Source organism: Dictyoglomus turgidum DSM 6724 (genome assembly GCF_000021645.1).
In the GTDB taxonomy this organism is placed as follows: Bacteria; Dictyoglomota; Dictyoglomia; order Dictyoglomales; family Dictyoglomaceae; genus Dictyoglomus; species Dictyoglomus turgidum.
On record NC_011661.1, the window covers coordinates 1,612,468 to 1,669,785 of the forward strand.

General features: G+C 33.7%; 61 protein-coding genes and 2 tRNA genes (2 of these 63 cut by a window edge). 24 read left to right on the forward strand and 39 right to left on the reverse strand.

The features are described 5' to 3' along the window. Together DTUR_RS08240 and DTUR_RS08245 are read right to left on the reverse strand one after the other, a co-directional pair. Positions 1–618: the start of an ABC transporter substrate-binding protein gene (locus tag DTUR_RS08240; RefSeq protein WP_012583943.1), read on the reverse strand. The gene continues 705 nt to the left of window position 1, outside the view; 618 of the gene's 1,323 nt are visible here — the first part of the coding sequence; its start codon is at positions 616–618; its stop codon lies off the left edge, out of view. A gap of 126 nt (positions 619–744) precedes the next feature. Beyond that, on the reverse strand, positions 745–1,608 hold the full coding sequence (locus DTUR_RS08245) for a helix-turn-helix domain-containing protein (RefSeq protein WP_012583944.1): 864 nt from the start codon (positions 1,606–1,608) through the stop codon (positions 745–747). A 95-nt stretch (positions 1,609–1,703) separates the two neighbouring features. Between DTUR_RS08245 and DTUR_RS08250 the strand changes: the two genes are divergently transcribed. Continuing rightward, positions 1,704–2,324 carry a histidine phosphatase family protein gene (locus DTUR_RS08250; protein ID WP_012583945.1) on the forward strand — a complete coding sequence of 207 codons (621 nt, stop codon included), beginning with the start codon at positions 1,704–1,706 and terminating at the stop codon, positions 2,322–2,324. 3 nt (positions 2,325–2,327) lie between these two features. Here the strand turns inward: DTUR_RS08250 and DTUR_RS08255 are convergent. Continuing rightward, positions 2,328–2,422, reverse strand: a tRNA-Ser gene (locus DTUR_RS08255). Positions 2,423–2,464: 42 nt separating this feature from the next. Beyond that, on the reverse strand, positions 2,465–2,884 hold the full coding sequence (locus DTUR_RS08260; RefSeq protein WP_012583946.1) for a Clp protease N-terminal domain-containing protein: 420 nt from the start codon (positions 2,882–2,884) through the stop codon (positions 2,465–2,467). A 116-nt stretch (positions 2,885–3,000) separates the two neighbouring features. On the opposite strand from DTUR_RS08260, the gene DTUR_RS08265 reads away from it, so the two are divergent. The 3 genes from DTUR_RS08265 to DTUR_RS08275 are packed head-to-tail and all read left to right on the forward strand — an operon-like array spanning position 3,001 to position 6,350. Then, the gene (locus tag DTUR_RS08265; protein WP_012583947.1) at positions 3,001–3,732 is read left to right on the forward strand and encodes an MBL fold metallo-hydrolase; all 732 of its coding nucleotides are present in this window, start codon (positions 3,001–3,003) and stop codon (positions 3,730–3,732) included. 24 nt (positions 3,733–3,756) lie between these two features. Then, complete coding sequence (gene polX / locus DTUR_RS08270; RefSeq protein WP_012583948.1) at positions 3,757–5,499, forward strand: DNA polymerase/3'-5' exonuclease PolX; 1,743 nt, start codon at positions 3,757–3,759, stop codon at positions 5,497–5,499. Further along, complete coding sequence (locus DTUR_RS08275; RefSeq protein WP_012583949.1) at positions 5,496–6,350, forward strand: tRNA (adenine-N1)-methyltransferase; 855 nt, start codon at positions 5,496–5,498, stop codon at positions 6,348–6,350. Before polX ends, DTUR_RS08275 begins: the two co-directional genes overlap by 4 nt. Here the strand turns inward: DTUR_RS08275 and recJ are convergent. From recJ to DTUR_RS08345, 14 genes are read right to left on the reverse strand one after another with little or no spacing between them, the layout of a single operon-like run. Further along, complete coding sequence (recJ, locus tag DTUR_RS08280) at positions 6,277–8,748, reverse strand: single-stranded-DNA-specific exonuclease RecJ (protein WP_012583950.1); 2,472 nt, start codon at positions 8,746–8,748, stop codon at positions 6,277–6,279. The two genes, DTUR_RS08275 and recJ, sit on opposite strands and share 74 nt — an antisense overlap. 3 nt (positions 8,749–8,751) lie before the next feature. Beyond that, positions 8,752–9,624: a protein translocase subunit SecF gene (gene secF / locus DTUR_RS08285; protein ID WP_012583951.1), complete on the reverse strand. Its 873-nt coding sequence runs from the start codon at positions 9,622–9,624 to the stop codon at positions 8,752–8,754. Between the two features lie 17 nt (positions 9,625–9,641). Further along, positions 9,642–10,841, reverse strand: a complete 1,200-nt coding sequence (secD, locus tag DTUR_RS08290) for a protein translocase subunit SecD (RefSeq protein WP_012583952.1) — start codon at positions 10,839–10,841, stop codon at positions 9,642–9,644. A gap of 25 nt (positions 10,842–10,866) precedes the next feature. Then, complete coding sequence (gene yajC, locus DTUR_RS08295) at positions 10,867–11,145, reverse strand: preprotein translocase subunit YajC (RefSeq protein ID WP_012583953.1); 279 nt, start codon at positions 11,143–11,145, stop codon at positions 10,867–10,869. Next, positions 11,124–12,290: a tRNA guanosine(34) transglycosylase Tgt gene (gene tgt / locus DTUR_RS08300; RefSeq protein WP_012583954.1), complete on the reverse strand. Its 1,167-nt coding sequence runs from the start codon at positions 12,288–12,290 to the stop codon at positions 11,124–11,126. The genes yajC and tgt overlap by 22 nt, the downstream gene beginning before the upstream one ends. Positions 12,291–12,303: 13 nt before the next feature. Further along, entirely contained in the window at positions 12,304–13,323 is a 1,020-nt protein-coding gene (gene queA / locus DTUR_RS08305) for a tRNA preQ1(34) S-adenosylmethionine ribosyltransferase-isomerase QueA (RefSeq protein WP_012583955.1), read from the reverse strand. Beyond that, positions 13,314–14,405, reverse strand: a complete 1,092-nt coding sequence (locus DTUR_RS08310) for a SpoIID/LytB domain-containing protein (RefSeq protein ID WP_012583956.1) — start codon at positions 14,403–14,405, stop codon at positions 13,314–13,316. Before DTUR_RS08310 ends, queA begins: the two co-directional genes overlap by 10 nt. Before the next feature lies 1 nt (position 14,406). Then, positions 14,407–14,628 (reverse strand): DUF2905 domain-containing protein, encoded by a 222-nt coding sequence (locus DTUR_RS08315; protein WP_012583957.1) that lies wholly within the window; start codon positions 14,626–14,628, stop codon positions 14,407–14,409. A gap of 5 nt (positions 14,629–14,633) precedes the next feature. Then, complete coding sequence (locus tag DTUR_RS08320) at positions 14,634–15,497, reverse strand: diacylglycerol/lipid kinase family protein (RefSeq protein ID WP_012583958.1); 864 nt, start codon at positions 15,495–15,497, stop codon at positions 14,634–14,636. Then, on the reverse strand, positions 15,494–16,042 hold the full coding sequence (locus DTUR_RS08325) for an epoxyqueuosine reductase QueH (protein ID WP_012583959.1): 549 nt from the start codon (positions 16,040–16,042) through the stop codon (positions 15,494–15,496). Before DTUR_RS08325 ends, DTUR_RS08320 begins: the two co-directional genes overlap by 4 nt. Continuing rightward, positions 16,032–17,036: a Holliday junction branch migration DNA helicase RuvB gene (gene ruvB, locus DTUR_RS08330; protein WP_012583960.1), complete on the reverse strand. Its 1,005-nt coding sequence runs from the start codon at positions 17,034–17,036 to the stop codon at positions 16,032–16,034. The genes DTUR_RS08325 and ruvB overlap by 11 nt, the downstream gene beginning before the upstream one ends. Further along, positions 17,033–17,611, reverse strand: a complete 579-nt coding sequence (gene ruvA / locus DTUR_RS08335) for a Holliday junction branch migration protein RuvA (protein WP_012583961.1) — start codon at positions 17,609–17,611, stop codon at positions 17,033–17,035. The genes ruvB and ruvA overlap by 4 nt, the downstream gene beginning before the upstream one ends. A gap of 2 nt (positions 17,612–17,613) precedes the next feature. Next, the gene (ruvC, locus tag DTUR_RS08340) at positions 17,614–18,090 is read right to left on the reverse strand and encodes a crossover junction endodeoxyribonuclease RuvC (protein WP_012583962.1); all 477 of its coding nucleotides are present in this window, start codon (positions 18,088–18,090) and stop codon (positions 17,614–17,616) included. After that, entirely contained in the window at positions 18,091–18,840 is a 750-nt protein-coding gene (locus tag DTUR_RS08345; RefSeq protein ID WP_012583963.1) for a YebC/PmpR family DNA-binding transcriptional regulator, read from the reverse strand. Positions 18,841–18,944: 104 nt separating this feature from the next. Here DTUR_RS08345 and DTUR_RS08350 point away from each other — a divergent pair, with 104 nt between their 5' ends. Next, a complete protein-coding gene (locus DTUR_RS08350) occupies positions 18,945–19,658 on the forward strand; it encodes an HAD-IIB family hydrolase (protein WP_012583964.1) in 714 nt (237 codons plus the stop codon). Here the strand turns inward: DTUR_RS08350 and DTUR_RS08355 are convergent. Then, positions 19,639–21,183, reverse strand: a complete 1,545-nt coding sequence (locus tag DTUR_RS08355; protein WP_012583965.1) for an NAD(P)H-hydrate dehydratase — start codon at positions 21,181–21,183, stop codon at positions 19,639–19,641. The two genes, DTUR_RS08350 and DTUR_RS08355, sit on opposite strands and share 20 nt — an antisense overlap. Then, positions 21,180–21,527, reverse strand: a complete 348-nt coding sequence (locus DTUR_RS08360; protein WP_012583966.1) for a NusG domain II-containing protein — start codon at positions 21,525–21,527, stop codon at positions 21,180–21,182. The genes DTUR_RS08355 and DTUR_RS08360 overlap by 4 nt, the downstream gene beginning before the upstream one ends. A gap of 41 nt (positions 21,528–21,568) precedes the next feature. Between DTUR_RS08360 and DTUR_RS08365 the strand changes: the two genes are divergently transcribed. From DTUR_RS08365 to DTUR_RS08400, 8 genes are all read left to right on the forward strand, one after another. Beyond that, positions 21,569–22,234: a SagB/ThcOx family dehydrogenase gene (locus DTUR_RS08365; protein WP_012583967.1), complete on the forward strand. Its 666-nt coding sequence runs from the start codon at positions 21,569–21,571 to the stop codon at positions 22,232–22,234. A 72-nt stretch (positions 22,235–22,306) separates the two neighbouring features. Next, a complete protein-coding gene (locus DTUR_RS08370; protein ID WP_012583968.1) occupies positions 22,307–23,341 on the forward strand; it encodes an SIS domain-containing protein in 1,035 nt (344 codons plus the stop codon). Continuing rightward, a complete protein-coding gene (locus DTUR_RS08375) occupies positions 23,338–23,811 on the forward strand; it encodes a divergent PAP2 family protein (protein ID WP_012583969.1) in 474 nt (157 codons plus the stop codon). The genes DTUR_RS08370 and DTUR_RS08375 overlap by 4 nt, the downstream gene beginning before the upstream one ends. After that, the gene (locus tag DTUR_RS08380) at positions 23,808–25,016 is read left to right on the forward strand and encodes a glycosyltransferase family 4 protein (protein WP_012583970.1); all 1,209 of its coding nucleotides are present in this window, start codon (positions 23,808–23,810) and stop codon (positions 25,014–25,016) included. The genes DTUR_RS08375 and DTUR_RS08380 overlap by 4 nt, the downstream gene beginning before the upstream one ends. Further along, positions 25,009–26,118, forward strand: coding sequence for a DNA double-strand break repair nuclease NurA (locus DTUR_RS08385; protein ID WP_012583971.1), 1,110 nt, complete (start codon positions 25,009–25,011; stop codon positions 26,116–26,118). Before DTUR_RS08380 ends, DTUR_RS08385 begins: the two co-directional genes overlap by 8 nt. Before the next feature lie 3 nt (positions 26,119–26,121). Continuing rightward, positions 26,122–27,795 carry a helicase HerA domain-containing protein gene (locus DTUR_RS08390; protein WP_012583972.1) on the forward strand — a complete coding sequence of 558 codons (1,674 nt, stop codon included), beginning with the start codon at positions 26,122–26,124 and terminating at the stop codon, positions 27,793–27,795. 2 nt (positions 27,796–27,797) lie between these two features. Then, positions 27,798–28,976 carry a metallophosphoesterase family protein gene (locus DTUR_RS08395; protein WP_012583973.1) on the forward strand — a complete coding sequence of 393 codons (1,179 nt, stop codon included), beginning with the start codon at positions 27,798–27,800 and terminating at the stop codon, positions 28,974–28,976. Further along, entirely contained in the window at positions 28,973–31,909 is a 2,937-nt protein-coding gene (locus DTUR_RS08400) for an AAA family ATPase (protein ID WP_012583974.1), read from the forward strand. The genes DTUR_RS08395 and DTUR_RS08400 overlap by 4 nt, the downstream gene beginning before the upstream one ends. On the opposite strand, the gene galU is transcribed toward DTUR_RS08400, so the two are convergent. After that, positions 31,887–32,750, reverse strand: coding sequence for a UTP--glucose-1-phosphate uridylyltransferase GalU (gene galU, locus DTUR_RS08405; RefSeq protein WP_012583975.1), 864 nt, complete (start codon positions 32,748–32,750; stop codon positions 31,887–31,889). The two genes, DTUR_RS08400 and galU, sit on opposite strands and share 23 nt — an antisense overlap. 12 nt (positions 32,751–32,762) lie before the next feature. After that, positions 32,763–33,116: a cupin domain-containing protein gene (locus DTUR_RS08410; protein ID WP_012583976.1), complete on the reverse strand. Its 354-nt coding sequence runs from the start codon at positions 33,114–33,116 to the stop codon at positions 32,763–32,765. Positions 33,117–33,355: 239 nt separating this feature from the next. On the opposite strand from DTUR_RS08410, the gene nifV reads away from it, so the two are divergent. The 4 genes from nifV to DTUR_RS08430 are packed head-to-tail and all read left to right on the forward strand — an operon-like array spanning position 33,356 to position 37,434. Next, positions 33,356–34,504: a homocitrate synthase gene (gene nifV, locus DTUR_RS08415; RefSeq protein ID WP_012583977.1), complete on the forward strand. Its 1,149-nt coding sequence runs from the start codon at positions 33,356–33,358 to the stop codon at positions 34,502–34,504. A 7-nt stretch (positions 34,505–34,511) separates the two neighbouring features. Continuing rightward, entirely contained in the window at positions 34,512–35,768 is a 1,257-nt protein-coding gene (locus tag DTUR_RS08420) for a 3-isopropylmalate dehydratase large subunit (RefSeq protein ID WP_012583978.1), read from the forward strand. Positions 35,769–35,781: 13 nt separating this feature from the next. Continuing rightward, positions 35,782–36,282, forward strand: a complete 501-nt coding sequence (locus DTUR_RS08425) for a 3-isopropylmalate dehydratase small subunit (protein WP_012583979.1) — start codon at positions 35,782–35,784, stop codon at positions 36,280–36,282. Beyond that, positions 36,283–37,434, forward strand: a complete 1,152-nt coding sequence (locus DTUR_RS08430) for an iron-containing alcohol dehydrogenase family protein (RefSeq protein WP_012583980.1) — start codon at positions 36,283–36,285, stop codon at positions 37,432–37,434. A gap of 2 nt (positions 37,435–37,436) precedes the next feature. Here DTUR_RS08430 and DTUR_RS08435 read toward each other — a convergent pair whose 3' ends face one another. The 7 genes from DTUR_RS08435 to DTUR_RS08465 all read right to left on the reverse strand — a co-directional run bounded on the left by DTUR_RS08435 (position 37,437) and on the right by DTUR_RS08465 (position 42,716). Continuing rightward, positions 37,437–38,111, reverse strand: coding sequence for an acyltransferase (locus DTUR_RS08435; RefSeq protein WP_012583981.1), 675 nt, complete (start codon positions 38,109–38,111; stop codon positions 37,437–37,439). 16 nt (positions 38,112–38,127) lie between these two features. Continuing rightward, entirely contained in the window at positions 38,128–38,994 is an 867-nt protein-coding gene (locus DTUR_RS08440) for a methylenetetrahydrofolate reductase (protein WP_012583982.1), read from the reverse strand. Continuing rightward, positions 38,991–39,596 (reverse strand): methylenetetrahydrofolate reductase C-terminal domain-containing protein, encoded by a 606-nt coding sequence (locus DTUR_RS08445; RefSeq protein WP_012583983.1) that lies wholly within the window; start codon positions 39,594–39,596, stop codon positions 38,991–38,993. Before DTUR_RS08445 ends, DTUR_RS08440 begins: the two co-directional genes overlap by 4 nt. After that, a complete protein-coding gene (locus DTUR_RS08450; RefSeq protein WP_012583984.1) occupies positions 39,586–40,431 on the reverse strand; it encodes a bifunctional 5,10-methylenetetrahydrofolate dehydrogenase/5,10-methenyltetrahydrofolate cyclohydrolase in 846 nt (281 codons plus the stop codon). Before DTUR_RS08450 ends, DTUR_RS08445 begins: the two co-directional genes overlap by 11 nt. A 9-nt stretch (positions 40,432–40,440) precedes the next feature. Next, complete coding sequence (locus tag DTUR_RS08455) at positions 40,441–42,075, reverse strand: formate--tetrahydrofolate ligase (protein ID WP_012583985.1); 1,635 nt, start codon at positions 42,073–42,075, stop codon at positions 40,441–40,443. Between the two features lie 15 nt (positions 42,076–42,090). After that, positions 42,091–42,588, reverse strand: a complete 498-nt coding sequence (locus tag DTUR_RS08460; RefSeq protein ID WP_012583986.1) for a metallophosphoesterase family protein — start codon at positions 42,586–42,588, stop codon at positions 42,091–42,093. A gap of 38 nt (positions 42,589–42,626) precedes the next feature. Beyond that, positions 42,627–42,716, reverse strand: a tRNA-Ser gene (locus tag DTUR_RS08465). A 90-nt stretch (positions 42,717–42,806) separates the two neighbouring features. On the opposite strand from DTUR_RS08465, the gene DTUR_RS08470 reads away from it, so the two are divergent. Together DTUR_RS08470 and DTUR_RS08475 are read left to right on the forward strand one after the other, a co-directional pair. Then, positions 42,807–43,361: a nitroreductase family protein gene (locus DTUR_RS08470; RefSeq protein ID WP_012583987.1), complete on the forward strand. Its 555-nt coding sequence runs from the start codon at positions 42,807–42,809 to the stop codon at positions 43,359–43,361. Between the two features lie 3 nt (positions 43,362–43,364). After that, positions 43,365–44,177, forward strand: a complete 813-nt coding sequence (locus DTUR_RS08475; RefSeq protein ID WP_012583988.1) for a sugar phosphate isomerase/epimerase family protein — start codon at positions 43,365–43,367, stop codon at positions 44,175–44,177. Here the strand turns inward: DTUR_RS08475 and pheA are convergent. Beyond that, positions 44,153–45,223: a prephenate dehydratase gene (gene pheA / locus DTUR_RS08480; RefSeq protein WP_012583989.1), complete on the reverse strand. Its 1,071-nt coding sequence runs from the start codon at positions 45,221–45,223 to the stop codon at positions 44,153–44,155. The two genes, DTUR_RS08475 and pheA, sit on opposite strands and share 25 nt — an antisense overlap. 136 nt (positions 45,224–45,359) lie before the next feature. Here pheA and DTUR_RS08485 point away from each other — a divergent pair, with 136 nt between their 5' ends. From DTUR_RS08485 to DTUR_RS08500, 4 genes are all read left to right on the forward strand, one after another. Beyond that, positions 45,360–46,313 carry an ABC transporter permease gene (locus DTUR_RS08485; RefSeq protein ID WP_012583990.1) on the forward strand — a complete coding sequence of 318 codons (954 nt, stop codon included), beginning with the start codon at positions 45,360–45,362 and terminating at the stop codon, positions 46,311–46,313. A gap of 88 nt (positions 46,314–46,401) precedes the next feature. Then, a complete protein-coding gene (locus tag DTUR_RS08490) occupies positions 46,402–47,418 on the forward strand; it encodes a sugar-binding protein (protein WP_012583991.1) in 1,017 nt (338 codons plus the stop codon). Positions 47,419–47,475: 57 nt separating this feature from the next. Beyond that, on the forward strand, positions 47,476–48,963 hold the full coding sequence (locus DTUR_RS08495; RefSeq protein ID WP_012583992.1) for a sugar ABC transporter ATP-binding protein: 1,488 nt from the start codon (positions 47,476–47,478) through the stop codon (positions 48,961–48,963). Between the two features lie 50 nt (positions 48,964–49,013). Beyond that, a complete protein-coding gene (locus tag DTUR_RS08500) occupies positions 49,014–49,715 on the forward strand; it encodes an SDR family oxidoreductase (RefSeq protein WP_012583993.1) in 702 nt (233 codons plus the stop codon). 37 nt (positions 49,716–49,752) lie between these two features. Here DTUR_RS08500 and DTUR_RS08505 read toward each other — a convergent pair whose 3' ends face one another. From DTUR_RS08505 to DTUR_RS08525, 5 genes are all read right to left on the reverse strand, one after another. Then, positions 49,753–50,289 carry a PsbP-related protein gene (locus DTUR_RS08505; RefSeq protein WP_012583994.1) on the reverse strand — a complete coding sequence of 179 codons (537 nt, stop codon included), beginning with the start codon at positions 50,287–50,289 and terminating at the stop codon, positions 49,753–49,755. A 31-nt stretch (positions 50,290–50,320) separates the two neighbouring features. Beyond that, positions 50,321–51,292 carry an endo-1,4-beta-xylanase gene (locus DTUR_RS08510; protein ID WP_012583995.1) on the reverse strand — a complete coding sequence of 324 codons (972 nt, stop codon included), beginning with the start codon at positions 51,290–51,292 and terminating at the stop codon, positions 50,321–50,323. Between the two features lie 108 nt (positions 51,293–51,400). Further along, positions 51,401–52,288 carry a TraB/GumN family protein gene (locus tag DTUR_RS08515; RefSeq protein ID WP_012583996.1) on the reverse strand — a complete coding sequence of 296 codons (888 nt, stop codon included), beginning with the start codon at positions 52,286–52,288 and terminating at the stop codon, positions 51,401–51,403. A 23-nt stretch (positions 52,289–52,311) separates the two neighbouring features. Continuing rightward, positions 52,312–53,076: a mechanosensitive ion channel family protein gene (locus DTUR_RS08520; RefSeq protein ID WP_242603696.1), complete on the reverse strand. Its 765-nt coding sequence runs from the start codon at positions 53,074–53,076 to the stop codon at positions 52,312–52,314. Between the two features lie 606 nt (positions 53,077–53,682). Then, positions 53,683–54,195 (reverse strand): rubrerythrin family protein, encoded by a 513-nt coding sequence (locus tag DTUR_RS08525; protein ID WP_012583998.1) that lies wholly within the window; start codon positions 54,193–54,195, stop codon positions 53,683–53,685. Between the two features lie 153 nt (positions 54,196–54,348). Between DTUR_RS08525 and DTUR_RS08530 the strand changes: the two genes are divergently transcribed. Continuing rightward, positions 54,349–54,906, forward strand: coding sequence for a DOMON domain-containing protein (locus tag DTUR_RS08530; RefSeq protein WP_012583999.1), 558 nt, complete (start codon positions 54,349–54,351; stop codon positions 54,904–54,906). Positions 54,907–54,938: 32 nt separating this feature from the next. Here the strand turns inward: DTUR_RS08530 and DTUR_RS08535 are convergent, their stop codons facing one another. The 4 genes from DTUR_RS08535 to DTUR_RS08550 all read right to left on the reverse strand — a co-directional run. Further along, positions 54,939–55,706, reverse strand: coding sequence for an ABC transporter ATP-binding protein (locus DTUR_RS08535; protein ID WP_242603697.1), 768 nt, complete (start codon positions 55,704–55,706; stop codon positions 54,939–54,941). Between the two features lie 44 nt (positions 55,707–55,750). Then, the gene (locus tag DTUR_RS08540; RefSeq protein ID WP_164931030.1) at positions 55,751–56,221 is read right to left on the reverse strand and encodes an ABC transporter transmembrane domain-containing protein; all 471 of its coding nucleotides are present in this window, start codon (positions 56,219–56,221) and stop codon (positions 55,751–55,753) included. Between the two features lie 7 nt (positions 56,222–56,228). Continuing rightward, positions 56,229–56,468, reverse strand: a complete 240-nt coding sequence (locus tag DTUR_RS08545; protein WP_164931031.1) for a hypothetical protein — start codon at positions 56,466–56,468, stop codon at positions 56,229–56,231. 214 nt (positions 56,469–56,682) lie between these two features. Beyond that, on the reverse strand, positions 56,683–57,318 hold the 3' portion of the coding sequence (locus DTUR_RS08550) for a phosphotriesterase family protein (RefSeq protein WP_242603698.1). Its footprint extends 294 nt past the window's final position; only the last 636 of its 930 coding nucleotides appear in the window; its start codon lies off the right edge, out of view — the gene reads right to left on this strand; its stop codon occupies positions 56,683–56,685.

The following is a 57,318-nucleotide window of genomic DNA, read 5'->3' on the forward strand; positions in this document are numbered from 1 at the left end:
GAAAAAAGTTTCCCAGGTCCATTTGCCTTGTTTATAAAGCTCAAGAGGATCGGGTAGCCCTGCCATTTCAAATTTCTCTTTATTATAGTAAAGTATGTACGGGAATACATTATCGTTGTAGATATTAGTTACCGCATAAATCTGGCCTCTCCACTTAAAGAAATCTAATGTGCTTTGTCTAAAACCAACGGCCTCCCAAAGATTCTTATCTTTAAAATCAATATACCTATCAAGGGGAAGGAGCATTTTCTTCATCATCCAAGTGGGTTTTTCTCCTGCTCCTATATACACTACATCAGCTCCAGAGCCAGAAAGGATAGCAGCACTTAATTTTGGCCTATAATTCTCCCAAGTGGTATAAACTATCTTTACTTTTGCTCCTGTAATCTTCTCAAACTCTTCTCTTACCTGTTTAGGTGATCTTGTTCCAGGGAGAGCGGTATCATCTTCGGGCCAAAATTGCCATACATAAATAGTTTTCCCTCTATACTTTTGGGTATCAATATTAAAAGTATATTTCCCCACTTTGAAAGTGTATACCTTTTGAGCAAAAGATGGAATTACAGAAGTCAGAATAAAAAGCGAGATTAAAATTATGGATAACAAAATTTTTTTCATTTATTTGCCCCCTTTCTTTTTTATTTAAAAACACCTGAATTTTAGTTATATTGTAGCTTTAATAAAATTTTAAAATCTACTATTATTTTGATAAAAAATAAAAATATTTTGCTCATTTAGGGGCTTTTATAGATTTTGCTTTCTAAACTTCAAGGGGGTCGTATGCATATACTTCCTAAAAACTTTGATAAAATAACTTATATTATTGAAACCACACTCAAAGGCTATTTCAGAAATGCTCATATCAGTATTTATAAGAAGCTCCATAGCTTTATCAATTCTTACTTTGTTTATATATTCTACAGGGCTCATTTTCAAAGATTCTTTAAACAACCTACAAAGATAAAATTTACTCATATCAACTTGCTTGCTAAGCTCATCAAGAGACAAATTCTTATTGTAATTCTGATTTATGTAACTGAGCAAATCTTTGATCCTATCGATTTTATATCCGAGTCTACCATCTTGGTTTTGCTTTTTAGCATAATATTTAAATACTCTCCAGAATGTGTCAAATAAAAGGCTCTTTATATAGAGCTCATAGCCATAATCTTTCTCCCTAAAAGCTTCTATTATTTTTAAAATATTCTCTCTTATGTTTTCATCATTAATATTTGTAGGTATATAATATCTTTTATTTATAAGCGGTAAAAAATACTCGTGTTTACAATAATCAGGCTCCTCAGAATAGAGTAATCTTAAATCAAATACAATAGCATACCCTACACTCTTTCTTACCAGTTCCCTACCCGAATGTATAGAACCAGAATTTACAAAGAGATATTCCCCCTCTCCTAATTTATATTCATAACCATCAACATAAAACATACCTATGCCTCTCTCCATATATAAAATTTCAAATTCGTTATGCCAATGAGGATTCACGATTCCATTTCTATATACAAAAATATCCTCATGAACAAACAGAGGAAAATCTGGGGTTCCATGGGAAACATCCGATTCTATCAACTCTTTCTTCCTTATCCTCATAAAAACCTTCACCTAAAATAACAAAAATTTTAAGCACACCTCTTTAGATGATTATAACAAAAATTTAACATTATTTTGCTAAAATTAAATAGACTATGGGTGAAATATATCTAATAAGACATGGAGAAACAGACTGGAATAGAGAGGCAAAATTTCAGGGCAGGACTGATATCCCCCTAAACTCTAAAGGTAAATCTCAAGCAGAATTGTTATCCGATTATCTTGCCAAAGAGAAATTCGATTATATCTACTCAAGCCCCTTAAAGAGAGCTATCGAAACGGCAATTCCTCTTTCTAAGAAACTCAACAAAGAGATATTAATTAGAGAAAACTGGATAGAATTTGATTTTGGGGAATGGGAAGGATTAACAGTAAGAGAAGTACATGAAAAGTATCCTATAGAAAGAGAGTTGTGGCTTTACCACACTGAAAAAGGAAAAATTCCCAAAGGAGAAAGCTTTGAAGATGCCTACAAAAGACTATCTATTGAAAAAGAATATATTCTTGAGAATCATAAAAACCACAAAATAGTAATCTTTACCCATGGAGCAATAATAAGAGCAGCTCTCTATGTATTTTTAGATCTTTATCATATAGGTTTTGGGAAGATTACTATAAGTTCATGCTCTATAACTCACTTTAAAATAAAGGATGATAAGTTTATACTTCTAAGATTAAATTATCTGTACCCCCATGAGTTATTTTCTTACCTGTGAAGATGGCGGAGAGGGTGGGATTCGAACCCACGGTACGGGTTTTAGCCCGTACAACCGCTTAGCAGGCGGCTGCCTTAAACCTACTCGGCCACCTCTCCAAGCAAAGAAAATTATACCAAGGAAATTATTTATAAGCAATATCAACTTTTAATTTCACTCAATACCCTCTCAACACTTACACCGCTATCAAATAACAATTTAGATGCAAAAGAACTGCTCTCCTTAAGTATTCCCAAAAGAAGATGTTCTGCGTCTACAATTTCTCTTCCTAATTTTTCTGCAAAATCTTGAGCATAATTAAAGATTTCAAAGATCTTTTGATTTACAGGAGATATCTCATATTGGTCAGTTTTTCGATTCCTCAATTCTTTTTCTAATTCAGTCTTTATCTTTCTAAGATCAACTCCAATTTTCTGTAAGATCTTACAAGCTTTATTATTTTTATCATTAATTATGCTAAGAAGTAAATGTTCCACATCCATGTAAGGAGAACTAAAAGTTAACACTAACTCCTCAGCATTTAAAATGATGGACTCAGACTTGAATTTAAGAGTCTTCATAGAAGTATCCTCCCCTCAACCCATCAATTTTTGAATTATTTTATAACACTTTGAAAACGAATACAAGTATGCTGATGTATAATAATTTTAAAAATTAAAGTTATTGGGAGGGGATTATGAAAAAGATAGTTTTAATTCTCTCAGCTTTAACCCTCTTAGTAAGTGTTGCTTTAGCTTTAGAAATTACCTATTATGGACACGCATGCGTCAAAGTATCTTTTGAAAATAACTATTCCATAATAATAGATCCCTTTTCTTCAGACTATCCCATACCCCAAACCAATGCAGATCTAATCATAAGTACCCATGAACATGAAGATCATTTTAATCCAAATTTTCTACATAAAAAGGTTGAAATACTTGTAGGAACAAAAAATGACGGAAAAGATTGGAACCCAATAAATAAAGAGGTTAAAAATATAAAAATATGGAGTATACCTGTATACCATGATAATTCAAAAGGCTCTCAGAGAGGAAAAAATAGTATCGTCGTTATAGAAGGAGATGGTTTTAAAATAGTCCATATGGGTGATATAGGACATCTCTTATCAGAGAAGGAATTAGTCAAACTTAAGAATGTAGACATTTTATTTATTCCTGTGGGAGGATTTTTCACATTGGATGTGAAAGATGTGATAACCACCATAAGAGAAATAAAACCTAAGATTGTGATACCCATACACTATAAAACAGAATATACCAAGGACTGGCCTATTTTACCCATTTCTGAATTTCTAAAAAGGGCAGAAAAAGAATTCAAAATTATAACAATAAACTCAAATAGAATAACTTTGACTCCAAAAGATCTACCAAAAAATACAGAGATATGGATTCTAAATTATAAATAATTTCTTGTATGATATAATAAAACTATGAAAAACAAGGAAGTTGCTCAAATCTTAGATGAAATAGCAGCTCTCCTTGAAATAAAAGGAGAGAATAAATATAAAATTGCAGCCTATCAAGAAGCTGCAAGAAGAATAGAAAATCTTCCTGAAGATATAGAGAGATTATTCAAACAGGGTAAATTGTACCAAATCAAAGGTATCGGTGAAAGTATTGGACAAAAAATTAAAGAATATCTTACTACAGGAAAAGTCTCCTACTTGGAGGAATTAAGAAAAGAGATTCCTCCAGAGATCCTTGAGCTTCTGAAAATACCAGGTATTGGCCCAAAACTTGCTTACCGACTCTATGCTGAACTTGGGATAAAAGATATAGATTCATTAGAAAAAGCAGCAAAAGAAGGGAAAATAAGAGTACTTCCAAGATTAGGTCCAAAAGTAGAACAAAATATTCTTGAGGCTATAAAGGAATATAGAGAAAAACAGACTGTCCCAGAGAGAATACCCTTAGGTGTGGCCCTCCCTCTTACCGAAGAAATTGTAAATTACCTATCTCAATACCCCTTTATAGAAAATATTGTACCTGCAGGAAGTTTGCGCAGAAGAAAAGAAACTATAGGAGATATAGATATATTAATCACTACTTCGGATATGGACAGGGTAAACCAGGTTCTAAAAAATCTTCCAATTTTAAAGAATATCCTTGCAGCAGGACCTACAAAAACCAGCATAATCGTTGAACCAGGAATTCAAGTTGATTTCAGAGTGGTAGAAAAGAGCTCTTTTGGGGCTGCATTACAATATTTTACAGGATCAAAACAGCATAATATAAAACTAAGAGAATTAGCTATTAAGAAAGGTTTAAAGATAAATGAATATGGTGTTTTTAGAATAAGTGACAACAAGAAGATAGGGGGAGAAAAAGAAGAAGATATATACGAAATTCTTGGGCTTCAATATATACCACCAGAGTTAAGAGAAGACCAAGGCGAAATTGAGAGCGCAATGGAAGGAAAACTACCTAATCTTGTAGAAGAAAGAGATATCCTTGGAGATATGCATGTTCATACTGACTGGAGCGACGGTGCTAATACTCTTGAAGAGATGGTAGAGGTAGCCTATAAACTTGGATATAAATATGTAGTAATTTCAGATCATAGTCAAGCCTTAGGAGTTGCGGGAGGATTAACTCCGGAACAAATTGAAAAACAAAGATTAAAAATACAAGAGTTGAACAGAAAATACAGAGATTTCAAGATTCTTCACAGTATTGAAGCAAATATCTTAAGTGATGGAAGCATTGATCTACCTGAAGAGGTGCTTAAAAATTTTGATCTTGTTATTGCAGGACTTCACTCTGGCTTTAAACAACCTAAGGAAAAAATTACAGAAAGGCTTGTATCAGCCATTAAAAATCCATGGGTTGACATAATAAGTCATCCTACAGGAAGATTAATAAACAAAAGACCTGCTTATGAGGTGGATCTGCCCACTATTCTTTATTGGGCAAAAGAAACAGGAACAGTCCTGGAAATAAACGCTCAACCTGATAGACTTGACCTTTGTGATATAGACGCCAGAATAGCCCGAGAAAAATATGGAATATATCTCTCTATTGGCACTGATAGTCATGATATTAGAAGCTATTCTTTAATAAGATATGGAATAGCAGTAGCAAGGAGAGCTTGGCTTCAAAAAGAGGATATTATAAATACTTATCCTTGGGAAGAGGCAAAACTTAAACTAAAAAGATACAGAAACCAAAAATGAAGATAAGAAGAAAGGGAAAAATCTCAGAGGGAGAATGGGTTGTTCTCTTTGATAGCAAAAGAAGGTATCTAATACAGGTTGAAAGAGAAAAGATCTTTCACTTTCATAAAGGATATATTAGGCATAATGATATTATAGGAATGGAAGAAGGAAGTATAATAAGATCCTCTCAGGGAGCAAACCTTCTTGTTCTAAGACCTACTTATTCAGATTTTATTCTCGAAATGCCTCGTGGAGCCCAAATAATCTATCCCAAAGACATAGCTACCATATTAGTTTGGGCAGATATTTATCCTGGAGCAAGGGTACTTGAAGCAGGAATAGGCTCTGGAGCATTAACCATTGCCCTTCTTCAAGCAGTAGGTGAAACAGGAACGGTAATATCCTATGAAATAAGAGAAGACTTTGCAAAAAGAGCTTTATCAAATATAGAAAATTTCTTAGGAAAAAAAGACAATCATATATTGAGATTAAAAGACATCTACGAAGAAATAATAGATGAAAACATAGATAGAATTATATTAGATCTGCCAGAACCATGGAGAGCTATAGATAATATTTTGAAAGCTTTAAGGCCTGGAGGAATTTTTTTAGCCTATACTCCTACTATAATTCAAGCTCAAAAAACTGTTGAGGCTCTGAAAGGTACAAAATCTTTTACCTTGATAGAAACCATTGAAACCTTACTAAGACCTTGGCAAATTGAAGGTTTATCCGTAAGACCTTTTCATAGGATGGTAGCCCATACAGCTTTTCTAACAGTGGCAAGAAGAATAGTTACACAAGAAGAGAATATATCTCCGATGGTCGTGCCTTCTGAAGAAAGAGGAGAAAATTATGAGATTGAGTAACAAAAAATTCTCTCTCTTCTTTCAATAGTCCCATAGAAACTTCTTGCACCTTCTTATAGCTGTATATAAAATCTTCCTTTCCAAATAGAAGAACTATATTCTGGCCAAATTTTGACCATCTTACAAATTCTACTTCTGTCAACGGAGGCTTGAGAAAAATCAAATATCTATACATCCTTATAGGTACTTTATTAGGATAGAAGTACACGTCTTTTCCCTCAAAAAACTGTAAATCCTTTTCCTTATTTTTCGAAAATCTAACATCAATAAAAGCAGGATTAAAAGACTTTTTTGGTATTCGCAAATTCTTAATACCAAGTATATCGGACAAATTTAATCTTTTTTCTTCCTTCTTAAGATTAGAAAGGAAAATGATAGGATTATTTATATTTCTTATCTTTACCAAAAACCTCTCATAAAATTCCTCATTTAAAAACCATTCTGCATCATCCCAGATGATAACTTTGTCTTTTGAAAGATCTATAGAGAAATCCCATGGAGACACAATCTCTTCATTCCAATAAACTTTATTCCAGTAAGGGGAAATAATAGCATATTCTCTACCTCTCTTTTTTATTTCCTCTATAAGAAAAGTCTTCTCTGTATCATTCTCAAGAAAATACAAAATTGCCCTTATCTTTTCTCTCTTTTCTTCTTTCTCTTTCTTTTCAGCCTCTCTCCATTCTTCCAAATAAAAATTGAAATATTCTCTACCTTGATATCCCTCTTTTTCTATTCTCAAGACAATATCCACTGTTTGAGGAGACTCTTTTAGCGCTTCTTCCTCTATTCCAAGAGAAAAAATGGGAGTTGACAAAATTTTTCCCGATATATCACCAATTTTAATCTTATATCTTCCTCCATTTCCCATTTTTTCAAAATATGCAATAACCGTTGAATTTATTTTGAACCTTGGTTCTTCATTACCTGGACCAAAAGGCGAAAGCATATCAAGCTCAGAAAGAAACTTACCAATATTTTCACTTTTAATCTTATCTAAAGGAATTTCAGCATCTATCTTAACCTTTGGAGTAAAATCTAATTCCTTCCAAATTTCATTTGCAAGCCTTACTGCACTATTCTTAAAATCCTCATAGTCTTTTTCAAACAGAGAAAAACCAACAGCTCCTTTATGTCCACCAAAGTTTATTAAATAGTCTGATAACTTAGAGACAAATTCAAATAAATTTACATCTTCTACTCCTCTCCCTGAAAAGACAATAAACTCTCCTTCTTTTCTTCCAAGAAAGAAGGGCACATTATATTCTTCTACAAGCATAGAAGCTACAATTCCCATTACCCCACCCACATCTCTCCCCCACAAACTATTGTATAAAAATACTGCTTTATTATTTTCTATATCCTCCTCTCTTAACATCTCTTTTGCCATCTCGTAAACTCTTTCTACCTCTTCTTTTCTTTTCCTATTAAATTCGTCAAGTTTATCAAAAAGTATCTCAGCTTCTTCTACATTTTCAGTAAGAAATAGTCTTATTGCTTCTTCTACCTCTTTGAATCTACCTATGGCATTTATCCTTGGAGTTATATTAAAAATAATATCCTTTGAACTTATAAAAGTATTTTTATCAAGCCCTACTTTTCTAATAAGAGTTCTAACTCCTACAAGATCGGAATTTAAAATCTTCTCAAGACCATATCTAACAAGGACCCTATTCTCATCTTTAAGCTCCATTAAGTCTCCCAAGGTTCCTAAGGTTACTAATTCTAATACCCCCTTTTCTTTATAAATATCTTTCCCTATTGCATCTCCCAGGGCTTTTAGGAACTTAAAAGCAACTCCAACTCCTGCCATATATGGATAGGGATAATTGTTTAAGTAAGGATCAAGCACAAGAAGAGCTTCTGGAATACTTCCTTCCTCAGGAATATGATGATCAGTAATAATAACTTCAACTCCATTTTTCTTTAAATATTCAACCTCTTTTTTACTTTTAATCCCACAATCCACAGTAATTAATAGACCTATAAACTCATTTTGAGATAACGCTTTTTTAACACTTTTTTCCTTTAACCCATACCCTTCATCCAGTCTATGAGGCACATAAAAACTTACATCCCACCCCCAATGGGATAAAACTCTATACATAAGGGTTGTAGCAGTTATTCCGTCTACGTCATAATCTCCAAAAACAAGTATCTTTCTCTTAGCATTTCTTAGCTTAATTAAGAAATCTATAGCCTTTTCTAAATCGGGAAAATAAGTAAAAGGATCATATAAATCTTCTATCTTAGGATTTAAAAATTTTTTTGCCTTTGAAGGTTCACTTATTCCTCGATTCAAAAGGAGTCGGGCAAGAAGAGATGATATTCCAAGCTTTCTTGCCAAAACCTCTTCCTGCCCTTTATTTTCCTCAAAGAGGAAAACCCATCTTCTCATACTTTATTTCTGTAATTCTCTCCACTCACAAAGAATGGCCGATGCTATATATATGGTAGAATAGGTTCCAATTATTATTCCAAGATATATAGCAAGAATAAATGGTCTTAAAACCACTCCACCCCATATTAGAAGAGGAGTAATTGCAAGTAAAGTAGTTATCACAGTATATAAAGTTCTTGCAAGAGTCTGATTAATACTTCTATTGGCAATAATTGTGAAATCTTCCTTAGGATATTTTTTAGAGTTCTCCCTTATTCTATCAAAAACTATTATGTTGTCATTAATAGCATAACCAAGTAGGGTAAGAATTGCAGCAATAAAGGATGGACTAACCTCCCATTGGGATATGGCAAAAATTGAAATAGTAGCAAGCAAAACAAAAGCCTCATTTATAATAGCAGAAATTGCAAAATCAAATCTGAATCTCACTGTTATATATACAAGCATGACAATTATAGCAAGAACCGCCGCCAAAATAGCCTTTTCTCTCAGCTCTCTACTTATAGTAGGCTCAATAGTTGTTATCTCTCTTCCTTCATACTTAACAATTACTTTTTCTACTTCTGATGTTAATCTCTTAAGCTCATTTTCTTCTAAAAATTTGGTTCTTATCCATACTTCTTTTCCATTTGATCCTGTCTGAATGGTAGATTTACTATAAAAACTCCTAGCAATATCCCTTAAATTTGCTATCTGATTACTATTTAAAGGAGATGAGAGTTTATAATAGATCACACTGCCACTTTGAAAATCAATGCTATAATTTAAGCCTTTAGTAAAGAAAAAATACATCCCAATTATAACAAAGAGAAGGGATAATATCATAAATACTCTTCTTACCCTTTTTCCTAAAAAATTAATCTCCTTTTTCACAAATCTTCCTCCCTTCTTTATAAGCCCAAAAGCTTAGTTGCCTTCTTAAAAACAGGCAAAGACAATAAATTCTCAAGAAGCGTACGAGTTATAGTTATTTGAGTAAACATGGAAAGAGCCACACCAAGAGACAAGGTTACAGCAAAACCTCTTATAGGACCTGTTCCAAAATAGAATAGAATTAATGCGGCAAGGATAGTAGTCACATTACTATCAATGATAGCCCTTAAAGCATTTCTAAATCCGGCATCAAGAGAAGCCATAGGTGTTTTCCTTTGAGCATACTCTTCCTTCATCCTTGCAAAGATAAGACAGTTAGCATCCACAGCCATTCCGATAGAAAGAATAATACCTGCAACACCAGGAAGAGTTAATGTGGCATTTAATAACTTTAAAGCAGCAAGATCAAGAACCACATAAATCAAAAGTGCTATATCTGCGACCAATCCTAAAAATCTAAAAACCAAAATCATAAACAACACCACAAGAATGGCCCCAATTACTCCTGCTCTGTATGCAGACTCCATGGTATCTTTACCAAGAGTAGGATCGATGGTTCTATTTTCTATTACCTTCACAGGGACAGGAAGAGCACCTGCTCTTAAGAGAATAGCAAGTTTTTGTGCCTCATCAATAGTAAATCTACCTGTAATTACTCCTGTCCCTTCCGTTATAGGCTCTTTAATTACAGGATTTGATATTACTTTCCCATCAAGCACTATAAATACCTGTTTTCCTACATTTTTTGAAGTGAAGTCTGCAAAAATCTTTGCACCTTCTGGATTCATCTCTACCCTAACCATAGGTTGTCCTACTTGATCAAATTCAACCTTAGCATTTTTAAGAGCAGAACCTGTAAGTATGGTTTTTCCAGTTTCATCTTTAAACTCTAAAAGAGCAGTCTGTCCTATAATCTCAAGAGCCCTTTCGGGATCTTTTATACCAGGAAGCTCTACTACAATTTTATCGCTTCCCTCTTTATATATGGATGGCTCTGTAACTCCTAATTGATCTATACGATTTCTAATAACCTCTATAGTTCTCCTTACAGCATCATCGGTAATTTCTACCCCTTCTGTCTTTTGGCATTGCAATGTTACTCTTATACCGCCCCTTATATCCAGCCCATATCTAAAGGGAAAGGTAAGTAGTATCCATATGGCAATGCCCAAAATAATCACTATAAAAGCAGTTTTAATTTCTGGTCTTATATTCATAAATCCTTTATCTCCCCTTTCTTTATTAATCTTTTAAGGGATAAGCTACACCTTCAAGAAGCATTTCAAAAACTATTCCCTTTGCAAAAGAAACCTGAATAATCTTTTTTTGTTTATTAATTGCTACTATTTGTCCTATCAATCCCCCCTTTGTAACTATTCTATCTCCCACCTTTAGAGAATCAAGCATTTCCTGTCTTCTTTTTGCTTCTCTTTTTTGGGGAATCACAAGAATAAAATAAAAAATAGCTAAAAAAGCACCCCAAACTAAGAGTATACTTATTAAATTAACAGCTTGCTCCATAGCTCCTCCTTCTCCAATCTATTTTCTCGATCATCTCTTAGATACTCAGTTAAAAATTCTTTCTTAAACTCTTCCAACCTCCCTTCCCTAATGCTTTTCCTAATATTTTCCATTAATCTAAAAAGGAATCTTAGGTTATGAATAGTTAAAAGTCTATAGGAAAAAGTTTCATGCTGTAAAAATAAATGCCTAATATAGGCTTTGGTAAACTTTCTACAAGTATAACAATCACAATCTTCTTCAAGAGGTGAAAAGTCCTCTTTATATTGTGCATTCTTTATATTTTTCCTTCCTTTTGAAGTATAAAAAACCCCATGTCTTGCAAGCCTTGTGGGTAAAACACAATCAAACATATCTATTCCCATAGAAACTCCCACTACTAAATCTTCAGGTGCTCCTACTCCCATAAGATATCTTGGTTTCTCCTCAGGAAGCAAACTTACTGTATAATCTATTATCTCATACATTTTATCCTTAGGTTCTCCTACACTTATTCCACCAAGAGCCAATCCCGGAAGATCTATATTAAGCATTCTTTCTACTGCTTCTTTCCTTAACTCTTTATAAAAACCCCCTTGCACAATTCCAAAAAGAAGTTGATGATCCATATTGCTATTATTTTTGTAATCTATACTCCTTTTAAGCCACCTCAAAGTAATTTCAAGGGCTTCTTTCGTTTCCCAGTAAGATGCTCCATATCCAAGACATATATCCAAGGGCATTATAATATCGGAACCAAGAGACTTTTGTATCTCCATAACAAGTTCAGGAGTATAAAAATACCGAGTTCCATCAATATGAGAATTAAAATATATCCCATCTTCGTCAATCCTTCTTAATCTTGCCAAGCTAAATACTTGATATCCTCCACTATCAGTAAGAATTGGTTTCTCCCATCCCATAAACTTATGAAGTCCACCACCTTTTCTAACAATCTCATGTCCTGGTCTTAAAAAAAGATGGTATGTATTAGAGAGAATTATTTCTGCTCCGACCTTCTCCACTTCTTCTGGAGAAAGAGTTTTTACTGCACCCTGAGTTCCTACGGGCATAAAAACAGGAGTATTAATCTCCCCATGAAAAGTCTTAAGTTTTCCCAGTCTTGCTCTCGTTTTTTTATCTCTTACAATAATTTCAAAAATCATACATCTTTTCACCTTAATAAATAAACATGGCATCCCCAAAGCTGTAAAATCTCATTCTTTCTTCAATAGCTCTATTATAAGCCTTTTTCATAAGATCATATCCCATAAAGGCAGCCACCAGCATAAGTAAGGTAGATTTTGGCAAATGAAAATTAGTTATTAGACCATCTAATATTTTGAACTCAAAACCAGGATATATAAAAAGATCTACAAGCCCAGCCCCAGGTTCAACCCTTCCAGATCTTCCCTGAGCTTCTAATACCCTTGTGACTGTGGTCCCTACCGCTATAACTCTTCTCCCCTCTTCCTTTGCTCTATTTATTCTCTCTGCCACATCCTCTCTCACTTCAAAATACTCTGGATCCAGTTTATGCTTAGTAATATCCTCCACCACTACTGGTCTAAAGGTTCCAAGTCCAACATGTAGAGTAATGTATAAAATTTCAATACCCATCTTTTGTAAAGTATGTAGAAGCTCTTCAGTAAAATGTAAACCAGCAGTTGGAGCTGCTACAGCCCCCTCCTTTTGTGCATAAACTGTCTGATATTTATTAGGATCATTAAGAGGCTTCTTAATATAAGGAGGAAGAGGGATATTACCAATTTCAGGAAGAATTTCTTCTAAATCTTCCTGAGAAAACCTCAGTACAAATATTCCTTCTTCCTTCCTTTCCACCACTTCAGCATAAATATCCCCAGAGAAATATATTTTTGTTCCAATCTTTGCTCTTTTACCAGGTTTTACCAAAGCTTCATATACTCCTTCTTCCACTTTTTTAAGAAGTAATACCTCTATTTTTGCTCCTGTATCTTTTTTACCGTAAAGTCTTGCGGGTATAACTTTTGTATTATTTAGTACTAATACGTCTCCACTTTTTAAGTAATTTTTGATTTCCCTAAATATGGTTATATCAATCTCACCAGTTCTTCTATTCACCAACATTAAACGAGAAGAATCCCTAGGCTCTGCAGGTTCCTGAGCAATTAATTCTTCTGGCAGATAATAATCATAATCTGATAACTTTAATACCATTTTACTATCTCTACTCCCTGATAATAATACTTCAAAATTTCTCTATAATTATAACCTTTTTCTGCTAAAAATCTTGCCCCCTTTTGAGAAAGGCCTACCCCGTGACCATTCCCTCGTCCTGATAAAAACAGGTAATAACTACCTAACTCCATATCAAATAAAGTACTGGGAAGATTAAACAAACTCCTAAAAGTGGTTCCTTTCAAAGAATAAATTCCTTGGTCGCTTTTAAAGTATACAGTGTACACTCTACCAGAATTTGTCTTTTCCAGCTCTATAGAAAAACTGTCACTTAAATTTATTCCTACAGAATTCAACTTGTTAGTAAGTTCATTAATGCTTATTACCCTACTCCAAGTATCATTTATTAACTCATCTACATCCCTTACACTTTTTAAATAGGGAAGATCTTCTCCCCATACATATTTACAATCTTCTGTATATCCTCCTGAAGAGGAGTGAAAAAACGCTTTTATAAGTTGACCATTATAGGTAATCACCTCGCCTAAGGTCTCCATAACCGCTCTTGTGCTTCTTTCATTCTCTACACTCATACCTTTGTATACTTGGCAATGTGTAGTATTACAAAGATCAAATTCCCCATGTTTTCCTCTATTTACTAATGCATAAGTACGGGATGCTATTGCTTGTGCTTTTAAAGCTTCTAAAGGATAAGAGACAGGCATCTCGGAAGGCACCACTGAGAGGAGATATTCTTCCATATTTAGTACATTAATAAGCCATCCTGAGGGAAGAATTTCCAAGTATCCTCTATAATAATTAGAATTATAATTCACATAGTAGCCATCAGGATAAATCCTCAAAGGTAAAGTTACACTCAAAATTCCAGTATTACTCTCTATGAAGCCAGACCCATTTTTTACTCTTACTTTCACATATCCTTTACCTTCCACTTTTATGTCAAGAAAATCTGTAGACATCCTTCCCACATTTGAAAAATATGCATCACTATCAATTTTAGTAATACCTATTCTTACCAAAGGAATATTCTGAGAGTAAGAACCATTTAAAAAAACAAAAATGAAAATCAAAAAGAAAGCAATAACTAATCGCCTTAGCATGTTATTTTCTTAATCTAAGAATTATATTTATGATAATTGTTAGAATAAGACTTAAAAGTATAGATGTGGTCAAAGGAAAATAGAATATAAAATTTTTTCTCTCTATTCTTATATCTCCTGGAAGCTTACCCAAAAAAGGTATTTTGTCCATAAAAACAAAAATCAATCCAAGAAGTATTAATATAAATCCAAAAAGAATTAACCATTTTCCTAAAAAAGACATAATATCTACCCCCTAATAACCTTTTGAAATTTTGGAACATTGGTAAATTTAATTTCTTTACTTACTATCATCTCTCCATCAAAACTTATTATAAGATCCTGATCCGAGGCAATTCTAACTTCCCTTCCTCTATATATTTTAATATGGGGGTTTATAGTATGTTTTCCTAAATAAACCAGAGGAAAAGTCAAAATCAATTCTATAGGGTGTATTTTCTGAGCAATCCCCACATCAAAATAACCATCTTCAGGATCTGAAGTAGGAAGCAATTTCATGCCACCCCCATAGTAAGATGTATTCCCGAGAGCAATAAGGGTAATTCTTCCCTTCCAAGATATTCCATCAAAGGAAACCTCACATTCTGGGTATTTAAACTCTTTCAAAGTAGTAAAGACTGAAATTAAATAGCCTTTAAATCCTGTTAAGTTTAACTTATTAGAATTGTAATTAACGTCTCCTACAAAACCTGTCCCCGCAATACCTACAAAGTATCTCCCATCAAGAAGTCCAATGTCAACTTCCTTTATAATTCCATTTTTTAACAATTTTACTGCTTTTCTAATGTCTCTCGGAATCCTATAAGATATAGCAATATCATTACCTCTTCCTAAGGGAATAATGCCTAAAATTCCTCTTCCTTTAAGCCCATTTACAACCTCATTTATAGTTCCATCCCCACCAGCTGCAACTACCACATCTACTCCCCTTCTTAAAGCCTCCTCAACCTGTTTAATAGTTCCTTCCTTTCCTAAGGTAAATTCAATAGTATAATCTAAATTTTCTTCTTCAAGAACATTAACAAGCTCATGATATCTTTTTCCTGCTCTCCCACGATTTGAAGTTGGATTAAAAAGAATGTGGTATTTCACTTTTTACCTCCTTTATAATATCTGTCTTTCTCACTATATATACATCCACAATATTTTTGCCTATAGAGACCATACTCCTTAGATAAATTAACCCCCTCTCTATAACCCACTCTAAAATCCTCATAATAAAATTCTATTTTATACTCATTTGCAAGGTAATTTGCAATCTCCTTAATTAGGTCATGCTTTTGATAAGGACTTACAAGCAAGGTTGTAGAGAAAAGATCAAATCCAAGTTCTTTTGCCTTTTCCACTGTTTTCTTTAAACGCATGTAATAACACACAGGGCATCTATCCTTTTCCCTGTAAACTACCTGTCTTATAAATTCTTCAAGAGCATAATCATCCTCATAAACTACAGGCAAACTTTGTTTCTCCGCAAAATCCTTTAAAGTATTTAAACGCATCAAATATTCAGTATAGGGATGAATATTAGGATTATACCAAAAACCTGTAATATCAAAACCTTCCTCTCTCAATCTCTTGAGAGGATAGGTTAAACAAGGGGCACAACAGATGTGAAGAAACAACCTTTTATCCGTCATTCTTACACCCCATTATATGAGCTAAACCAAGAGGGGTTATAATCCTTCCTCTTGATGTCCTTTGAATAAAGCCAATTCTTAAAAGATAAGGTTCATATATGGATTCAATAGTATCTGGAGATTCGTTGAGTACTGCTGCAAGGGCTTTTAATCCCACAGGACCACCAGAAAATTTATCCCTAAGGGCAAAAAGAATCTTCCTATCCAACTCATCAAGCCCCTTTTCATCGATACCAATTAATTCAAGTACCCTCTTAGTTTCTTCTAAGTTAATATTTTTTTCTTCTTTCAGATCTATATAATCTTTTATTCTTTTCAAAATTCTGTTAGCAATTCGAGGAACACCTCTTGATCTTTTAGCAATCTCAATTATGGATTCATAGGGAAGATTTAAACCAAGAATTTTTTGAGACCTTTCAATAATCTTCACCATTTCTTCATGGGTATAAAAATCTAAATTTGCTATAAATCCAAAGCGATCTCTCAAAGGACTGCTAAGCAAGGCAGGTCTTGTAGTCGCACCTACTAAGGTGAAGGGGGGAAGTTTTATGCTTAAAACTTTACCTCCAGGACCCTTTCCAGTTACAATACTAACACTCCTATCCTCTAAAGCAGAATAAAGTATCTCTTCCAAGGAGGGATTCAACCTATGAATCTCGTCTATAAAAATAATGCCCCTCTCTTCTACACTTGTAAGCAAAGCTATTAAATCGCCACTCTTTTGTAAAGATGGTGCAGATACCATTTTTATGGGGGCATTTTGTTCTTCTGCTATGATCAAAGCAAGGGTCGTCTTTCCTACTCCAGGAGGACCTACAAAAAGAATGTGATCTACAGCCTCTTCCCTTTTTTTAGCAGCATTAATTATTAAAGCTAATCTATCTTTTATCCTTTCTTGTCCTATAAAATCTGATAGATTCTTTGGTCTTAATACATTATCAAGGGCTGGTTCTCTTTGAACAAGAGAAAAGTAGGGAAATCTTTTCACTTTCATATCTCCTGAGATAGCTTCCTTAGTGCAAACCTTATAATTTCCTCAAGATTATCAAGGTCTTTAAATTCCTTTCTTATCTCTTTCATAACTACTTCTATTTCCTCTTTCTTATATCCCAAATTTAAGAGAGTGTCTTTTATTATATCTTCTTCTTTATGTTCTCTCTTTGGGATAACTCCTTTTATCTCAAGAAAGATTTTTTGAGTAATCTTTTTCCCAACGCCAGGAACCATTAAAAGAGCATTTAAGTCTTCTTTTTCAATCACCTCATAAAACTCTTTAGGAGACATCGCAGAAACAATTCTTAGAGCAATCTTTATCCCAACTCCAGTAATATTTTTAAGCCTCTCAAACAAATCTCTTTCTTCTTCCGACAAAAATCCAAAAAACTTTATTCCGTCCTTTTCTATGACTTCTGCAATGTAAAGCAATATTTTATTGTTTAATTCTTCACTAAGCTTTGAAGTTAAATTTTTGCTAACATAAATTTTAAAACCAAAATTTCCTGTATCAATTATAAGAGAGTCCCCATGTATTTTTAAAAGTTTTCCATAAATATGATTCAAAAATGCCAAGATTAACAACCTTCCTGTTTATAAATGTAAGAAATACACAAAGCTAAAGCATCTGCCACATCATCAGGTTTAGGAATATCCTTTAACTTCAATATCTCCTTAACCATATATTGAATTTGATTTTTTGTGGCTCTACCATAGCCAACTACAGAAAGTTTTACCTCAAGAGGAGTCAATATAGATATTTCTTTTTGATGCTGTTCTGCTGCAAGGATTATAACCCCCTGAGCTTGCCCTATATTAATAGCAGTCTTAATGTTTTTATTAAAGAAAATATTCTCCATGACTACTACATCAGGATTGTATAAATCCAAAAGAGAGGAAACTTGATCAAATAGATAATTTAACCTCCTTCCAATACCCCAACCAGAAGGAGTAGTTAAAGCACCATACTCAATTATTGATATTCCATCTTCACCCTTATTTAAAATACCATAACCTGTTATTGCAGTTCCAGGATCAAACCCTATGACAACCATTTATGAAAGTGACTGTAAAATTTCATCAGGTATATCAAAATTTGCGTAAGTCTTTTGTACATCATCATGGTCTTCAAGTTCTTCCATAAGCTTCAATACTTTTTCAGCATCAGGTCCATCCACAGGAACCAAATTCTTAGGAACCTTTGTTACTTCCGCCTGAGTAATCTTATATCCCTTTTCCTTTAATATATCCCTTACCTCAGAAAAACTTTCAGGACTCGTGATAACCTCAACAGTATCATCACTTATTTGTACATCTTCAGCTCCCGCTTCAAGAGCATCAGATATTAGTTGATCTTCATCCTTTACACTCTCTTTTTCAATGATTATGCTTCCTTTCTCTTCAAAAATCCAAGCAACACAGCCTGCCTCCCCAAGATTTCCCCCATGCTTGGTAAATATCCTTCTTATTTCAGCTGCTGTTCTATTCTTGTTATCTGTGACTACCTCTACCATTATCGCAACACCACCTGGTCCATATCCTTCATAAGTTACTTCTTCATAAGCAACTCCAGGAATCTCTCCCGTTCCTCTCATTATGGCCTTTTCTATATTCTCCTTAGGCATATTTGCCTCTCTTGCTCGTTCAATGGCAGCTCTTAGGCGAGGATTAGTTTCAGGATTTCCCCCACCATGCTTTGCTGCTATTATAATTTCTTTACTCAATTGAGAGAAAAGTTTTCCCTTCTTAGCATCTGCTGCTGCCTTCCTATGTTTAATATTTGCCCACTTGGAGTGTCCTGACATTATTCCGCCTCCTTTTAAATCAAAGATTTGCTATGTTTCATAAGCATTCTACAACATTTTATTAAGTTTGACAAGAATACCACTTTTAATTAAACTATCTTACTATGAATATAAGATTGATCTTGACAGACATAGAAGGCTGTATCACAAAGAACAAAGGATATCCTCTGGATCTTTTATCTCTTCAATGGATACGAGAGAATTTAAAAAAACTTCCTCCTATTTCTCTTAATACAGGTAGATCAAAACCATACATTGAAGCAATCCTTCAAGCTTTAGGAGATTTTCAAGACTCCATAGGAGAGAATGGTTGCACCATATACTTAGTTGAAAAAGACGATATTGTTTTACATCCTATCATAAATGACGACATTCTAAAAGAAAAAGAAGAACTCAAAAAGTTTTTAAAAGAGAAGATCAAGAATCTAGGCCATATAGAGCCAGGAAAAGAAGTATGTGTTTCTCTATTTCCAGAAGAGGGTATTCTTGTAAAGGATCTCGCTGAATATACGCAAGAACTAATTAAAGAGGAATTTCCAGAATTTCAATTAGTATATTCATCGGTAGCGGTTGATATTACCCCCAAAGGAATTGATAAAGGTTCAGGAATGGACATACTCTTAGAAATGAAAAATTTATCCTACGATGAGGTATTAGGAATTGGAGATAGCCTTGGAGACTTTCCTTTTCTAAGCAAACTAAAATATAAAGCTACCCCTGCCAATGGCCATCCGAAGATAAAAGAGATAGCAACTTATGTAGCTAAAGAAGAAGACATCAAAGGACTTATTGAGATCTTTAAACATTTCTTCTTCTAATTACCTCATCTATAGCCAAAGGAAGTATTTTAATTATATCTGAAGCTGTAAGTCCAACACTACCTTTATACTTTTTCCATATAACTGAACTATAACCATGAACAAAATTACCAAGAATACAGGCTTCCTTTAACGAGTATCCTTGTGCTGAAAACCCCGCAATTATTCCTGTAAGAACATCCCCTGAACCCGCTGTTGCTAGTAGAAAATCTGCAAAAGGATTCACATACACATGGTTTTTGGGATCAAAAAATAAAGAATTGGGACCTTTAATTATCAGATTCAATTTATACCTTTCTACAAAATTCCTACCTATTTCAACTCTCTTTTTCGAAATTGTCTCTACACTTTCTTCTACAATTCTTGACATCTCCCCATAGTGAGGCGTAAAGACCACATCTTTGCCTGAAATATCTCCAAGAATATCCTTAACAAAAGAAAGTGCATCTGCATCTACCACCACTTTCTTATCAACTTTTCTCAAAAAATCTTGAACCAGCCTTCTTACATCTTCGTTTATGCCTATCCCTGGACCAATAGCTACAGCTTCAATTCCGTAAGTTTCTATTATTTCTAGAATATACCCTAAATTGTCATAAGAAATATAACCATCTTTATCTTTTAATGGAATATAAATAATCTCGGGATAGTTTCCTCTATATACCATGCTAATTTTTTCTGGAACCGCAAGGTAAACCATTCCAGCTCCTGTCCTTAGAGCAGAGAGAGCAGAAAGAATAGGAGCGCCGGTATACCTAAAAGATCCCCCAATAATTAATACTTTTCCCTTTTTCCCCTTATGTACCCCTTTGGAAGGGATACGAACAATATCCTTCAAAAGTTCCCAGTCCACAAGGTGTATATTTGACTCCACAATATCATTAACAATCTCTATAGGAATACCCAACCTACCAACAATAACCTCTCCCACATAATCCACAGCTCCAGTTTCAAAAAGTCCCACTTTAGGAAGAAACATCGTTAAAACATAATCTGCTCTTAACGCTTCGCCCATTATCTCCCCAGTATCAGAATTTATTCCTGAAGGTATATCAATAGAAATTATTTTTTTGCCCAAATTATTAATATATCTGAAGATCTTTTTTAAATCATCATCAATTTCTCTTTTTAGACCTATACCAAAAATCCCATCTACTATTAATTCATATTCCTTAAGTTCTGTATAATCTTGCAAAATATCTTTTATCTCAACCAGGTTCTTTAAAAGACCCAATTGAATCTTCAAAAGATCCGATATTTTCTTACCCCACAAATAGGAGAAAATGGTAATTTTTCTAATGCCATTTGAATACAGATATCTTGCCAAAGCAACACCATCACCACCATTATTTCCTGGGCCACAAAGAATAGCTATTTTTCTATTCTCTATATCTTCAAATTTCTCTTTCAAAAAACTAAATAAAAAAGATGCAGCATTTTCCATTAGTAGTATTGGTGGAATAGAGTACTCTCTCTCTAACCTTTCTTCAAGCCTTTTTATCTCTTCAGAAGTTACCAATTTCATTTTCTTCCCTCCCAAGTGATAACTACTCTATTGGGAAGACAAACAATACTTTCCCCTACTTTATTTATAAAACCTTGTTTAATGCAAAGTTTATCAGGACAAGGAGAAGAAATCATACGAACCCCTTTTCCCTCTACGTATTCAAAAACACTCTTACCTAAAAGACCTTGAACTTCAAATCTTTCTCTGCTTTTTAACTCTCCTAAGGATTTGGAAAAAACTTCTCTATTGTTTACATATACCTTTAAGACAACCCCTTCATTTCTAATATAATTGAAGTAAAACAGACCTAATGCCAATAAAAGAAAGAATATTATTAACAATATGTCATATCTTCTAAACATGTTTTAAGTATATCACAAAATTTGATATAATAAGATGCACTATGGAATATGTAATAAGCTTTATTATAGGGGTAATTTCATTAATAAAGTTTACTTATGCCCAGAATGGTAAAGTAATAAAACTTCCGACTCCCTCCTTTAAAAGTTCCATCTCCATTGAAGAAGCCTTGCTTTATAGAAGATCAAAGAGATTTTATAAAGACCTACCCCTTACTACTCAGGAATTATCACAAATCCTTTGGGCTTCTCAGGGAATATCAGATTCTGACTATAAGTTTAGGACTTGTCCCTCAGCTGGAGCATTATATCCTTTAGAAGTCTATATATCAATCTTAAAGGTTGAGGGAATAGAATCAGGTATATATAAATACACTCCAGAAAAACATGAGATAATCCAGTTATATAAAAATCATAAAAGGGATGAACTTTATGAGGCATCTTTAAAGCAGGAATGGGTAAAGTGGGCTCCTGTTGTACTCATAATTTGTGCCTCTTTTTATAAAACCAAAGCTCGTTATGGGGAAAGGGGAATAAGATATATATACATAGAAACAGGACATTGCGCTCAGAATATTTACCTACAATGTGTTTCTTTAGGTTTAGGTACAGTAGCGGTAGGTGCCTTTGATGATGACGAAATAAGTAAAATCCTAAATTTACCTAAATTTGAAATTCCCACATATTTGATGCCAATTGGAAAAATTTAGTCATCTTTGTTGACAAATTATGCTCCCTGATGCTAAACTTTCCTTAACTCCAATATAAAGAGGTGATTACTAATGTCCGAAAAGTTTATGATTAAGGAAATAAGAGAGGGCTTTTCCATAATAAAAAGTTATAAAGATCGATGGGAAGAATTTGTAGAAGTTTCAAAAAGAATAAAATCCCTTGATTTTCAAAACATTGTTTTTGTAGCAAGAGGATCATCAGATAACGCAGCCACATGGGGAAAATACTATATGGAGTCTCATTTAAGAGTTCCTGTATCTCTATGTGCCCCATCTTTATTTACCATATATAAACTTCCTCCTAATCTTAAATCATCCTTGGTTATTGCCATATCTCAATCAGGGGAAAGTGATGATATATGTGAAGTTGTAAATAATGCCAACAAACAAGGAGCCTTGACAATTGGCATAACTAATAATCCTCAAGGGAAATTAGCCCAAATAGCTAAAATAAATATTTTCCTAAACTCAGGCATTGAAAAAAGTGTTGCAGCCACTAAAACTTACTTATCTCAGTTAGTGTCCATTTATTTTCTAACAAACACATTAATAGGTAGAAATATACTACCTGAATTTGATAAAATATTAAACGCTATGGAAGATATTCTAAAAAGAGAGGAAGAGATAAAAGAAAAGGTAAAACCTTATAAATACATGGAGCATTGTGCTGTCCTTGGAAGAGGCTTTAATTTATCCACAGCTTTAGAAACTGCCTTAAAATTAAAAGAAACCTCTTATATTATTGCTCAGCCTTATTCTTCAGCAGACTTTATGCATGGGCCCCTTGCCCTTGCTTCTGAAGGATTTCCTGTGTTCTTTTTTGTTCCAAAAGGAGAAAGTATGGAGCATTCCTTAGAGGTTTTAAAAACTCTAAAAGAAAAAGGAAGCGATATTTTTATCTTCACCAACGAAATTGATCTCTTAAAAGAATATGATGGAATTTACATAAACTGTGATATTCCAGAATATATAACTCCTATACCTTTCATTTATCCTGCTCAATTTTTTGCTTATTATCTTGCTGAGATTAAGGGAAGAGATCCTGACAACCCCAGAAATATAAGGAAGGTTACCATAACAAGATGACAAATATAATACAGATAATAGAAGACTTACTTCAAAATCCTGTATTTATTATTCCTATGATGGTGGCAATGATTACTCAAGGAATTAAGGGATTAATAAGGAGTATTCAAGAGAGAAAATTTTTATGGAGAGCCTTCTTTGAATGGGGTGGAATGCCAAGTTCCCATTCTGCTCTTGTAGTATCTTTATCCCTGATAATTGGCATAAAGGAGGGTTTTAATTCCACCATCTATATTCTTTCTATGTTCTTTGCAGGAATAGTAATAGCAGACGCCATTGGAGTAAGACTTGCTACAGAAGAACAAGCAAAGGTTATAAACAAAATTATACAAAAGGAAATAAAAAATCCTGAATTGAAAGAAATCTACTTAAAAGAATCTATAGGTCATACACCTATAGAAGCCATAACTGGAGGAATCATTGGACTTATTTTAACCCACTTTATATACTATGGATTTTTTGTAAAATGAAGATAGCCTTTTTCAGCGATACTTACATTCCCCATAAAAATGGTGTAGCCACATCATTAAGCTTTCTCAAGAAAACCTTAGAGGAAGAATCCCATTCTGTTTACCTTTTTATTCCCTTTATTCCCAACATTCCTAAAGAGAGAAATACCTTTACTCTTCCTTCTATAACCTTTCCTTTTCAAAAAGAACACCGTATTGCTCTACCCTATTCTATAAAATATGATCTTATGTTAAGGAACATGGAACCCAATATTATACATACCCATACTCCTTTTTCTTTGGGAATCTTTGGATTATATATGGGAAAAAGAATTAAAATCCCTATAGTTCATACCTATCACACTCTTCTCCCTGACTACGCCTACTACATCTGGGATCATTTTCCCCATTTTGTGAAGAAAAACATCATAGACGAAGAAAGAGCAAAAAGAATAGCCATTTGGATAAGTAGGGAATATTGTAATCACTCTGATCTAATTATTGCTCCATCAACAAAAATAAAAAGGCTCCTTAAAAATTTTGGGATCCAAAAGCCAATAGAAATTTTACCTAATGGAATAGATCTTGATAGGTTTAAAAAGATTCCAAAACCTGAAGCAAGAAAAAGTTTAGGTCTTCCTACTGATGTTATTTTACTCCTCTTTGTAGGAAGGTTAGGTAAGGAAAAAAATATTGAATTTCTCATAGAAGTAATGAAATACATAAAGGAAAATAATGAAAAATTGATTTATCTTGTAATCGTAGGGGATAATCCCGATAAAAGAGTTATGGAAGAACTAAAAAACAAAGCTAAAACTTTAAATGTCTATGATAGAACAATTTTTACGGGATATTTAGAGTATGAAAGGGTCATTGAAGCCTATTATGCTTCTGATATATTTGTGTTTTCCTCAATCACAGAAACTCAAGGATTAGTAATCCTTGAAGCAATGGCATCGGGACTTCCAGTAGTTGCTATAGATGATGACGCTATTTCAGATTTTGTTAAAGATGGAATAAATGGTTTTTTAGTACCTAACAATCAGGAAAACAAGAGACTATTTTCTGAAAAGATAAAAAACCTTATTGAAGACAAAGATCTGTACACAAAAATGTCTCTCCATGCCTTAGAGACCTCAAGATCATTTCATATAAAGAACCTTAACAAGAAACTCTTAGCCTTGTATGAAGACCTTATAAGAGAATATAATAATAGTAATGCCTGATTTTATATCTTTATTTATATCGGAAATAAAAAAGAAAAAACCTCTCCTTGAAGAACTTCTCATTAAAAGGGGTCTTAATGAAAGACCTTACATAGCAGAATTTATTGAGAAGATTTGGAATAATCTCTCAGACACTTATGATTTCACTAAAAAACCTACCTTTGCGGTGGATGCCTCTCAAAGAACCTTATCCTTTTCCTTAGGACCCTATCTAATAATAACTCAAGCTCTAGCTATAGGTTCAAATGGATATGAAAAAGCCTTGGTATCCATTGAGCCAGTCGTAGGTTCCATACCAGAAAATCAACTAGGACTCTTAAGAGATCTTTTAATGCAGGATTTGGAGATTAAACTTGCTCTTCAAATTGTTAAAGAGAATTATCCTCCTTTCATTCTGCTAATTGATGGCTCTTTATTATCACGAATCTCCTATCTTTTAAGGTATCTACATAGTTTTGAAGATGAAAACTATATAAATCTTGCCTACAATGTATTGATGAATACCTTAGACCTTATAAATGCCTCTAAAAATGGTATAGATCTTATTTCAATCTCTAAATCTTCAAGGAATACCTTCTTCTTTCAGATCCTATCCATTGATAATCCTGATATAGAAAAAAACATATCTTACAAACCTACAGATAGCGAAATTTTAAGCATTTTTACCTGGGAACCTGGCTATACCACTCCCCTTTTAATAGGAGCAGAAATGGGTCTTGGACATAAACAATTAGAAATTATAGAAAAAAATTCGGATCTTCAAAAAGTTCTTAGCAATACTCAAGCCTTTTATACCTTCTATATAAGACTTATGCCAAGAGATCAGCTTTTGAGAATAGATTTTCCTGCAAATATAGTGGGAGAAAAAGCAAATATTCTGTCGGTAAACTATTTTTGGGGCAAGGATATAAATATGGCCCAAATTTTAGGAATATTAAAAAAAAATTGTGTAAACTCTAAAATATACCAAACTCCTTTGTATTTTGTAGATCAAATTGTTAGAATAAAAAGAGAACCTGATTTAGAAAGATATCTAATGATTTTAAAAAAAGAATTTCCAGGGTTTATTGAACTTGATAGAAGTCAGGGGAGGTTCTATTAATAAATGGAATTAAAATGCGTGGGATATTTAGTAGGAGAAAGTTTTTGTGATAGCTTTCAATTTATTACTAATGAAGAGTTAGCCCCCAAAAGGCTTGAATATGTAATAATAAAGGGAATTGCGTCCTCAGACGAAGAAGTAGAAGTGTTAGCTCAAGTGGAAAGTTTAAAAGCATTCTCTGATGTACTTTCGGAAGATCAGGAATATGATGCCACTACAAAACTTTTGGAGTTAAACTATAAAATCCCCCTAAAATTAATAGCCTCTGCAAGAGTTCTTGGATACTTAGATAAAGATGGTAACATTCTCCTTCCAAGATCAGTATCCCTTCCTGGATCTCCTGTATACCTTGCTCCTGATGAGCTTCTTCAAAAATTTTTTACCCATAATAAAAAAACAGCCATTGAGATAGGAACTCTTTTATATAGACCCAATGTTAAAGTCACCCTTGATCCCAATGGACTTAGAAGACACCTCGCTATAATAGCTCAAACAGGAGCTGGAAAATCATACCTTACAGGACTACTTTTGGAAAAACTTGTAAAATTAGGGGCAACTATACTGGTCTTTGATCCCAATAGCGATTATGTACTCTTAAGAAGAAAAAGAAATAATTTAAGAGAATTTTCATCTATTGCTCATAATGTAACCATATACCGAATACCCAAGGTGCAAGGAAGATTTAGCGATGATATGATAGGTGGAGTTGAGCCTTACTCTATAAGATTTAGCGAATTGGAAAATGAGCAAATAGCAGAAATTCTTGGAATATCAGAATACAGCAATATAAGAGATGCAGTTGAAAGAGCTATTGAAGAATTGCGAAGTTCAAAAATAGATTTTACTCCCAATGAGTTGTATGAAAAACTCGAAAATATGGCAGGAATAGAAGAAAAAGAGGAAGAAGAAATTTCTAATTTTGAGGACTACGAAAAAAGACTTCTAAAAGAAATGGAAAAAAAGAATAAGAAAAAATATCCCGAAGAAACCACAATTGGAGCAAGGAAGGCATTAAAATATGTAAAGTGGATAAAAGATTATCCTATCTGGGGATTTAAAGATATTTCTCCTGAAAAAATATTGAAACCTGCTCATATCTCGGTAATAGATCTTGCAGGAATAGAAAAGAACCTTCAAGATCTCGTAGTTAGCAAACTATTAAACGACATATGGACAAAAGCAAAATCTGAAGGACTTCCTTATCCCCTCTTTATAGTGCTTGAAGAAGCCCATAATTTAGTACCTAAGGAAAAAGGGGAAAAATTAAAAAGTTCAAGGATAATAAACTCCATTGCAGCAGAAGGTAGAAAATTCAAAGTATTCCTTATTGTGGTTACCCAAAGACCTTATAAAATAAGTAGCAATACCCTTTCCCAATGTGGAAGCCAAATAATTATGAGACTGACTAATCCTACAGACCAAACCGCAGTAAAAGAAGCATCCGAAGCTCTCTCGGAAAACTTATTCCACGATCTTCCCGGCCTAAACATAGGTGAAGCCATAATTCTTGGAAGACTAACTAAAATTCCCGTAATGGTAAAAATAGGAGAAAGAGAAACTGCAGAAGGCGGTTTTGATATTGACTTAGATGAAGAGTTTCAAAAAGCCTTAAACCACGTGGATAGTATCATAGAAAATGACATAGAGATCCTCCCTGATTTTGGGAGTGAGATATAAGAATGGTAAAAATCGTAATTACTGCTGACAATCACTTAGGTAAATATTATAAGAAATTATTACCAGAAAAATTACAAGAGAGAAGAAAAAGACTGAGAGATGCCTTTGAAGAGGTAGTAAATTTTGCCATAGAAGAAAAGGTAGATATATTCGTTCAGGCAGGAGATCTATTCGACTCTCCAAATCCAAGAAATCAAGATCTAACTTTTGTGGCCCGAGAATTTTCCAAGATGACAAAAAACCACATAAAAATATATGCCATTGGAGGAAACCATGATGCTCCCAACATGTTAGAATCCGATTCTTACCCTATAAGAATCTTTGAGGAGGCAGGATTAATAAAAACCTTCTCCTCCCAATCTACAATAAATTATGAAATCTTTGAAAAAGATGGATTAAATATACTCATTTCTGGACTTTCTCATGATCCCAGAAGAAAGGGAAGAATAGATCCTATAGAAAAGGCTATAATTCCTTCTGATTTTCCAAAAGAGAATAATTTAATTAAATTGTTAATTCTCCACTATTCCTTTGAAAAATTTGCTCATCCCAAAGCTCAAGAGCCGCAAGTCTCTATTGGAACTTTAGATCTTTTACCTTTTGATATTTATATCATAGGACATCTACATGAACAAAATACCTATCGCTTTGCTAATAAACATGTAATAATTCCTGGAAGCACAGAAAGATTTGAGTTTGGGGAAGAAAATCTCACTCCTGGATTTTACCTTCTTACCATTGAAAACAAAAAGATTAATTACGAGCATATAAAGGTAAAAGCTCAACCCATGAGAAATATGGAGATCAGGTTAACGGAAATAATTTCGGAAAATCCTACAAATTCCATAATAGAAAGAATAATAAATAATTCTCACAAAGATCTACTTTTAAAATGCAAGCTTATAGGTGAGATATCCTTATCTTTATACCGTTCTATTAACTTTAATAAAATTCTTGAAGCAGGAATAAACTCCAATTTTCTATTTGATCTTGATACCCAAAATCTAAGGATAAAAGGCGAAGAGATCCACACTCTTCCCGCTCCTGAAACCAGTGTTGACAAGAACCTTGAAATGATTACAAAAAAATATATGGAAGAAAGCCCCGAAGATAAGGATATAATAATAGAAGCTTTAAACTGGTTAAAAGAAGAGTTAAAAAATAGAGAGATAATGCTATGATAAAATTAGTGAGCCTTAAACTCAGCAATTTTAAACAATACCAAAATGCCCGAATAGAATTCCCAGAGCAAGGCAAAATACTTATTAAGGGCAAAAATGAAGCGGGAAAAAGTACTATATTTGAAGCCATAGCTTTTGCCCTATTTGGTAAACCAGTATATGTAGGCTCTAAGCCTAATTTAATAAGATTTAATGCAGAAAAAGCCCAAATTGAACTCGTAGTAAAAACAGAGGACAAAATCCTAACCATAAGAAGAGTCCTCTCAAAAAATGCCTCTCAAAATGCAGAACTTCACATAAAGAAAAATGACAGCTCTACCCCCATTATCATAACCGGAGTTAAGAACGTAGATCCCAGAATTATAAAAGAAATAGGAATAGATCAGGATATATTCATAAATACGTGTTTTATAGGACAAAAAAGATTAGAAACCTTAGAAAATCTAACAGCCCAAGAAAGACAAGAAATTATATCTAAACTTTTTAACTTAGACTACTTTGTAAACCTTATAGGAAAAGCAAAAGACATAAAGAAAGAATTTACCAATCAAAAAGAACAATATGAGATTATTAAAAAAGCAGGAGAGGCAAAAAGAGACCTCCCTGAAATCAAAAAGAAAATAGAGGAAGTAGAAGAGCAATTAAATAAGATTAGAAAAATAGAGCTTTCCCACGAAATTATGAAAAAGGAAAAACTTTTAAAGACATTAATAGAAGAAATTACTAAGTTAGAAGAAGAAATTGAGAAGGTAAGAAAAGACGTAGCGTTATTAGAAAGGTATAAAGAGGAAGAAAAACTTATAAATGAGATAAGAAGTATGGAAGAAAAAATTAACATTTTGGAAAAACAAAAAAACCAAACCTTAGAAAAGATCCAAGAATTAGAGGGAAAAATAAAAGAGGAAGAAAAAATAAAAGAGAGAATAGACTTCTTAAACAAGGGAATAAAAATAAAGAGTAGAGTCGAAGAGCTTACAAGGATTTTGAGTGAGGAAAAACTAAAAATCTCAAAAACTGAAGAGACAATTCCAAATCTTTTAGAAAAAGTAGAAAATTATAAAGAAATAGTAAAAAAAATAAATACCGAAAAAATCCTTTTAAACAAACTCTCCTACTTGGAGGAGAGCCTTCAAAAACTTGAAATAAGAAAAAGAAACCTTGAAAAAAGAGAAGAAAAATTAAGAAATGCATTAAACGAAATAAATAAAGTAAAAGAAAACCTAAAAATCCATCAAAAAGCCTTAGATTATAAAGAAAAGGAAGAGAAGGTCCTTTTCCTAGAGAAATCCCTCTCAAAGATTAAAAATAGTTTAATTCTTTCCTTTATTTCAACCCTTCTTTTTCTACTTTTATCTTTTTTGTTAAATCAACTTTTCCTTATTCCTTCAATTATCCTTATAACTACGACTATTTTTATTTATAAAAATTATTCCCAAATAAATAGCAATCTCAGCAAAGAGTTAACTATAACAGAGTTTATAAAAAGAGATATACCTGAACATCTCATAAAAAAGGGTAAAGAAGAATTGAGAAAAGAACTCATTGAAATTGAAAAAAGAAGTGAAATCAAAAAAAACAAAGCTGAAAGAGTAATAGAAGCGATAAAAACCCAAATTTCAAACATAGATCCCTCCTCTCTAATAGAAGAAAAAGCAAAAATAAATAAAGAAATTTCCGACATAAATCTTCTAAAGGATGAGGCTCAAAGGCTAATCTTTGATCTTTCCTCAAGGCTTAAATGTGACAACCACATCACTGCAATAGAGGAGAAAATATTGAAAGTGCAAGAAGTTTTAGAAAAGAAAAGAAGAGAAATCGACGACAGAGAAAAAGAGATAGAATATCTTAAAAAGGAAGATCCAATTCCAGATAGAGAGCTCTCCAACTTAATCTCTGAAAAAGGTTCTTTGGAAAACGAGCTAAGAAACATAGATCACTATAAGAAAGAATTAGATAAACAAAAGATCCTTCTTTTGAACCTTGAAAAGAATATTAAAGAAGAGAAAGAAAAAATTGAGTTTTTATCTAAAAAAATACCATCCACAGACAATGAATATGTAAAAAGGCTAAAAGAGATTATAAAAGATTTAGAAGAGAGAAAAGTAAAAGAGAATTATGAAAATATTTTATCCCAGCTTAGTAATAAAAGGGGACAAAAAAGCTCTGTAGAAGAAGAGTATAAAAAACTTATAGAAGAGTTCAAAAGTAATTTTCAGGAAGAAACTTGGGAAATTTACTCCTCTACTGATGTGGATCCAAAGGAAAAAGAAGTATTAATAAATCAAAAAGAAGAGCTCATTAAAATTCTCGGAGAAAAAGAAGCTATACTGAAAGAATATGAAAAGAGAACAGGCAAAAAAGTAGAAGATTTAATTCCCGAAAAAATAGAGGAAGATTACAAAAACTTGGAAAAGAATATCCAAAAAATGGAATATGCCATTAAGATTGCTGAAAGTACAAGAGAGAGCATCCTAAAATCAATCCTTCCAAGAACCATGGCTTTTATGCAAAAAATTCTACCTATATTAACCTCAGATAGATATCATTATGCTGAAATTGATGAGAGTTATAAGTTGAGAGTATACACCAGCGATACAAAAGACCCTTTAGAAAAAAATATATTCAGCGGTGGAACCCAAGATCAGCTTTCTTTAGCCTTAAGACTTGCTTTTGCTATGGCAACTCTTCCTCAAGATAAAGGAGTACAACCTAAATTTATTTTCTTAGATGAACCCTTAGGTTCCTTTGACGAAGATAGAGCAAGAGGTCTTCTCTACCTTCTAACTCAAGGCGAAGTGGCAGAGTTCTTTGATCAAATATTTGTAGTAACCCATGTTCCCATAGAAGAAGAACTTTTTGATGAAATCTACTATGTAAATAACGGACAAATTATTAAAATTGACAAAAACTCTAATCTAACCTTAGACTTTTGAGATATTCCCTAAATTGTTCTCCAAGCCCTTCTCTTTTAAGGGCAAGTTCTACAGAAGCTATCAAAAAACCAAGTTTACTTCCCGTATCATATCTTTTCCCTTTAAACTCATAAGCATATATAGCTTCCTTTTCCAATAACAACTTTAGACCATCAGTAAGCTGTATCTCTCCTCCTCTTCCTGGCTTAACCTTTTCTAACATGTAAAATATTCCTGGAGTTAATATATACCTTCCTACAATAGCAAGATCCGATGGTGCTTCTTCTATTAATGGCTTCTCAACAAGATCGGTAACCTGATAAATTCCATCATCAATCTCTTTTCCTGCTATTACCCCATAATTCTTAACCTCTTCTCTTGGAACTTTTTCTACTGCTATGACGGAACATTTATACCTTTCATATATCTCTATCATCTGCTTTATACAAGGTACATCGCTCACAATAAGATCATCACTTAATATTACAGCAAAAGGTTCATTCTTAACAAGCTCCTTAGTAACCAAGACTGCATGGCCAAGACCAAGAGGCTCTTTCTGCCTAATATAGTAAACGGTAGCAAGCTCTGAAATCTCTCTTACTTGTTTCAATAAGTCCAGTTCTCCTTTTTTCTGCAAAAAATACTCCAATTCAAAGGATATATCAAAATGATCTTCAATTGCTCTTTTATTTCTCCCTGTAACAATAATTATCTCGTCAATTCCAGAGTTAACAGCTTCTTCTACAGCATACTGAATTATTGGTTTATCTACTACAGGAAGCATTTCCTTAGGCTGAGCTTTTGTAGCTGGAAGAAACCTTGTACCAAGGCCCGCTGCAGGAAAAATAGCCTTTTTTATCATATACTTATCCCCCTATTCCTCTGGAATTTTTACAATAATAATATTTAAGGATCCTTCTTCCACTATAAGCTGATGAGGAGTATTAGCGGAAATAAGAAGAACATCTCCACTTTGCATCTCCACATTTTCAGGATTCAAGATATTACACCCTCTAATTTCATAAGGTTCAATTTCTTTTCCTCCTTCATATTTATCACTTAATAAAACTTTCGCTTTTCCAGAATATATGATGTATATATCGTTTACCTTTTTATGTACCTCTGTATCGCTCTTAAAGGGGGCTTGAAATTTTAAAAATCTAATTAAAAAATTTCCCTTTTTAAAATCTTCTAATTTCTCATCCCTTACTGAGAATTTGCAATACATATAATAACCTCCTAAAAAATTAAGAAGTCTTAATTATTTTATCCTCTAAAGGTCATTTAAGCAACTTTAAGAATTAACATTACTTTAAATATTTACTCCCTTCTTTTTTAAGCAATTATATGCTAAAATTTATAATGTAACTAAAAAATACTAAAAATGCGAAGGCGCTTTGGAAGTCATTCCTAAGCGCCTTTTTAGTTTTATAGACAAAATTTACATTAACTGGGAGGCGCAAAGTTATGAAAAATACTGAGATAAAAATTGTAGACACCACATTAAGAGATGGTGAGCAAACTGCTGGTGTAGTATTCTCAAAAGCTGAAAAACTTCAGATTGCAAGAATGCTTGATGAGATAGGAGTACATCAGATTGAGGCGGGAATTCCGGTGATGGGAGGAGACGAGGAAGAAGCAATAAAAGCTATAGTCAAAGCAGGATTAAAGGCAAGTATTATGGGATGGAATAGAGCTGTAATAAGTGATATTGAGGCATCTTTAAGATGTGGTGTAGATGCGGTGGCTATTTCTATTTCCACATCAGATATTCATATTAAATATAAGCTTAAGAAAACCAGAGAGTGGGTCTTAGAAAGTATGGTAAAAGCAACAGAATTTGCAAAAAAACACGGAGTTTACATATCAGTAAATGCCGAGGATGCTTCCAGAACTGATATGGACTTCCTATTACAGTTTGCAAAAGCTGCAAAAGAAGCGGGAGCAGATCGTCTAAGATATTGTGACACTGTAGGAATAATGGAACCCTTCACCATGTACGAGGTGATAAAGACCATCATTGAAAAAGTAGGAATACCTGTGGAAATGCACACCCATAATGATTTTGGAATGGCTACTGCTAATGCTCTTGCAGGGGTGAGAGCAGGTGCAACCTATGTGGGGGTAACTGTAAATGGACTTGGAGAAAGAGCAGGAAATGCTGCATTAGAAGAAGTAGTTATGGCACTTAAATATATCTATAACATTGATGTGGGCATCAAAACCTATAAACTCAGAGAGCTTAGCGAATATGTAGCAAAAGCCTCTCAAAGGGAGCTCCCTGTAAATAAAGCAATTGTAGGTAAAAATATTTTTGCCCATGAATCAGGAATCCATGCTGATGGTGTAATTAAATATCCAAAAACCTACGAGGTTTTCTCTCCTGAAGAAGTGGGAGGAGAGAGACAGATAGTTATTGGAAAACATTCAGGAACCCATGCTCTTATAAGAAAATTCCAAGAGTATGGTATTACCCTTTCGGAAGAAGATGCCCAAGAATTACTTAAGAAAGTAAGAGCCCTTGCAGTAGAGCTTAAAAGACCATTATTTGATAAAGAGTTAATGTATCTCTATCAAGATTATCTGAAAGAGAAGGCTGAAAAAGAAGGAGTGTAAGAAAAAGATGGGAAAAACAATAGCTGAAAAGATCTTTTCAGCTCATGTGGGAAGAGATGTGAAAGCTGGAGATTTAGTTATTGCAAAGCTCGATGCCTTAATGGGACAAGATGGGACTTCTCCTCTTGCAATCAAAGTTTTTGAGGAATTAGGAGGAGAGAAGGTTGTAAATGCAGATAGAGTTCTTTTAGTAATGGATCATTCTGTCCCTCCTCCAAATGAAGGTGTAGCAAATCTTCATAAACTAATGAGAGATTTTGCAGAAAAGTATGGTACTCAAATAACAGAGTTTGGAGAAGGAGTATGCCACCAGGTATTTATGGAAAGAGGGCTTGCAACCCCTGGAAGTCTTGTAATTGGTGCCGATTCTCATACTTGTACCTATGGGGTTTTAAATTGTTTTTCCACAGGAGTAGGTTCCAGTGAACTTGCAGCAGCTATGTATACAGGTAAACTGTGGTTTAAAGTTCCAAGTACTGTAAAAATTATTTTAAATGGAAAACTTTCCAAGGGTGTAGTATCTAAGGATGTGATATTATTCCTTGCAGGATATTTCAAGGCTGATGGTTTAACTTACAAAGCCATAGAATTTGATGGAGAAGTAATCAATAACCTTTCTATTGATGGAAGAGCAACCATAACCAATATGGTAGTTGAAATGGGAGCTAAAGCAGGTATTATGCCTTTTGATGAAAAAACCAAGGAATTTTTTAAAAGCATAGGCCTTCCTCAAGAAAAAGGAGTAGAAGCAGATCCTGATGCAGAATACGAAGCAGTTTATGAATTTAACCTTTCTAATTTAGAGCCTCAGGTAGCACTACCACATACTGTAGACAATGTGTATCCTATATCCCAAATAGAGAATATAAAAATACATGAAGCATTTATTGGTACATGTACTAATGGTAGATTAGAAGACTTGAGACTTGCAGCATCAATCCTTAAAGGAAGAAAAGTTGCAAAGAATGTGAAAATGATTGTAACCCCTGCCTCTAAACGAATCTTCATGCAAGCCATGAAGGAAGGACTTGTTGATATATTCTTAGAAGCAGGAGCTATAGTAACAAATCCAGGTTGTGGTCCCTGTGTAGGAACCCATCAAGGTGTACCTGCAGATGGAGAAAACATTATATCCACTGCTAACAGAAACTTCAAAGGGAGAATGGGAAACAATAAAGCCTTTATATATTTAGCTTCTCCTCTTACTGTAGCTGCTTCAGCTGTCTTAGGTAAGATTACTGATCCCAGAGAACTGCTTAGTTAGGAGGATGGCTCTCATGTTAATTAGAGGAAAAGCTCATAAATTTGGAGATGACATAAACACTGATTACATAATTTCAGGAAAGTACAAGTTTAAAAGCTTAGACTTTAACGAGATGTCAAAACATCTTTTTGAAGATTTGGATCCTGATTTTTATAAAAAGATAACTCCAGGAGATATAATCGTAGCTGGTAAAAACTTTGGATGCGGTTCATCCAGAGAACAAGCACCTTTGGTAATTAAGCATGCAGGAATAAGTTTAGTAATAGCCAAAAGCTTTGCAAGAATTTTCTATAGAAACTCCATAAATGTAGGACTGCCCCTTCTTGAAGCTGATACAAATCAGATAGATCAAGGAGATGAATTGGAAGTGGACCTCTTTAATGGTAAAATCTTTAATAAGACAAAAAATGTAGTAATAAATTCAAAAAGTACCTTTCCAGATATAATGGTAAAAATATTACAGGCAGGAGGACTTGTAGAGTATCTGAAAAAAGAGGGAGATTTTAAAATTTAGATGCAGTACTTTAATTTTTATATCCCAGTAAGGATAAAATTTGGAGTAGGACTCTGGGAAAAAATTCCTGAAGAGTCCTACTCCTTAGGGGCTAAAAAGATCTTAATTGTAACAGGAAAGAAACATTTAAAAAGTACAGGAATCCTTGCTAGACTTATAAATATATATAACAATTATCCTATTGATGTTTACATTTTTGACGAAGTGCCCCCTGAGCCTCCTTATTATGTGGTAGACCAAGGAGCAGAAATTGTTAAAACTAAAAATATAGATCTTATAGTAGGTATTGGGGGTGGAAGTGCCCTTGATGTAGCAAAAGCAATTGCAGTTAAAGTAAATTTACCGGGGACTATATGGGACTATGTGGGAGAAAATAGCAATAAAATAACCATGAAAGGAATACCTACTATTCTTGCTCCTACGACAGCAGGAACAGCAAGCGAGGTTACAAGAGTATCTGTCCTAATTAATCCAGAGACAAAGGAAAAGCTAAGTATAAGACATGATTTTTTATATGCAACTCTTGCCATTATAGATCCTTATCTTACTCTCTCCTTGCCCAAGGAAAATACTGCTTATAGTGGTCTTGATGCTTTTATTCATTCTTTAGAATCCTTTCTCTCCATAAATAGCAATATGGTTACAGAACCCCTTGCCCTTACAGCGTTAAGAACCATATATAAATATCTTCCCCGGGTATATAATAACCTTGAAAGAATTGATCTAAGAGAAAAAGTATTGTATGCCAGTACTATTAGTGGAATAGCCTTTACCCAAACAGGACTTGGGGGAATCCACGCTCTTGCTCATCCCATTGGAGCTTATGCAAATATTCCTCACGGACTTGCTTGTGCCATCATAACTATTCCTGTTTTAGAATATAACTTAGAGATACTTACAAAAGAGAAAATCTCAGCCTTAGGAAGAGCATTAGGCGTTTACTCTTTAAGATCAGCAAAAGAAAGAATCTTGAAAAAAATAGCTGAGCTCTTTTCCGTGCTAAATATTAGGCTTGGACTTCACAATTATGGAATTAAATGGCAGGACCTTCCTAATATAGCAAAAGAAGCTCCTAAGACAGGCTCTTATAAGACAAATCCAAGAACCTTGACCTATGAAGTTGTCCTTGAAATATTGAAAAAGGCTTTTTAAATCTATTTTACGTCTGTAATATCTAAATTAGGTTTAAATTTTACAATACTGTTTTCTGGAATAAAACCTCTTACACTGGCATTAGGATAAATTAGCACTCTTTTTCCTATAATAGTTCCTGGATTGAGAACAGAGTTGCATCCTGTTTCACTATCATCCCCAATAATGGCTCCTAATTTCCTAAGTCCAGTATCATATACTTCTTCCTTTACCTTTATCTTCACAGTACCTGAAAGCCCTATTTTTAAATTTGATATCTTAGTACCTGCTCCCAAATTTACATTGTGGCCAAGAATGCTATCTCCTACATAATTAAAATGAGGAGCCTTTGCCCCAGAGAGTAAAACACTATTTTTAACTTCTGTGGTATGCCCCACCACACAATTGTCTCCAATAAAAACATTACCTCTTATATAAGCACCTTGCCTTATTTCACAGTTTTTCCCTATATAAGCAGGACCCTTTATATATACAAAAGGCTCAATCACTGTTCCTTCATCTATAAATACATTTCCCTCTATAAACACTCCACCTTTTATTACTCCTCTAATTTCAGGTCTTGCATATTCCTTTAAAAACTTCTCAAGTTTTCTTAGCACTTCCCAAACTAAATTAACATTTTCAAAAAGTTCTTTCTCAATACCCGACAAATCGAAAAACTCTTCAGGTTCAAACACTTCACTGTGCCTCCCTTCACCATTTTAATAGATCCAACACTTTAATTATATCTGAAGGTCTTGAAGCAAGAAAATGTATACCATCGAGAAGTTTACTCTCTTTCAGCTTAGAACAAAACTCAACACAAAATTCAATACTTAAAGCTTTTATATCCTTAGTGTTTTTAAACATTTCTATGACTCTCTCAGGAATTTTTATACCAGGAACATTATCCATCATATACTCTAACATTTCCAAAGATTTAAAAATAGTAACTCCAGCTATGATTTTTACATCATCTCCAACCCTATCCCTTACCCTCTCCATAAGGGAAAGCTCAAAAAAAAGTTGGGTCTGAAAAAACTCAGCTCCAGCCTTTTTCTTTTTTAATAGTTTTAAGATTTCTATCTCTAAAGGAACAAGATTAGGATTGAATACTGCTCCCAAGAAAAAATCAGGACTCTTATTTAACTTCTTGCCTGAAAAATCCTCTCCTTCTTCTAACTTTTTGGCAATCACTAATATATTGGTAGCATCAAGATCAAATACAGGCTTTGCAGATTTTACTATTCCCGTAGTAGTATAATCACCAGTGAGCACCAACACATTTCTAATCCCAAGAGCATAAGCACTCAAGAGCTCCCCTGATATAGCTACCCTATTTCTATCCCTTGCAGTTATCTGAAAAATAGGCTCAAATCCTTCTCTTAGAAGAAGATAACTTCCCACAAGAGATGTAATTCTTACTCCCACATTTTGAAAATCAGTAACATTAACCGCATCAATTCTATTCTTTAAAAGAAGAGTCTTCTCAATAAAAGAACTAACATCCACCCCTCTTGGTGGACTTACCTCTGCAGTTATAACAAACTTTCCAGACTTCAACTTTTGCTCAAAGTTCATTCTTGAAAAAGGATCTTACTAAAGTCTTTGGGTGGGATAATCTTTAAAAACTCCTCTTCGGTAATTCTCTTATTTTTAAAAAGAATAACCCATGGACATAATCTATTAAATACTTCACACATACCCTCTTCGGAACCCCCACAAGGGCCATTTCTCATTTTTTTAGGGCACAATTTCTCCATACATAAATTTCCAGTATAATATATCCAGCATTCTCCACAAGCAGAACACAATCTTGCAAAGCTTCCAAGACTTCTACCAGGCTCTATCTTCAAAGTGTTTGTAGCTGGAAAAACCTGTTTTTTAACATAATTGGGAATAATCTGAGGAAGGCCTCCACACGTAAAAGTTAAAATTGCCTCTGCTTCATTTACCCCCTTTAAATCCTTAACAATTTTCAAAAACGAACCCACATTACACTCTTCCTTTTTTAAAGTGTACATACCTACCAATTCATAACCCAAAGCACTAATATAATCTAAAACTTGTTGATTCTTCTCTTCCACCTTTGCAAAACCACAATTATCACAAGAAAAGACAAAAACTTTATTACCTTTTACAAAACCTTTAATCTCTTCTATAGGTTTAAACTCAAGCCTCAACTTTTTTCACCGCCTTAAGAAGGTTCATAGCAAGAACTCGAGTGGTTATTACTCCTATACCCCCAGGAACAGGAGTTATATACTCTACTTTATCTTTTACCTCTTCAAAATTTACATCTCCTACAAGCTTTCCATCTACCACATTAGTGCCCACATCAATTATTACTTGTCCTTCTCCTACCATATCCTTACCCACAAAATAAGGTTTTCCAATAGCTACTATGAGAATTTCTGCTTTTTTAGTAAACTCTACTAAATTTTTAGTCTTTGAATGGCATACAGTAATTGTCGCATTCCTATTCAAAAGCAACAAAGAGAGGGGTTTCCCTACCGATATACTTCTTCCTACAACCACCACATTTTTCCCTTCCACAGGAATTTGATAAAAATCTAAAAGCTCAAGAACTGCCTGTGGCGTACAAGGATGAAAAGAGTCCTCTCCCACCAAAAGTCTACCTAAATTTTCATAGGTTACTCCTTCCACATCCTTCTTAGTGGGTAAAAATTGAAAAGCCTTACCTCTTTCAAGCTCTTCAGGAAGAGGTCTTAAAATCAATACTCCATGGATAGCGCTGTCTTCTTCTAATTCCTTCATAATTTTTTTGAAATCTACTAAGGAGATCTCTTCATTAAAATTTTTTCTTTCTATATTAATACCTATTTTTGAAAAAAATTTTTCTATACTCTTTGCGTAAGCTTCTGCCTCAGCATTTTTGCCAACCTTAACTATACATAAAGTAGGAATAACACCTTGTGATTTATAAAATTGAATTTTTTCTTTAATCTCCTTCTCTAATTTCTCAGCAACAGGCTTTCCTTCAAGGATAACCCCCATAAATACCTCCTACAAAAGACCTATTATATTTCCATTTTCATCCAAATCCATATTGTAAGCAGAGGGAACCTTGGGAAGTCCTGGCATGGTCATTATATTACCCGTATAAACTACCAGAAAACCAGCCCCGCCTGAGATTTTCACTCCTTGAACATTTATTACGAAGTCTTCAGGTCTTCCTAAAAGCTTGGGATTGTCCGATAAAGAATATTGAGTTTTTGCCATACAAACTGGTAAGTTTACAAAACCCCAACTTTCAATTCTTTTTAAATCTTCTTTTGCACTCTCAGAAAATATTACTTCCCTTGCCCCATATACTCTCTTACATATTTTGTCTATTTTATCTTTATAGCTTTCATTTAAATCATATAGATAGGAAAATTCATTTTTATCTTCCTCTATAGCTTTAATCACTTCTTGAGCAAGTTGAATTCCACCTAAGCCCCCTTTTTCATAAACTTCCGAAATAGCTACCCTTATGTTTCTATCCCTAAGCTCCGAAAGTACATATTCTATTTCCCTTTCACTATCCTTAGGAAATCTATTTAAAGCTACCACCACAGGTAATTTAAAAACATCTCTTATCACGTCCACATGATGTAAAAGGTTAGGAAGACCCTTTTTTATAGCCTCTATATTTTCTCCTTCAAGATCTTTCTTTATTCCACCATGAAACTTTAATGCCCTTACAGATACCACGATTACTACAGCACTTGGTTTTATATTTCCTAATCTACATTTAATATTAAAAAACTTCTCTGCTCCAAGATCCACACCAAAACCAGCCTCTGTTATCACATAGTCAGAAAGTTTTAGTGCCATCTCGGTAGCAATAAGAGAATTAGCACCATGGGCAATATTAGCAAAAGGACCACCATGCACAAAAGCAGGAGTACCCTCAAGAGTTTGAACCAAATTAGGAGATATAGCATCCTTTAAAACTACACTCATAGATCCTTGAGCTCCTATATCTTTACATAAAACGGGCATACCATTTTTATTAATCCCAATTACAATATTACCTAATCTTTCTTTTAACTCAGAAATATTCCTTGATAGCGATATTATTGCCATAACCTCCGAAGCTGCAGTTATATCAAAACCGTCTTCTCGAGGTATACCATTTGCTCTTCCTCCAAGCCCACTCACAATAAATCTCAATTGTCTATCATTCATGTCTAAACATCTCTTCCAAAAAATCTGCCTTACATCAATGCTCAATTCATTCCCATGATAGATATGATTGTCTATCAAAGCTGATAAAAGATTATGAGCCGAAGTAACAGCATGAATATCTCCCGTAAAGTGAAGATTAATGATGTCCTCAGGAACTACCTTTGCCTTACCCCCTCCCACAGCTCCCCCTTTTATACCAAACACAGGACCCATAGATGGCTCACGAATACATACAAAAGAACGATAAGAAAGTCTTCTAATGGCATCACCTAATCCAATAGTCGTAGTAGTTTTTCCCTCTCCATATGGTGTAGGATTCATGGCACTTACTAGGATTAACTTACCTGAGGGATTATTTTGTATTTCTTTATAATAATTCCATTTAACTTTTCCAACATACCACCCATAAGGGATAAAAAATTCCTCGGGAATTCCTAACTCCAAAACAACCTCCAAAATCCTTTTCAACTTCCTTCCTCCCAATCAGATCTCAATTGGTACTATCTCTCCCCAAATTTTATCCTTGTCCACATATAGATAGCCTATGGTATTTTTGTCGGTAAAAAATTTATCTGTGGGAGAGCCCGGATTAAAAAAGAGTATATTATTTTCCCATTCTATCACTGCTTTATGAGTATGTCCAAAAACTATAGCATTCAAAGTTTCTCCTTCAAAAACATTCCTAACCCTTTCCTTAATACCCCATGGAGCACCACTACCATGAGTAATCCCTATCTTAACATTCTCAACAGTTATGATCCTTTTTGCTGGAAGAACTCTTTTCACCTCAAAATTATCCATATTTCCATGTACTCCTACAACTTCTGCGATCCTCTGAAGTTCTGGTAAAAAGAAAATATCTTCCCAATCTCCAGCATGAATTATTAAATTCACTCCTTGAAGCTTTTCAACAATAACTTGAGGAAGATAAGGAAAACGAGAAGGAAGATGAGTATCCGAAATTACCCCAATTTTTACCATAAGTCCTCCTTCTCTGTTACTACTATGTATTAAAAAATTGGCGGGGAGGGTGGGACTCGAACCCACATGGCCACGAAGGCCTTACCGGTTTTCAAGACCGGCCCCTTAGCCAATTCGGACACCTCCCCGATGTCCAAAAAAATTATACCATAAATTTTTTAATTTTAAGTTAAAATTTTGTGGTATAATCTTATTCACAAAAAAAGAAGGTGAATTTTATGGAAGTAAAAAGAATAATTCAGGAGAGAAGATCTCTAAGATCCCTTGAGCCTTTTGAAGTAACTCAAGAGTTAATATATGATCTTGCTGAATCAGCCTCTCTTGCCCCTTCATGCTTTAACAATCAACCTTGGCGCTTTATTTTTACCTATGATCAAAATATCCTTAAAGAGTTGTATACCGCTTTAACCCCAAGAAATAATTGGGCTTATAAATCCCCTCTAATAGTTACAGTCTTTACAAAGGATGAGTTAGATTGTCAAATAAAAGGAAGAAATTATGCCCTTCTTGATACTGGGATGGCTGTGGGATTCATGCTTTTAAGGGCCACAGAGTTAGGATTAATAGCTCATCCTATAGCAGGTTATGATGAGGAAAAGGTAAAAAAGATCTTAAATATACCTGAAGATATGACGGCAATTCTATTAATCGTATTTGGAAAACAAGCAAAAGAGATAAATCCAAATCTTTCTGAGGAACAAAAAGAAAGAGAACTGAAAAGGCCAGAAAGACTTCCAATAAAAGATTTTGTGTATTTTAACAAATACAGGTAAAAGATGTTAATTTCTTGTTCAACTGCAGCCTTTATAAATCCAGAAATGACCATAGATGAAAAATTAAAAAATTCTATTGAGGCTTTAACCACTATTTTAGAAAACAACTTCGATGGAATTGAACTCTTTCTTCCTAAGGACTTTGATGAGGAAAAAAGAGAAACCCTCTTTAATGAAGCAAAAAAAATCAGAGGAAAAATATTAACTTTACATGCCCCTAAAAACATTCTTCATAAACCTATAAAGTCTGTACTCCCTGATCTAGTAAAACTAATTAAGGAATGCTATGAGTTGGAAATAAAAATTATTGTTATGCATCCTCCCTTTCAAAAATCCATGGATTCTTTGTTAAAAAATGTATTCTCCATATTCGACAATGTAATCCACTTTGCTTCAAGACATAATGTAATATTAACCATAGAAAATGTACCTTATCTTCTTGATCCACCTCAATTTTACTCTGCTCTTGTGAAGAGATACAGAAATTCTATTGGCATAACCATTGATGTAGAGTATCTTCACTCCACAAAGTATTCCTTGGACAAATATCCTAAAGAATTATTAAAAAACTATCTCCGAAATATACATATAAGGGATTATGATGGACAAAGCTTTGATGAAGAAGGAAAAAGGAGATATTTAAAGTTAGGAGAAGGATTAATCAATTTTAAAGAACTATTTGAAAAGATATTTGAAATTGGATATGACGGTCCTTTAACTGTGGAGACTGTTTTTGATAATAAAATCGAAGACCTAAAATATAGTAGAAACTTTATTATAAAAAACCTTCCTCAAAAATCATTAGCCTCTGGATAAGAGCCTAATATCTTAAAGTCTATACATTCTTCCTTTACCCTCTCAAGGGCTTGAGAGACCTTTTCATCCCATATATGTCCTTGAAAATCTACAAAGAACCTATACTCAAAGGGTTTAGCAGGAACAGGTCTTGATTGAATTAAAGTCATATTTAAACCAAAATCATGTAGTGGTCTCAAAGCCCTGTATAAAGCTCCTGCTTGGTGCTTAACCGAGAAAATTATAGAGGTTTTATCCTTACCCGTTGGTTTTGGAATGTCTTTTCCAAGTACTAAAAATCTTGTCTTATTGTTCCAAGAATCCTGAATATTCTCAGCAAGAATATTTAATCCAAAGACCTCTGCTGCAAAATTACTTGCGATAGCCGCACTTTCTTTTTCTTCCTTTACTATTTTAGCAGCAAAACTTGTGCTTGAGGTTGGTATCTCTTGTACGTTAGGTAAATTTTGCCTCAACCACCTTTTGCACTGGGCAAGAGCTTGGGGATGAGAGTATACCCTTTTGACCTTATTCATGGAATCTTCAGAAGATATTAAAGAATGTCTTACATCTAAATAAACCTCCCCAATCACTTTTTTAGTAGTAACAGCAAGAAGATCCATGGTACTTCCTACCGTACCTTCTAAAGAATTTTCTATGGGAACTACAGCATATTCAGATCCTTCCTCTAAGGACTTAAAAATGTCCTCCACCAAAAGTAAAGGTTTAAACTTTACACCCTCTCCAAAAAACTTTACCGCAGCCTGATGAGTAAAACTGCCTTCAGGACCTAAATATAAAACCTCAATATCTTTCTCAAGAGCCCTTAAGTAGCTCATGATAGTCTTAAAGATTCCTATTATTGCCTTCTCATCTAAAGGTCCCTGGTTTTCTTTAACTAATCTTTCCAAAAGTTCTTTCTCCCTTGAAGGATCAAAAATAGGATAATTATTTTTAATCTTCCAATTTCTTATTTGAAGTACTATTTGGGCTCTTTTATTTATAATCTCAAGCAATTTCCTATCTAATTCATCTATCTCTCTTCTAAGTTCCTCGAGTTCTCTCACAGATAATCTCTCCCTTGAATATATTTTTATAAATTCTATAGAAATATTCTTTTGTGGTCAATATTGCATTTTTTTCAAAATAAAACTATACTACTATGGGAAAACGATAACGTAAACTTTTCTAAGAGAGGGGTTGATGAAGATAAAGTCCAACAAGCAAAACTTAAGATTTTATTTTCGTGAATTAAATATTCTTCTTGCTCTTGCCGTGTTATGTGTCTTCATTACAATAATGAATCCTAAGTTTATTACCCCCTTTAACCTTCAGGTGGTTGCAAGACAAATAGCAATTTATGGGCTTCTTGCTATTGGGGAAACGTTAATAATTATTGGTGGTGGTATAGATCTTTCCGTGGGATCTCTTGTGGCTCTAACAGGTGTCCTTGTAGCTCTTTTCATGAAAAATGGTATAGATATGGTAGTAGCAATTCTTTTGGTGCTAATTATATCTTGTCTTATAGGATTTTGGCATGGGTTCTTTGTCACCAAACTAAATGTTCCCCCCTTTATAATAACCTTAGGAACCCTCACTGCTGCAAGAGGACTTGCCTCAGTTATTACAAAAGGATGGCCCATTATTGGTCTCCCCGAAAAATTCTTCTTTATAGGCCAAGGAGATCTTTGGGGAATTCCTTTCCCTACTGTGATATTAATTGTCTTTGCAATTTTAGCCTTCTTTATTACAAAGTACACAGTGCTTGGAAGGGATTTATATGCAGTAGGAGGAAATATTGAGGCTGCAAGACTTTCTGGAATAGATGTGGATAAAGTAAGAATGTTTACCTACGTTTTTGGATCCTTCCTTGCAGGAATCACAGGGATAATCATTGCCTCAAGACTAAGCCAAGGACAAGCAGGAGTCGGAGGGGGCTATGAATTGAGTGCTATCGCAGCTGCAGTAATAGGAGGTACCTCTCTTTCGGGTGGCGAGGGTACGATTTTAGGTACCATAATTGGAGCAAGTATTATGTCAGTGATTTATAATGGACTCATACTTCTTGAAATATCTTCATATTGGCATGATGTAGTAATGGGACTTGTGATAGTTACAGCAGTCACAATAGACATTTGGAGAAAGAGAAAAAGATAAATCCTAATTTGGGGGGGGGTGAGAAAATATTTTAATTCCTATCTCTTTTCCAATTTTAAAGAAATTCAACTAGTGGGAGGTGTTCTTTATGCGTAAAGTTTTGGTTGCTATTTTAATTATTCTTTTCCCTATTATATTCTCTATAGGGTATTCTAAAGAAATACATGTAGCAGTTATTGGAAAATCAGTACATCCTTACTGGGCAGAGGTAGAACTCGGAGTAAAACAGGCAGCTAAAGATTTGGGAGTAAAAGCTACCTTCTTCGTACCTCAAAAAGAAGATATCCCTGCACAAATATCCCAGATGGAGTCCTTTATTGCTATGGGTGTTGATGGTATTGCTATTGCTCCTTCTGACCCAACCGCTATAGCTCCAACCATTGAAAAAGCAATGGCAAAAGGTATTCCAGTAATTACCCTTGATACCGATGCCCCTCAAAGCAAGAGATTAGTATACATCGGAACTGACAACTACTCAGCAGGAAAAATTGCTGGCATGGTAATGAATGATCTACTTGGAATAAAAGGAGGAAAGGTAGCTATAGGAACAGGATCTCTTACTGCAATGAACTCCTTAGAGAGAATCCGTGGTTTCATGGATGGCATAGCTTCTAACAAAAGAATTGTTGTAGTAACTAAACCAGCTCTTTGCGATTTTGAAGACACAGGAAGAGCTGTTACCCTTGCAGAACAAGCACTCTTGACCTATCCAGACCTTAGAGGATTCTTTGGAGTCTATGCTTTCAATGGACCCGCTGCAGCAAAAGCAGTAAAATCTGCTGGAAAAGTAGGTCAAGTGTTAATAGTATGTTTTGACACCACTGCAGAACATATGCAACTTATAAAAGAAGGAGTAATATCCGCTACTGTAGGTCAAAGGCCATATATGATGGGATACAAGAGCGTAGAAGTTCTAACCAAAATGGCACAAAAGGGCGTTGACGCAACTCTTAAAGAATTACCAGCAAACAGAATTATTGACACTGGTGTAGATGTGGTAGCCGGAGATAAATACGTAAAGAGCATAAAGAGTGTACAAGCACTAACAGTAGAGCAATATAGAAAGAAATTACAAGAACTTGGTATACCTGTTCAGGGATGGTAGCAAAGAAATAGGGGGAGGAGCTCTCCTCCCCCAAAACATACATAGGAGGCTTGAAAAATGAATCAGGATCTCCTATTAAAAATGGAGAAAATTTCAAAAAGCTTTCCTGGAGTAAAAGCTTTGGACCAAGTAGATTTAGAAGTCTACAAGGGTGAAATTCTTGCCCTTGTGGGAGAAAACGGAGCTGGAAAATCTACCCTTATGAAAATTCTAACAGGAGTTTACCAAAAAGACGAAGGAAGAATCCTATTTAAAGGAAAGGAAATAAGCCCTCAAAATCCTCATGAAGCCCAAAAATTAGGTATTTCTATTATTTATCAAGAATTTAATTTGGCCCCAAACCTTGATATTGCTACAAACATATTTTTAGGTAATGAGCCCAGAAAGGGTAAATTTATAAAAATTTTTGATTATAAGAAAGCCTACGAAGAATCATTAAAACTCTTAGATTTACTTGGCTTAAATTTATCACCAGACACCTTAGTAAAAGATCTTACTGTAGCCGAACAACAAATGGTAGAAATTGCGAAGGCTCTTGCTCAAAAAACAGAACTTATCATAATGGATGAACCTACCTCGGCTCTTGCCGGAAGAGAGGTTAAAAAACTATTTGAGATAATGAGAAGGCTTAAAAGTGAGAATATTTCAATAATATTTATTACTCATAGGCTTGAAGAGGTATTTGAAATTGCTGACAGAATTGTAGTATTAAGAGATGGGAAAAGAGTTGGAGAATTACCTGCTCAAAGGGATAAGTATGATGATGTAATAAGAATGATGGTAGGAAGAGAGATAAGAGTAATACCAAAACCTTCTACAAAAACAGAAGAACCTATCTTTGAGGTAAGAAATCTATCTTCTAAAAAGATCAAAAATATATCTTTCCAACTTAGAAAAGGAGAAGTCTTAGGGATTGCAGGTCTCGTAGGAGCAGGAAGAACAGAGATTATTAGAGCCATATTTGGAGCTGATCCTATAATTTCTGGAGAAATATATCTCGAAGGAAAAAGGATTGAAATTAAATCACCAAAGGATGCGGTACAACAAAAAATAGGCTTAGTACCTGAAGATAGAAAGCTTCAAGGACTTATTCTGGATATGGCGGTTTATGAGAATATTTCTTTACCTTCTTTAATATATTTATTCCCTAATGGAATTATAAAAAAGAAAACAGAGTATGATCTTGCTGAGTATTTTGTTAAAAAACTACAAATAAAAACGCCAAGTATTTTCCAAAAAGTTATAAACCTCTCTGGAGGAAATCAGCAAAAAGTTGTGCTTGCAAAATGGCTTGCTTTAAAACCTAAGATTCTTATTCTTGATGAACCTACAAGGGGAATAGATGTGGGAGCAAAAGCAGAAATACATAGACTTATTGGAGAAATGGCTCAAGAAGGAATTGGAATTATCCTTATCTCTTCAGAACTTCCTGAAATTCTCGCCCTTTCTGATAGAATTCTTGTAGTATCAAAGGGAAGAATCACAGGAGAAATAAGCAAAGAAGAAGCAACACAGGAGAAAATAATGCAATATGCAATAATTTAATCTATAATTATAATACCATAAGTCTTTCACAAAAGAAGGAGGATTCTAACATGTCAAATTATACCGTATTTATAACAGGAGCCTCTAAAGGGTTAGGTTTTTCTCTGACAAAACTCTACCTTGAAAAAGGACATAAAGTAATAGCAACCTATCGAAAGAATCTTGAAAAATTAGAAGAAATAAAAAATCATCCAAACTTAATCCTTTATACGATGGATGTATCCGATGAAAACTCAGTCAAAAATGCCTTTGATTTTTTAAAAGACAAAATTAGTCACATTGACATTCTTATAAACAATGCAGCTGTATATTTAGAAGACAAAACTAAAACCATAGAGAATGTAGATATTGAAGAAGCCATTACAACTTTAAATATAAACTCCATAGGTCCCTTAAGAGTCTTAAAATACTTTTATTCCTTTGTGGAGAGGGGAAATAAGAAATTAATAATAAATGTATCATCAGAAGCTGGAAGTATTTCCAACTGTTGGAGAGATAGGGAATATGCCTATTGTATGTCAAAATCAGCTTTAAATATGCTCTCTGCCATATTGCAAAATTATAGCATACCTAAAGGTATAAAAGTTTTAGCCATTCATCCTGGCTGGATGAGAACTGACATGGGGGGTCCCAATGCAGATATAGCTCCTGAAGAAGCAGCTGAAGGTATATACAATCTCTCTATGAAAGATTGGGATATAAGCGATAAAAATATATACATGGATTATAAAGGAAATTTAATGACTTGGTAAAAATATGGGGGCGGTTTTGCTATTCGCCCCCTATATTTTAAAGTATCTCAAAAGTACTTAAACTCTTTTCAAAAGCAGGTAAATTCTTCTCAAAATTATCTTTTAAAGAAGTAAAAGTAAAAATGTAAAATCTTCCTTCATAGATAATATAAACTTGTTTTTGTTCGAAAGACAAACCTTTATCCACGTTTAGAGTATAAACAATCTCATAACCTTTATATTTTGATACATCCCTTACTCCTTCGGAAATAAACTCTAAAGAACCATAATATTCTCCTACAGCTTCTAATTGGACTTTTATTTCACTTATAAGATCTTCATTTATCTCTGTAACCTCACCAGGAAGATTTACCACATTTATATTGAAATTGGGCATAAATCCTTCATCAGCAGGACCTACAAACATCACCGCTAAATTATAAGGTTTTCCGTCTTTTACCTCCCATCCTTCGGGAGGCACAATAGAAAAACCTAACTTTTCATCCACGTATTTATTAGTATCTGCTAAAAGAATATTAAAGGAAAAACATAAAATTAAACTAATAAAAAGTAACAATTTTAAAAGCTTTCTCATTTAACAATCCCTCCTATATTCATATATTTCTTTAAAACTTCACAATTTCCCAAAAAGCCTTTTTAGGGTTATGATTCTTATCAAAGAGTAATGGATAGTCTTCTCTTCCCCTTACAGGCCAGAAGTAAAGCCAAGTATAATCATCAGCTACACCCCAAAAAGTAACCCCAGTGACCACCCCTCTATATTTCCTTAAGATCTCAAAGGCTTGTTTATAAAGTTGAGCCTGCTTCTCAATCCTATCATCGGGTGGAACTTTAAAATTATTATTTTCATTTCTGTCATAGTAAATAGATATATCAAATTCAGTAATCTGAACCTCAACACCAAGCTCTGAAAATCTCTTTATAGAGTCTTCAAGCATCTTAGGTGTAGGCCATGCTAATGTCCAGTGGCCCTGTATTCCAACACCATGAATTGGGATCCCTTTCTCTTTAAGCCTTTTTACCAATTGATAAGCCTTTTCCCTCTTTATGGGATCCTCTAAGTTATAATCATTATAAAATAATTTAGCATTAGGATCTGCTTCATTAGCCCAAATAAATGCTTTTTCAATAACTTCCTCCCCACAAATATCATACCAGGGAGCCTTTCTCAAAAACTCATTAGGGTTATCTGATAGGGCCTCATTAACCACATCCCAAGCGTAAACCTTACCTTTATAGTGTCCTACCACCTCATAAATATGCTCTTTCAATCTTGCAAGAATCTCATCTTTAGTTCCTGCATAAACCCATCCTGGAGTCTGATTATGCCAAACTAAGGTATGTCCCCTTACCTTCATACCATTTTTCATGGCAAAATCTACAATCTCATCGGCAGGACCAAAATCATAAACATAGGGTTTAGGATGAATAACTTCCCATTTCATTTGATTTTCAGGTGTTAGACTATTAAAGTGTTTCTTAAGAAGATCCTCATAAGTATAGATGTTTAAATGGCTAACCGCTGCACCAATGGGAAAGTAATCTTTATATACTTCTTTCAGGGATGGAATCTCCATACCTACTGCCTCCTTCCTTAAATCGCTTATGGAAAAAATTAAAAGGAATAATAAGAGTGCAAAGATGGAAAACCTTTGCTTAATCATTTTACCAACAACTCCTTTCTATCAAAAAATTTTACTGCCTAAAAACCCCTCACTTTCTAATAATTTTATCACATTATTTTCACCTATTAAATGTCCAGCCCCAACTACTATAAATAAGGATTTATATTCTCCTAATAATCTCTTTATTCTCTCTGCAAACTTAAAGTTCCTCCTATAGAATATATGCTCATAAAATATTTTATATTCTTTTTTCTCTCTATCTTTCATTAAAAAATTCAACAATTTTTCTTCATCCCCATTTTTGTATGCATCAAGCAATAATGATAAATCATTCTTACTGTGCTCTTCTTGCTTTAATCCTTGTAAAATAGTTTTCAAAATATTCAATTGATCCTCTTCCGGTATTTCAGAAAATGCATCAAGTTGCTCCTCTACAGTCTCTAAGGGTATTATTTTTTTATTTAATTTCTTGGCTCTATTCAAAAAATAGAAATCAATCCCATATCTCATATCCGAAGCAGAATTTAAAACAGAAGAGCTAATTTGAAGCAATAATACCCAAGGCTTAAAGATCTTTATTTGCTCAAAATTCTCCTCGCCCAAAAGCTTCTTTAAATACCCTACCGATTCAGAATCCAAATAATTCTCAATACTATCTCCTTTTTTATATATTCCTCTCCTAGATAAATAACTTTGAGTTTTAAATATATTTTGGGAATCAGTTATATCCAGTTCAACAACTAATGCCTCTGTCTCAATAAAAACCTTCTCAATCAATGGATCAAGAGGGTATAAGTCGGGAGTTCCATAATGGATAGATCCCAAAATATACGCCTTACCATAATCAGATCTTACCTCATAGAAAATCCCCTTAGTTCCACAAAAAACAAAGTTGAGTAACAAAATAGAAATGATTACAAAAGAAATAAGTCTTTTTAAATACTTCATTATCCCTTCCCCCCTACTACTAATTAATTCTTTGTTATCCTCAGATCAACGACCATATATGGAATAGAAATATTATTTTCATCAAAAACCTTCTTAATTCTAGTACTTAAAGCATTGATAGCATCAAAATAACTATCTCTATTCACCCAAAAATATACAGTATAGGTTATTCCCGAATTTCCATACTCTTTAAAAACCACCATATTATTTACACTCTCATCCTTTACTACGAGTTCTTCCTCTTCTAAAGCTCTTTTTAATAAACTTATAACCTTCTCAAGATCAGAAGAATAATCCACACTAACATCAAAACTTACTCTCCTATAAGGACCTGGCCAAAATTTTGTCACTGTTCCAGACCATACTTTTCTATTGGGTATTAATACCATCTTCCCATCAAAAGTCTTTATCCTTGTATGGTTCATCTCCACCATATCCACTATTCCACTAATTCCATCTACATCTAAAGCTTCTCCCTCAAAGACTTTTCTTGTCACCAAAACCAATATTCCAGAAAGAAAATTTGTAAGCGGTTCCTGAAAAGCAAGACCTAAAACCACACCCGAAATTCCAAGTCCTGTAAGATAGGGCATTAGATTTACATTCCAAATGGACAAAATAATAGCTACACCAAAGCCAAATATTAAGAAGCCAATAAGCATGGAAACAGTTTTTGGAGCCTTTATCTCCCTTCCTGCTCTTGAAGCGACATTATTTATAGCTTTCATAATGATTTTATGAATAAAAAAGGATACAAAGAGAATAAATAAAGACCATATAATATTCATATACATTATAAATCACCCTTTATATATATCTTTCAAAAAATACGCATATCACAAATATCTGTAGCATAAACTTCAAGTCCATTTTTTGCAAAAAAATATATAATATCTTCTTTCGCACCCAAGATCTAAAATCTTAATCAAAGACATTATATCATTAAAATCTTATGCCTTACAATTTTTTAGTAAGCTTTTTTTGAATTTATAAGAAGTTTATAAAAATACGAAAGAGGATAAACCTTGATGTGGAAGAATAGAACCAAATGAAACATATAATATTATAAATCCTCTTCAGAAGATTTTTAAGTAATAAAAGGTATAGGTTCAAAAAATCATCCTAAAGAAAAGACTATGAGGATCTAAATTTAACATTAGGAAGTTAAAGGAAATTAAAAAGAGAAGGGCTTCATTATAATGCCCTTCCCATTTATGTATAGAAATTTCGCTTTGTTTTCAATCTTCTCTCCCTTTAGAGTAACCTCTAATATCTCTTTAATATCCTTAGCCCTATAGGTTCCTGCAAGTAATAAGCTCTGTATGTTCTAAAGGCTGAATCTTTACAGAGTGTTCTAATTCTAATACTCTATTAAGCATATCAACTCCATATAATTATATTGAGAACTCTTTATAAGAACTCTTTGGTGCACCACATAAAGGACACTTCTCAGGAGGCTCGCCTTCTATCGTATGTCCACAGACCGGGCATATATAAATCTTAGTTGCAGTATAATCTTCGTTTTTACTCACCAATTCTTTAGCCTTTTTATACATTTCTGCATGAATTTTTTCTGCTTCCCAAGCAAATCTTGTGCTCCTTTCTGCTCCTTTTTCGTTTTGAAATACAGCAGTATTGTTATATACGGGGTACATTTCTTCAATTTCGTAAGTTTCTCCATCTATGCACTGTTGAACATTGTCTGGCATATCCTGCTTTAAAAGTCCAAGTTCCCTAAAATGATTCCTAGCATGTACAAATTCTGCATAAGCAATAGCTCTAAACAAATTAGCAAGCTTGACTAAACCTTTTCTTTCCGCTTCTTCAGCAAAAATTAGGTACTTCATATGTGCCATACTTTCTCCTGCAAAAGCATTATGGAGAAATTCTTCGGTCATTTTTCTCATAAATTCACCCCCATTATTGAATTTTTATAATTATAACCCTTAAAAACTTTTTAAGCAATTAGAAAATTATTCTTAATATAAATTTAATGTTAAAAAAAATTAAAACATAGTATAATTTAAATTGTGAAAAATATATTAAAAAGGGGCTAAACTATGGAAGGAATTTTAAAAATTTTAATACTATCTCTAATTCTTCTTTTAACTTTTACTTTCGCCCAAACTCAAAAGCCTAATATTGATGGAAAACTTTCCCCTAATGAATATCCAAATTATGCTTCCTTTTCTAATGGAGAATTTCAAATATATTGGAAAATTGTGGGAGACGAAGTTTACATACTCATGACTGGAAAAACAAAAGGGTATGTAGCTTTGGGAATTGATCCCAAAGTAAAAGCAGGTGACGCAGATTATATTATAGGATATGTAACTGAAAAAGGAACTCAGGTACTTGACTATTATGCACCTGAAAAACATTTTGGGCATACTCAAGATGAAAAACTTGGTGGAAAGAATGATATTCCTGAATTTTCAGGCAGAGAAGATAAAGAATATACATATATTGAGTTTAGAAGAAAATTAGACACAAAAGACAAATATGACAAAGTTTTTCCAAAAACAGGAACACTAAAAATAGTGTGGGCATTAGGAAGCTCTGATGATCCAGTATCTATACATTCTAAGAGAGGTTATGGGGAATTAAAAATAAACTAAAACATCAAAAAGGGAGGGCTTAAGCCCTCCCTTTATTCTACCTTGCTAAATTGAAAACTCTTCTCCCAAAGATGCTTATATTTCCCATTTCTTAACAAAAGCTCTTGATGAGTTCCCTCCTCTACTATATTTCCTTCTTCTATAACCATAATATTATCAGCATCCTTCACAGTAGATAGTCTATGAGCAATAATTAAAGCGGTTCTATCTCTTATTAAATTATTCAATGCTTGAAGAAACAAACTTTCTGACTCAGAATCAAGAGAAGACGTTGGCTCATCAAGAAGGAGAATTGGAGAATTCTTCAATATGGCTCGGGCAATACTCAGTCTCTGCCTTTGTCCACCTGAAAGAAATACTCCCCTCTCTCCAACCCTTGTATTTAAACCATTAGGAAATCTTATTACAAAATCATAAGCAAGGACCTTCTTTGCAGAATTTATAATTCTCTCATCATCAGCATTATAATTTCCATATTTTATATTTTCTTTTACTGACTCAGGAAAAAGATAAACATCCTGATTTGCCACAGAGATGATATTTCTAAGAGACTTAAGATCCCATTTATCAATATCTAAACCCATTATCTTGATACAACCTTTGACAGGCTTGTAAAACCCAAGAATAAGCTTTACTATGGTAGACTTACCACTACCACTCTCTCCTACTATAGCTACTTTTTCTCCTTTCCTAATTTTGAAAGAAACATTATCAAGAACATTATTAGAATCTCCATAGGAAAAAGTTACATTCTCAAACTCTACTGAATAGGAATAGTAAGGATCATAAGTTTTTACCACTCCCCCTTTTTCCTCTTCTGCTAATATTACTTCGTGAATTCTATCTAAATCGGAGCTATGAATACATTAATAAGCCCTATAAAAGCTATTATTCCTCCTACACTCATCTCTCCACTTATTACCAACCTACTACCAAACAAAAACATCATTATAAACGGGCTTAAACTAATAATTTCTTTTAATGGATCAAGAAGAGCTTCAAATTTAGCAGATCTTAGTCCTTCTTTAAAAACTCTTTCAAGCTTTTCATCAAATAGACTAATTATCTCCGACCTGAGATTAAAAGCCTTTACTAAAGTTATTCCTGACAGTGTATCTTGAACCACTGCGTTCAAATTTCTATACTCATTCTGTTGCCTTTTTGTATATTTTTCTACAGGCTTTGTAATAATAACTGAAAGATAAATACATAGGGGAATTATGGCAAAAGTAAAAAGGGTTAACTTCCAATTTATAAGTAAAGCAAGAATTAATCCAAGGGTAAAGACAAAAGGTTGATAAAAAATATCACCCAAAGAAGAGTTAAGAAAATAATGTAGTCTTATTTAGTTTTTCTCCAATCCTTAATCTTAGATCATTTACATATCTTTCTGAGAATTTACTTAAATTAAAAGCTTTGATATATTCCAAAATAATTCTAAAAATAGAGATCAATAGAACAGTAAAGAAAATCTCTTTAAATCCGTTTCCATATTTTTGAAATAAATATTTATAAACGCAACTACAGTTGATAAAAGGAGTGCTAATACGTTTAAAGTCCAATCCTTCTTAAAAATCTCACGCATAAGCCCCTTTTTCATCTATCACCTCTAAATCCTTAATTTTTACTTAACATATTTTAAAATTGAATTTTAATTTTTGTCAATATATACCTTAAAAAATTTCAAATTAACCCTCCATGAATGCAAAAAAATCAATAAAGATAAAGGGATAGATGATATTTATGGGGAAATATTTTTTACTATAAGTAAACTATTTATCTCTTTCTCACTCTTATATCAAAAGCTTCACTTGGATTATTAACAAGTAACTTTTCAACAATCTCCTCACTTATGCCCTTTTCTTCCAGTTTAGGAATAAACTTATAAGATATGTCTGTATAAGGCCTTATATTTTGTTCCTCTTTAGATTTTCCTACAGTAAACCATCCTGCATCATGGGAGATCAGGATCCTATCTATGAACCCCTCTTTTATAACCTTCTCCATAAGGTTTAAATGATACTCCATTGGTCTTGCCCCAATGGAATCGTACTCAAGAAAAGCTCCTTTTTCTAACAATTCAAGGTGCACTTCAAAGTTTTCAATGGCATCAGCATGAACAATGATCAAAGCTGAAAGATCTACTTTCTCTTCCTCAAAAATTCTTGCCACTTCGAGGGCACACCTTTCTTCTCCTGTATGACATGCCACTGTAAGCCCAGTCTCAAGATGAGTAAAAGCAGAAGCTCTTATCAATTTTTTATCTATCTCATTTAGAGGTCCAGGATTTACTGCAGTTTTAATAAAACCGGGCTTAATACCATCTTCAATTCCTTTTTCCCATTCTTCAATCCACATTTTTGCAAAATCTTCTGAAGAAAGATTCCAATACTTTTTGGGCACATGTTTATC

What these genes read in the sequence shown, in the direction of transcription:
- DTUR_RS08245 (WP_012583944.1), bottom strand. Translation starts at nt 1,608, where the DNA reads ATGAGGATAAGGAAGAAAGAGTTGATAGAATCGGATGTTTCCCATGGA.
- DTUR_RS08250 (WP_012583945.1), top strand. Translation starts at nt 1,704, where the DNA reads ATGGGTGAAATATATCTAATAAGACATGGAGAAACAGACTGGAATAGA.
- DTUR_RS08260 (WP_012583946.1), bottom strand. Translation starts at nt 2,884, where the DNA reads ATGAAGACTCTTAAATTCAAGTCTGAGTCCATCATTTTAAATGCTGAG.
- DTUR_RS08265 (WP_012583947.1), top strand. Translation starts at nt 3,001, where the DNA reads ATGAAAAAGATAGTTTTAATTCTCTCAGCTTTAACCCTCTTAGTAAGT.
- polX (WP_012583948.1), top strand. Translation starts at nt 3,757, where the DNA reads ATGAAAAACAAGGAAGTTGCTCAAATCTTAGATGAAATAGCAGCTCTC.
- DTUR_RS08275 (WP_012583949.1), top strand. Translation starts at nt 5,496, where the DNA reads ATGAAGATAAGAAGAAAGGGAAAAATCTCAGAGGGAGAATGGGTTGTT.
- recJ (WP_012583950.1), bottom strand. Translation starts at nt 8,748, where the DNA reads ATGAGAAGATGGGTTTTCCTCTTTGAGGAAAATAAAGGGCAGGAAGAG.
- secD (WP_012583952.1), bottom strand. Translation starts at nt 10,841, where the DNA reads ATGAATATAAGACCAGAAATTAAAACTGCTTTTATAGTGATTATTTTG.
- yajC (WP_012583953.1), bottom strand. Translation starts at nt 11,145, where the DNA reads ATGGAGCAAGCTGTTAATTTAATAAGTATACTCTTAGTTTGGGGTGCT.
- tgt (WP_012583954.1), bottom strand. Translation starts at nt 12,290, where the DNA reads ATGATTTTTGAAATTATTGTAAGAGATAAAAAAACGAGAGCAAGACTG.
- queA (WP_012583955.1), bottom strand. Translation starts at nt 13,323, where the DNA reads ATGGTATTAAAGTTATCAGATTATGATTATTATCTGCCAGAAGAATTA.
- DTUR_RS08310 (WP_012583956.1), bottom strand. Translation starts at nt 14,405, where the DNA reads ATGCTAAGGCGATTAGTTATTGCTTTCTTTTTGATTTTCATTTTTGTT.
- DTUR_RS08315 (WP_012583957.1), bottom strand. Translation starts at nt 14,628, where the DNA reads ATGTCTTTTTTAGGAAAATGGTTAATTCTTTTTGGATTTATATTAATA.
- DTUR_RS08325 (WP_012583959.1), bottom strand. Translation starts at nt 16,042, where the DNA reads ATGACGGATAAAAGGTTGTTTCTTCACATCTGTTGTGCCCCTTGTTTA.
- ruvB (WP_012583960.1), bottom strand. Translation starts at nt 17,036, where the DNA reads ATGAAAGTGAAAAGATTTCCCTACTTTTCTCTTGTTCAAAGAGAACCA.
- ruvC (WP_012583962.1), bottom strand. Translation starts at nt 18,090, where the DNA reads ATGGTTGTCATAGGGTTTGATCCTGGAACTGCAATAACAGGTTATGGT.
- DTUR_RS08345 (WP_012583963.1), bottom strand. Translation starts at nt 18,840, where the DNA reads ATGTCAGGACACTCCAAGTGGGCAAATATTAAACATAGGAAGGCAGCA.
- DTUR_RS08350 (WP_012583964.1), top strand. Translation starts at nt 18,945, where the DNA reads ATGAATATAAGATTGATCTTGACAGACATAGAAGGCTGTATCACAAAG.
- DTUR_RS08355 (WP_012583965.1), bottom strand. Translation starts at nt 21,183, where the DNA reads ATGAAATTGGTAACTTCTGAAGAGATAAAAAGGCTTGAAGAAAGGTTA.
- DTUR_RS08360 (WP_012583966.1), bottom strand. Translation starts at nt 21,527, where the DNA reads ATGTTTAGAAGATATGACATATTGTTAATAATATTCTTTCTTTTATTG.
- DTUR_RS08365 (WP_012583967.1), top strand. Translation starts at nt 21,569, where the DNA reads ATGGAATATGTAATAAGCTTTATTATAGGGGTAATTTCATTAATAAAG.
- DTUR_RS08370 (WP_012583968.1), top strand. Translation starts at nt 22,307, where the DNA reads ATGTCCGAAAAGTTTATGATTAAGGAAATAAGAGAGGGCTTTTCCATA.
- DTUR_RS08375 (WP_012583969.1), top strand. Translation starts at nt 23,338, where the DNA reads ATGACAAATATAATACAGATAATAGAAGACTTACTTCAAAATCCTGTA.
- DTUR_RS08380 (WP_012583970.1), top strand. Translation starts at nt 23,808, where the DNA reads ATGAAGATAGCCTTTTTCAGCGATACTTACATTCCCCATAAAAATGGT.
- DTUR_RS08385 (WP_012583971.1), top strand. Translation starts at nt 25,009, where the DNA reads ATGCCTGATTTTATATCTTTATTTATATCGGAAATAAAAAAGAAAAAA.
- DTUR_RS08390 (WP_012583972.1), top strand. Translation starts at nt 26,122, where the DNA reads ATGGAATTAAAATGCGTGGGATATTTAGTAGGAGAAAGTTTTTGTGAT.
- DTUR_RS08395 (WP_012583973.1), top strand. Translation starts at nt 27,798, where the DNA reads ATGGTAAAAATCGTAATTACTGCTGACAATCACTTAGGTAAATATTAT.
- DTUR_RS08400 (WP_012583974.1), top strand. Translation starts at nt 28,973, where the DNA reads ATGATAAAATTAGTGAGCCTTAAACTCAGCAATTTTAAACAATACCAA.
- galU (WP_012583975.1), bottom strand. Translation starts at nt 32,750, where the DNA reads ATGATAAAAAAGGCTATTTTTCCTGCAGCGGGCCTTGGTACAAGGTTT.
- DTUR_RS08410 (WP_012583976.1), bottom strand. Translation starts at nt 33,116, where the DNA reads ATGTATTGCAAATTCTCAGTAAGGGATGAGAAATTAGAAGATTTTAAA.
- nifV (WP_012583977.1), top strand. Translation starts at nt 33,356, where the DNA reads ATGAAAAATACTGAGATAAAAATTGTAGACACCACATTAAGAGATGGT.
- DTUR_RS08420 (WP_012583978.1), top strand. Translation starts at nt 34,512, where the DNA reads ATGGGAAAAACAATAGCTGAAAAGATCTTTTCAGCTCATGTGGGAAGA.
- DTUR_RS08425 (WP_012583979.1), top strand. Translation starts at nt 35,782, where the DNA reads ATGTTAATTAGAGGAAAAGCTCATAAATTTGGAGATGACATAAACACT.
- DTUR_RS08430 (WP_012583980.1), top strand. Translation starts at nt 36,283, where the DNA reads ATGCAGTACTTTAATTTTTATATCCCAGTAAGGATAAAATTTGGAGTA.
- DTUR_RS08440 (WP_012583982.1), bottom strand. Translation starts at nt 38,994, where the DNA reads ATGAACTTTGAGCAAAAGTTGAAGTCTGGAAAGTTTGTTATAACTGCA.
- DTUR_RS08450 (WP_012583984.1), bottom strand. Translation starts at nt 40,431, where the DNA reads ATGGGGGTTATCCTTGAAGGAAAGCCTGTTGCTGAGAAATTAGAGAAG.
- DTUR_RS08460 (WP_012583986.1), bottom strand. Translation starts at nt 42,588, where the DNA reads ATGGTAAAAATTGGGGTAATTTCGGATACTCATCTTCCTTCTCGTTTT.
- DTUR_RS08470 (WP_012583987.1), top strand. Translation starts at nt 42,807, where the DNA reads ATGGAAGTAAAAAGAATAATTCAGGAGAGAAGATCTCTAAGATCCCTT.
- DTUR_RS08475 (WP_012583988.1), top strand. Translation starts at nt 43,365, where the DNA reads ATGTTAATTTCTTGTTCAACTGCAGCCTTTATAAATCCAGAAATGACC.
- DTUR_RS08485 (WP_012583990.1), top strand. Translation starts at nt 45,360, where the DNA reads ATGAAGATAAAGTCCAACAAGCAAAACTTAAGATTTTATTTTCGTGAA.
- DTUR_RS08490 (WP_012583991.1), top strand. Translation starts at nt 46,402, where the DNA reads ATGCGTAAAGTTTTGGTTGCTATTTTAATTATTCTTTTCCCTATTATA.
- DTUR_RS08495 (WP_012583992.1), top strand. Translation starts at nt 47,476, where the DNA reads ATGAATCAGGATCTCCTATTAAAAATGGAGAAAATTTCAAAAAGCTTT.
- DTUR_RS08500 (WP_012583993.1), top strand. Translation starts at nt 49,014, where the DNA reads ATGTCAAATTATACCGTATTTATAACAGGAGCCTCTAAAGGGTTAGGT.
- DTUR_RS08505 (WP_012583994.1), bottom strand. Translation starts at nt 50,289, where the DNA reads ATGAGAAAGCTTTTAAAATTGTTACTTTTTATTAGTTTAATTTTATGT.
- DTUR_RS08510 (WP_012583995.1), bottom strand. Translation starts at nt 51,292, where the DNA reads ATGGAGATTCCATCCCTGAAAGAAGTATATAAAGATTACTTTCCCATT.
- DTUR_RS08515 (WP_012583996.1), bottom strand. Translation starts at nt 52,288, where the DNA reads ATGAAGTATTTAAAAAGACTTATTTCTTTTGTAATCATTTCTATTTTG.
- DTUR_RS08520 (WP_242603696.1), bottom strand. Translation starts at nt 53,076, where the DNA reads ATGAATATTATATGGTCTTTATTTATTCTCTTTGTATCCTTTTTTATT.
- DTUR_RS08525 (WP_012583998.1), bottom strand. Translation starts at nt 54,195, where the DNA reads ATGAGAAAAATGACCGAAGAATTTCTCCATAATGCTTTTGCAGGAGAA.
- DTUR_RS08530 (WP_012583999.1), top strand. Translation starts at nt 54,349, where the DNA reads ATGGAAGGAATTTTAAAAATTTTAATACTATCTCTAATTCTTCTTTTA.